This is a genomic window from Leptospira borgpetersenii serovar Javanica, assembly GCF_003046425.1.
GTDB lineage: Bacteria > Spirochaetota > Leptospiria > Leptospirales > Leptospiraceae > Leptospira > Leptospira borgpetersenii.
The window spans coordinates 1-57,671 of the sequence record NZ_QAJG01000002.1; the positions used below are offsets into that span (position 1 = coordinate 1).

General features: G+C 39.5%; 52 protein-coding genes and 2 pseudogenes (1 of these 54 running past the window's edge). 20 read left to right on the top strand and 34 right to left on the bottom strand.

What is annotated here, in order from left to right; translation table 11 throughout:
* Nucleotides 1–513 precede the first annotated feature (513 nt).
* Nucleotides 514–1,137: a hypothetical protein gene (locus CLV95_RS01625; protein ID WP_002733631.1), complete on the top strand. Its 624-nt coding sequence runs from the start codon at nt 514–516 to the stop codon at nt 1,135–1,137.
* A 331-nt stretch (nt 1,138–1,468) separates the two neighbouring features.
* On the opposite strand, the gene CLV95_RS01630 is transcribed toward CLV95_RS01625, so the two are convergent.
* The 4 genes from CLV95_RS01630 to CLV95_RS01645 are packed head-to-tail and all read right to left on the bottom strand — an operon-like array spanning nt 1,469 to nt 7,667.
* Nucleotides 1,469–2,584: a sensor histidine kinase gene (locus CLV95_RS01630; RefSeq protein WP_002731169.1), complete on the bottom strand. Its 1,116-nt coding sequence runs from the start codon at nt 2,582–2,584 to the stop codon at nt 1,469–1,471.
* Between the two features lie 18 nt (nt 2,585–2,602).
* Nucleotides 2,603–6,235 carry a response regulator gene (locus tag CLV95_RS01635; protein ID WP_002733658.1) on the bottom strand — a complete coding sequence of 1,211 codons (3,633 nt, stop codon included), beginning with the start codon at nt 6,233–6,235 and terminating at the stop codon, nt 2,603–2,605.
* Nucleotides 6,236–6,258: 23 nt separating this feature from the next.
* Nucleotides 6,259–6,819 carry a chemotaxis protein CheB gene (locus CLV95_RS01640; RefSeq protein WP_002726918.1) on the bottom strand — a complete coding sequence of 187 codons (561 nt, stop codon included), beginning with the start codon at nt 6,817–6,819 and terminating at the stop codon, nt 6,259–6,261.
* 23 nt (nt 6,820–6,842) lie between these two features.
* On the bottom strand, nt 6,843–7,667 hold the full coding sequence (locus tag CLV95_RS01645) for a CheR family methyltransferase (protein ID WP_107694850.1): 825 nt from the start codon (nt 7,665–7,667) through the stop codon (nt 6,843–6,845).
* A gap of 1,607 nt (nt 7,668–9,274) precedes the next feature.
* On the opposite strand from CLV95_RS01645, the gene CLV95_RS01655 reads away from it, so the two are divergent.
* Together CLV95_RS01655 and CLV95_RS01660 are read left to right on the top strand one after the other, a co-directional pair.
* Nucleotides 9,275–10,048 (top strand): lysophospholipid acyltransferase family protein, encoded by a 774-nt coding sequence (locus CLV95_RS01655; protein ID WP_002756007.1) that lies wholly within the window; start codon nt 9,275–9,277, stop codon nt 10,046–10,048.
* Nucleotides 10,045–10,989 carry a patatin-like phospholipase family protein gene (locus tag CLV95_RS01660; RefSeq protein ID WP_002726910.1) on the top strand — a complete coding sequence of 315 codons (945 nt, stop codon included), beginning with the start codon at nt 10,045–10,047 and terminating at the stop codon, nt 10,987–10,989. Before CLV95_RS01655 ends, CLV95_RS01660 begins: the two co-directional genes overlap by 4 nt.
* Nucleotides 10,990–11,072: 83 nt before the next feature.
* Here CLV95_RS01660 and CLV95_RS01665 read toward each other — a convergent pair whose 3' ends face one another.
* Nucleotides 11,073–11,444: a nuclear transport factor 2 family protein gene (locus CLV95_RS01665; RefSeq protein ID WP_002733570.1), complete on the bottom strand. Its 372-nt coding sequence runs from the start codon at nt 11,442–11,444 to the stop codon at nt 11,073–11,075.
* 122 nt (nt 11,445–11,566) lie between these two features.
* Here CLV95_RS01665 and CLV95_RS01670 point away from each other — a divergent pair, with 122 nt between their 5' ends.
* Nucleotides 11,567–12,007, top strand: coding sequence for a MarR family winged helix-turn-helix transcriptional regulator (locus CLV95_RS01670; RefSeq protein ID WP_002726915.1), 441 nt, complete (start codon nt 11,567–11,569; stop codon nt 12,005–12,007).
* Nucleotides 12,008–12,063: 56 nt separating this feature from the next.
* Here CLV95_RS01670 and CLV95_RS01675 read toward each other — a convergent pair whose 3' ends face one another.
* The 6 genes from CLV95_RS01675 to lipB all read right to left on the bottom strand — a co-directional run bounded on the left by CLV95_RS01675 (nt 12,064) and on the right by lipB (nt 21,315).
* Entirely contained in the window at nt 12,064–16,683 is a 4,620-nt protein-coding gene (locus CLV95_RS01675; protein ID WP_016762571.1) for an LA_1737 family protein, read from the bottom strand.
* A 19-nt stretch (nt 16,684–16,702) separates the two neighbouring features.
* Nucleotides 16,703–16,924, bottom strand: coding sequence for a DUF167 domain-containing protein (locus tag CLV95_RS01680; protein ID WP_002725659.1), 222 nt, complete (start codon nt 16,922–16,924; stop codon nt 16,703–16,705).
* Nucleotides 16,921–18,528, bottom strand: a complete 1,608-nt coding sequence (gene murJ / locus CLV95_RS01685; RefSeq protein ID WP_002733738.1) for a murein biosynthesis integral membrane protein MurJ — start codon at nt 18,526–18,528, stop codon at nt 16,921–16,923. The genes CLV95_RS01680 and murJ overlap by 4 nt, the downstream gene beginning before the upstream one ends.
* A 3-nt stretch (nt 18,529–18,531) precedes the next feature.
* Complete coding sequence (locus CLV95_RS01690) at nt 18,532–19,467, bottom strand: STAS domain-containing protein (protein ID WP_002733674.1); 936 nt, start codon at nt 19,465–19,467, stop codon at nt 18,532–18,534.
* Between the two features lie 9 nt (nt 19,468–19,476).
* On the bottom strand, nt 19,477–20,535 hold the full coding sequence (locus tag CLV95_RS01695) for an LIC_12071 family protein (RefSeq protein WP_002733617.1): 1,059 nt from the start codon (nt 20,533–20,535) through the stop codon (nt 19,477–19,479).
* Nucleotides 20,536–20,661: 126 nt separating this feature from the next.
* A complete protein-coding gene (gene lipB / locus CLV95_RS01700) occupies nt 20,662–21,315 on the bottom strand; it encodes a lipoyl(octanoyl) transferase LipB (RefSeq protein WP_002725697.1) in 654 nt (217 codons plus the stop codon).
* A gap of 18 nt (nt 21,316–21,333) precedes the next feature.
* Here lipB and CLV95_RS01705 point away from each other — a divergent pair, with 18 nt between their 5' ends.
* The 3 genes from CLV95_RS01705 (at nt 21,334) to CLV95_RS01715 (ending at nt 23,167) form a co-directional block, all read left to right on the top strand.
* Entirely contained in the window at nt 21,334–21,867 is a 534-nt protein-coding gene (locus tag CLV95_RS01705) for a type II toxin-antitoxin system antitoxin SocA domain-containing protein (RefSeq protein WP_002733591.1), read from the top strand.
* 26 nt (nt 21,868–21,893) lie between these two features.
* On the top strand, nt 21,894–22,229 hold the full coding sequence (gene panD, locus CLV95_RS01710) for an aspartate 1-decarboxylase (RefSeq protein WP_026054075.1): 336 nt from the start codon (nt 21,894–21,896) through the stop codon (nt 22,227–22,229).
* Between the two features lie 89 nt (nt 22,230–22,318).
* On the top strand, nt 22,319–23,167 hold the full coding sequence (locus tag CLV95_RS01715) for a hypothetical protein (protein WP_002725656.1): 849 nt from the start codon (nt 22,319–22,321) through the stop codon (nt 23,165–23,167).
* A 546-nt stretch (nt 23,168–23,713) separates the two neighbouring features.
* On the opposite strand, the gene CLV95_RS01720 is transcribed toward CLV95_RS01715, so the two are convergent.
* Both CLV95_RS01720 and CLV95_RS01725 read right to left on the bottom strand, forming a co-directional pair.
* A complete protein-coding gene (locus tag CLV95_RS01720) occupies nt 23,714–23,983 on the bottom strand; it encodes a hypothetical protein (RefSeq protein WP_170317464.1) in 270 nt (89 codons plus the stop codon).
* Nucleotides 23,967–24,227 carry an LIC12077 family protein gene (locus CLV95_RS01725; RefSeq protein WP_002725724.1) on the bottom strand — a complete coding sequence of 87 codons (261 nt, stop codon included), beginning with the start codon at nt 24,225–24,227 and terminating at the stop codon, nt 23,967–23,969. The genes CLV95_RS01720 and CLV95_RS01725 overlap by 17 nt, the downstream gene beginning before the upstream one ends.
* 126 nt (nt 24,228–24,353) lie before the next feature.
* Here CLV95_RS01725 and CLV95_RS01730 point away from each other — a divergent pair, with 126 nt between their 5' ends.
* A complete protein-coding gene (locus tag CLV95_RS01730; RefSeq protein WP_026054849.1) occupies nt 24,354–25,835 on the top strand; it encodes an HDOD domain-containing protein in 1,482 nt (493 codons plus the stop codon).
* An 8-nt stretch (nt 25,836–25,843) separates the two neighbouring features.
* Nucleotides 25,844–26,635 (top strand): ABC transporter ATP-binding protein, encoded by a 792-nt coding sequence (locus CLV95_RS01735; RefSeq protein ID WP_002733736.1) that lies wholly within the window; start codon nt 25,844–25,846, stop codon nt 26,633–26,635.
* 593 nt (nt 26,636–27,228) lie between these two features.
* Here CLV95_RS01735 and topA read toward each other — a convergent pair.
* The 5 genes from topA to CLV95_RS01760 form a co-directional block, all read right to left on the bottom strand.
* Nucleotides 27,229–29,067, bottom strand: coding sequence for a type I DNA topoisomerase (gene topA / locus CLV95_RS01740; protein ID WP_002733581.1), 1,839 nt, complete (start codon nt 29,065–29,067; stop codon nt 27,229–27,231).
* Between the two features lie 125 nt (nt 29,068–29,192).
* A complete protein-coding gene (gene cysK, locus CLV95_RS01745; protein WP_002725644.1) occupies nt 29,193–30,122 on the bottom strand; it encodes a cysteine synthase A in 930 nt (309 codons plus the stop codon).
* Nucleotides 30,123–30,408: 286 nt separating this feature from the next.
* Nucleotides 30,409–31,482 (bottom strand): hypothetical protein, encoded by a 1,074-nt coding sequence (locus CLV95_RS01755; protein ID WP_002733660.1) that lies wholly within the window; start codon nt 31,480–31,482, stop codon nt 30,409–30,411.
* Entirely contained in the window at nt 31,479–31,745 is a 267-nt protein-coding gene (locus CLV95_RS18695) for a hypothetical protein (protein WP_016749114.1), read from the bottom strand. Before CLV95_RS18695 ends, CLV95_RS01755 begins: the two co-directional genes overlap by 4 nt.
* 134 nt (nt 31,746–31,879) lie before the next feature.
* Nucleotides 31,880–32,422 (bottom strand): gamma carbonic anhydrase family protein, encoded by a 543-nt coding sequence (locus CLV95_RS01760; protein WP_002725699.1) that lies wholly within the window; start codon nt 32,420–32,422, stop codon nt 31,880–31,882.
* 100 nt (nt 32,423–32,522) lie between these two features.
* Between CLV95_RS01760 and lepB the strand changes: the two genes are divergently transcribed.
* From lepB to CLV95_RS01775, 3 genes are all read left to right on the top strand, one after another.
* Nucleotides 32,523–33,077, top strand: a complete 555-nt coding sequence (gene lepB, locus CLV95_RS01765; RefSeq protein ID WP_002733629.1) for a signal peptidase I — start codon at nt 32,523–32,525, stop codon at nt 33,075–33,077.
* Between the two features lie 378 nt (nt 33,078–33,455).
* Nucleotides 33,456–34,877, top strand: a complete 1,422-nt coding sequence (locus CLV95_RS01770) for a sensor histidine kinase (RefSeq protein WP_016749113.1) — start codon at nt 33,456–33,458, stop codon at nt 34,875–34,877.
* Nucleotides 34,874–35,314: a response regulator gene (locus tag CLV95_RS01775; RefSeq protein ID WP_002725663.1), complete on the top strand. Its 441-nt coding sequence runs from the start codon at nt 34,874–34,876 to the stop codon at nt 35,312–35,314. Before CLV95_RS01770 ends, CLV95_RS01775 begins: the two co-directional genes overlap by 4 nt.
* Nucleotides 35,315–35,320: 6 nt before the next feature.
* Here the strand turns inward: CLV95_RS01775 and CLV95_RS18700 are convergent, their stop codons facing one another.
* Complete coding sequence (locus tag CLV95_RS18700) at nt 35,321–35,464, bottom strand: hypothetical protein (RefSeq protein WP_002725687.1); 144 nt, start codon at nt 35,462–35,464, stop codon at nt 35,321–35,323.
* A gap of 359 nt (nt 35,465–35,823) precedes the next feature.
* Between CLV95_RS18700 and gap the strand changes: the two genes are divergently transcribed.
* The 7 genes from gap to CLV95_RS01815 all read left to right on the top strand — a co-directional run bounded on the left by gap (nt 35,824) and on the right by CLV95_RS01815 (nt 42,457).
* A complete protein-coding gene (gene gap / locus CLV95_RS01785; protein ID WP_002725734.1) occupies nt 35,824–36,831 on the top strand; it encodes a type I glyceraldehyde-3-phosphate dehydrogenase in 1,008 nt (335 codons plus the stop codon).
* A gap of 3 nt (nt 36,832–36,834) precedes the next feature.
* The gene (locus tag CLV95_RS01790) at nt 36,835–38,025 is read left to right on the top strand and encodes a phosphoglycerate kinase (protein ID WP_002725733.1); all 1,191 of its coding nucleotides are present in this window, start codon (nt 36,835–36,837) and stop codon (nt 38,023–38,025) included.
* A gap of 235 nt (nt 38,026–38,260) precedes the next feature.
* Nucleotides 38,261–39,013: a triose-phosphate isomerase gene (gene tpiA / locus CLV95_RS01795; RefSeq protein ID WP_002725683.1), complete on the top strand. Its 753-nt coding sequence runs from the start codon at nt 38,261–38,263 to the stop codon at nt 39,011–39,013.
* A gap of 241 nt (nt 39,014–39,254) precedes the next feature.
* On the top strand, nt 39,255–39,602 hold the full coding sequence (secG, locus tag CLV95_RS01800) for a preprotein translocase subunit SecG (RefSeq protein ID WP_002725705.1): 348 nt from the start codon (nt 39,255–39,257) through the stop codon (nt 39,600–39,602).
* Nucleotides 39,603–39,608: 6 nt separating this feature from the next.
* Nucleotides 39,609–40,319: an endostatin-like outer membrane lipoprotein LenA gene (gene lenA, locus CLV95_RS01805; RefSeq protein ID WP_002733753.1), complete on the top strand. Its 711-nt coding sequence runs from the start codon at nt 39,609–39,611 to the stop codon at nt 40,317–40,319.
* Between the two features lie 12 nt (nt 40,320–40,331).
* Nucleotides 40,332–41,465 carry an LIC_12097 family sensor histidine kinase gene (locus CLV95_RS01810; protein WP_002725669.1) on the top strand — a complete coding sequence of 378 codons (1,134 nt, stop codon included), beginning with the start codon at nt 40,332–40,334 and terminating at the stop codon, nt 41,463–41,465.
* A complete protein-coding gene (locus CLV95_RS01815) occupies nt 41,465–42,457 on the top strand; it encodes a response regulator transcription factor (RefSeq protein ID WP_002725667.1) in 993 nt (330 codons plus the stop codon). Before CLV95_RS01810 ends, CLV95_RS01815 begins: the two co-directional genes overlap by 1 nt.
* Before the next feature lie 181 nt (nt 42,458–42,638).
* Here CLV95_RS01815 and CLV95_RS01820 read toward each other — a convergent pair.
* The 5 genes and pseudogenes from CLV95_RS01820 to CLV95_RS01840 form a co-directional block, all read right to left on the bottom strand.
* Nucleotides 42,639–42,791 (bottom strand): annotated as a pseudogene (locus CLV95_RS01820) (transposase); the annotation flags it as partial.
* A 447-nt stretch (nt 42,792–43,238) separates the two neighbouring features.
* Complete coding sequence (locus tag CLV95_RS01825; protein WP_002725636.1) at nt 43,239–43,538, bottom strand: helix-turn-helix domain-containing protein; 300 nt, start codon at nt 43,536–43,538, stop codon at nt 43,239–43,241.
* Nucleotides 43,528–43,869, bottom strand: coding sequence for a type II toxin-antitoxin system RelE/ParE family toxin (locus CLV95_RS01830; protein WP_016749110.1), 342 nt, complete (start codon nt 43,867–43,869; stop codon nt 43,528–43,530). Before CLV95_RS01830 ends, CLV95_RS01825 begins: the two co-directional genes overlap by 11 nt.
* Before the next feature lie 255 nt (nt 43,870–44,124).
* Complete coding sequence (locus CLV95_RS01835; RefSeq protein ID WP_002733649.1) at nt 44,125–44,475, bottom strand: HepT-like ribonuclease domain-containing protein; 351 nt, start codon at nt 44,473–44,475, stop codon at nt 44,125–44,127.
* Entirely contained in the window at nt 44,465–44,779 is a 315-nt protein-coding gene (locus CLV95_RS01840; RefSeq protein WP_002731154.1) for a nucleotidyltransferase family protein, read from the bottom strand. The genes CLV95_RS01835 and CLV95_RS01840 overlap by 11 nt, the downstream gene beginning before the upstream one ends.
* A gap of 660 nt (nt 44,780–45,439) precedes the next feature.
* On the opposite strand from CLV95_RS01840, the gene CLV95_RS01845 reads away from it, so the two are divergent.
* The gene (locus CLV95_RS01845) at nt 45,440–45,817 is read left to right on the top strand and encodes a helix-turn-helix domain-containing protein (RefSeq protein WP_002733706.1); all 378 of its coding nucleotides are present in this window, start codon (nt 45,440–45,442) and stop codon (nt 45,815–45,817) included.
* A 574-nt stretch (nt 45,818–46,391) separates the two neighbouring features.
* Here CLV95_RS01845 and CLV95_RS01850 read toward each other — a convergent pair.
* From CLV95_RS01850 to aspS, 10 genes and pseudogenes are all read right to left on the bottom strand, one after another.
* A complete protein-coding gene (locus CLV95_RS01850; RefSeq protein ID WP_002733762.1) occupies nt 46,392–47,471 on the bottom strand; it encodes a WD40 repeat domain-containing protein in 1,080 nt (359 codons plus the stop codon).
* Nucleotides 47,468–48,724 carry a nicotinamide-nucleotide amidohydrolase family protein gene (locus CLV95_RS01855; protein ID WP_002725728.1) on the bottom strand — a complete coding sequence of 419 codons (1,257 nt, stop codon included), beginning with the start codon at nt 48,722–48,724 and terminating at the stop codon, nt 47,468–47,470. The genes CLV95_RS01850 and CLV95_RS01855 overlap by 4 nt, the downstream gene beginning before the upstream one ends.
* Entirely contained in the window at nt 48,724–50,484 is a 1,761-nt protein-coding gene (gene argS, locus CLV95_RS01860) for an arginine--tRNA ligase (protein ID WP_002733716.1), read from the bottom strand. Before argS ends, CLV95_RS01855 begins: the two co-directional genes overlap by 1 nt.
* Entirely contained in the window at nt 50,481–50,999 is a 519-nt protein-coding gene (locus tag CLV95_RS01865) for a hypothetical protein (RefSeq protein ID WP_107694853.1), read from the bottom strand. Before CLV95_RS01865 ends, argS begins: the two co-directional genes overlap by 4 nt.
* A 78-nt stretch (nt 51,000–51,077) precedes the next feature.
* Nucleotides 51,078–51,320, bottom strand: a complete 243-nt coding sequence (locus tag CLV95_RS01870; RefSeq protein ID WP_002725640.1) for a hypothetical protein — start codon at nt 51,318–51,320, stop codon at nt 51,078–51,080.
* Nucleotides 51,304–52,086: a DNA repair protein RecO gene (gene recO / locus CLV95_RS01875; RefSeq protein ID WP_002725679.1), complete on the bottom strand. Its 783-nt coding sequence runs from the start codon at nt 52,084–52,086 to the stop codon at nt 51,304–51,306. Before recO ends, CLV95_RS01870 begins: the two co-directional genes overlap by 17 nt.
* On the bottom strand, nt 52,059–52,490 hold the full coding sequence (ybeY, locus tag CLV95_RS01880) for an rRNA maturation RNase YbeY (protein ID WP_002725685.1): 432 nt from the start codon (nt 52,488–52,490) through the stop codon (nt 52,059–52,061). The genes recO and ybeY overlap by 28 nt, the downstream gene beginning before the upstream one ends.
* Nucleotides 52,491–52,552: 62 nt before the next feature.
* A complete protein-coding gene (locus tag CLV95_RS01885) occupies nt 52,553–54,973 on the bottom strand; it encodes an HD family phosphohydrolase (RefSeq protein ID WP_002725732.1) in 2,421 nt (806 codons plus the stop codon).
* Nucleotides 54,974–54,977: 4 nt separating this feature from the next.
* Nucleotides 54,978–55,858: pseudogene (locus CLV95_RS01890) on the bottom strand (PhoH family protein).
* Between the two features lie 100 nt (nt 55,859–55,958).
* A protein-coding gene (aspS, locus tag CLV95_RS01895) for an aspartate--tRNA ligase (protein WP_016749107.1) crosses the window boundary here: on the bottom strand, nt 55,959–57,671 show its 3' portion. The gene runs 102 nt beyond the window's last position; 1,713 of the gene's 1,815 nt are visible here — the last part of the coding sequence; its start codon lies off the right edge, out of view — the gene reads right to left on this strand; it ends in the stop codon at nt 55,959–55,961.

Sequence of the window (57,671 nt, forward strand, 5' to 3'; positions counted from 1 at the left end):
TCCAATGTTTAGCATCCATTATACGTCCCTTTACTATTTTGGAGAAGTTCATTTAAAAATCTAATTCTTTCCGATATTTGTGGGTAACGTTATGGTAGGGAGCCATAACGTTACCCACAAGTTAAGAAGGCTTTTGGGATCATAAGGATCAAAAACTGATATTTTTCAAGTGTTCCGACAAGAATGAGGCTTTTTACTTGCAAGAAGTATGATTTTGTGGTAAAGAAAACCTCCCGAGTCTTCCCACCGCCTCTCCCCTCCACCCAAAATCAGGGTGGGGCGTAAGTTTCACAGAGGATTTGTAGTAATTCCGACAGATTTATCTTCAGATCCAAGTATTTGTGGCTAAGGTTATGTTAGGGAACGAGATGCTTTAGTTTCCTCCATCGGCCTTCTTTGAACTCCGTGAATCAAAAATATCACACTTTAAACTATCTTCGTTCAAAAATTATACTAATCTATTGACGTCAGCGAATTCTTATAAAATTTCTTATAAAGGCAAAAGAAAAATAAATGAAACCTAAAGTAGTAATCCAAATATTTAAAAATCGGCTGGTATTATCCAAAGAGGATCGCGGCTTTCAAAATAGACCCGTTTCGATATGGCCGGATCACCTTCAGTCTAAGACTGCTAAGATAGAAAACCGAAGTACACATTATCTCGGCTTGGATCTAAGCAACAACAAATCCTTCTCCGATTCCGAGTTTTTCGTTATTCTAGATCACCATCCGTCCACGAAGGTTCCTGAGAATAGTTTTTACGACGATAGGGACGAAATTACATTCAATTATTCGAAAGTAACTAGATTCGAATTTGATATCTTTGAATTTGAGAAAATAAATCCAGAGGAAGTAAATTTATATTTTAACGGGAAAAACATCGGCGTTCCTAAAAGGCACAACTTCCAAATAGCCCGCTTAAAACCCAATTTGCCTATTAGAGTAAGAATCAACTGGAAAAGCGATTTTTCCTTTTCTCGGGGTCTTGAAAGACGATTTTACGAGTTGGACTATATAATAGAATTTAAAGGCATCTTCGAAATTTTCCTGAATGAACATGCTAAAGATCGGACCTTCCCGAAATTTCTTCAAGTGTCAAATTGCAGAGAAGTAGATCTTAGGAAAATACTTAATTAAAATATAATATTATTTAAGTACCCAAATTCAAGACTAAACCTGAAATTTTTCGCAGTAGTTTTGCACAAGGATCCAAACGAGTTACTACTTTCTATGATACTCCGATCCAAAATATTAAGTTAACGTGAGTTCGATATAACAAATACAAAAACGATTATTATGCTGTAATTCATAGCAAGCAGCCCTTTAGTTTGAAAAATTTTGGGGGAATGGGAAGATTCCATCGTAATCGGCATCTGGGCAGCAACACTCAATTCAAAGAGTTATATTTCAGTTTTTATTCGCCTAAGTTTTCTCCACGAATTCACGTTATTCTAAAAGGAAAATGTCCTCATCTCGGTAAAGCAAAATAAAATGTGGCTCCCTGATCCACTTCTCCCTCCGCCCAAACTCTACCTCCGTGACGTAATACGATTCTTTGAACGATTGCGAGTCCAATCCCGATTCCTTCGAATTCACTATTTTCATGTAATCTCTGGAATACTCCGAAGAGCTTGTTCACATATTGCATGCTAAAACCGGCGCCGTTGTCTTTTACATAATACGTAATTTCCTTTTCCTCCTCCAAACACCCAATTTCAACTTTTGGATTTTCCTTCTTAGAGGAATACTTGATCGCATTGGATATAAGATTGATCAAAACTTGCTTTAACAATTCCGCGTCACCCATAATAGGAAGAAGATTCTTCACTTCCAATTCCAACTTTCCCTTTTTTAAATCCTCCTGAAACTCCTCCAAAATCCTATTCACCAACTCATTCATATTGATCGGATTTTTCCTCATATCCTTTTTTCCCAACTTGGATAAAAGTAGAAGACTATCAATTAAGGTACTCATTTTCAGGGAGTTTTCGATGACTAATCCGAGTATCCTTTCTCCCTCTTCGTCTAATTTATCTTTATAATCCTCTTTTAATATCTTTGTGTAGCCCCTTATCCCGCGCAGAGGAGCCTTTAAATCGTGAGAAACCGAATAACAAAAAGCATCTAACTCTCGGTTCGAATATTCCAATTCTAGATTTTTCTGTTTGAGACTTTCGTTCAACTCGCGCAACGTAATATCCTGAATATATTTATCTATAAAGAATTGAACCTTATTGATCAAAATCTCAGGTTGAAACGGTTTTGTGATAAAGCTGAACGCCCCTTTTTCATAACCCTTAAATACGTTCAGGTTATCCGTATAAACCGCGGAAATAAAAATGAACGGTAAATGTGCAGTTTTACTTTCTTCTCTTATGATACCTGCCAGTTCGTATCCGTCCATCTCCGGCATTTGTATATCCAACAAAGCCAAGGCGAACTCATGATGTAAAATCGCCTTCAGAGCATCGTTTCCGCTAAGAGCTTTAACGAGTTCTACATCCAAATTCTTAAGTACGACTTCCAAAGCGATCAAGTTTTCAGACTTATCGTCTACAATCAATATTTTCGGTTTTAATTTCATGATTTTTAACACAACCCGCTATCTACTTAACCAAACTCTCATCAAGGAAAACAATCGCTCCACATCTACCGGCTTAGATATATAATCATTTGCACCTGCATCGATGCACTTTTGTCGATCATCATTCATTGCTTTCGCCGTAAGAGCGATAATAACAGTATCTTTATACTTTAAATTTGAGCGGATCCTCCTCATCGCCTCGTATCCGTCCATCTCCGGCATCATAACATCCATAAGAATCATATCAACATTCTCGCTTTTGGAAAGAAGTTCCAAAGCATTATTTCCGTTTTCAGCTTTTAAGACTTCCATCCCCTTTTCGCTCAATATTTTCGATAACGCAAAAACGTTTCTCATATCGTCGTCGACCAGCATAATTCTCTTTTGAAAAAAAACGGAATCCTTATCATATAACCTGTTGATAATATTCTGTTTCGATTCGGGAAGATTGTTGATCATTCTATGGAGAACTAAAGCGGTTTCGTCCAATAGTCTTTCCTCGGATTTGATTCCTTTTATGATGATACTTTCCGAATATTCCTGGAGTTCCTTGCTTTCCTCCTTTGTAAGCTCCCTTCCCGTATAAATGATGATCGGAGGAATCTGTTTTTCTTTGATTTTTTCCATCTCGCGTATCAAATCGAAACCACTCATATCAGGAAGGCCAATATCCAAAACGATACAATCGAAATGATTCTCACTATAAACCGACAATGCTTCCTTACCGGAGCTGGCTTCGAAACATTTCACGTCATCGTTTCCGATCAATTTTCGCGTCGTCCTTCTCGAATTTTCGTCGTCCTCGATGATCAAGAGATTCTTCATCTTTCTGCTAATAAAATGTTCGATACGATTGAAGGCTTCGTCCAACTGTTTCTTATTTACAGGTTTCTTAATATACTCCACCGCCCCATCCCGAATGAGCTTGAGGGAATATTCTTTTGCGGAAATTATATGAACGGGAATATGTCTAACCGACTGATCCGCTTTTAATTCGTTCAATACAGCATGCCCATCCATTCCGGGTAGATCCAGATCCAAAAGAATCGCGTGTGGTTTATGCTTTCGGGCCAGAACTAATCCATCTTCTCCGGTCGCTGCGGAAATTCCTCTAAATCCTTTTTCATTGGCTTGTTTAAGCAGAATCGATGCAAATTTTAAATCGTCTTCGACGATCAAAAGAATTTTGTCTCCTTCAACAATTTCATTTCTATCGTCCTTCAAGGCCGGATAATTTACGAATTCGCTTTGATCTTGCTTTACAAAAGTTTCGAAATTGGCAACAACTCCTATTTCTTCTTCTGGAATCGAAGTCTCATTCTTTTTGCCCTCGATCGGAAGTAATAAAGAGAATGTTGAGCCTTTGTTTATTTTACTTTTGAGATAAATTTCTCCTCCTAATAACCCGGCAAGTTCTCTGGAGATCGATAAACCGAGCCCGGTTCCCCCGTATTTTCTACTCGTACTTCCGTCCACCTGTTGAAATGCTTCAAAGATCGCCGAGTATTTTTCCTCCGGGATTCCGATTCCGGAATCGATTACGGAAAAAAGAATTTTATCGGAATTTTGTCTTTTGACTTCTAATTGAATCCCTCCTCGTTCCGTAAATTTTAACGCGTTTGAGATTAAATTTTTCAAAATTTGATCCAACCGTTGGGGATCAGTACGGATCTTTTCCGGTAAATCCTCGTAATAAATCAGATCCAAATCCAGTTTCTTTTTCGTTGCCTGGAGTTTAAATCCGCTTATAAGATCTTTTACAAACGTCCTAAGTACGACTCTTTCCAGGTTAACCGACATTTTACCCGATTCTATTTTGGATAAATCCAGCACTTCGTTTATCAAAACTAGGAGATCATGCCCGCTTTTATAAATGATGTTCGCACTTTCCACCTGATCCTCGTCTAGATTTTTCTTTTTATTGTCCGCAAGATCTTTAGAAAGAATCAATAGACTGTTTAAAGGAGTCCGCAATTCGTGAGACATGTTCGCCAAAAATTCGGATTTGTATTTCCCCGAAAGTTCCAGCTGTTCCGTTTTTTGCTCAATATTATTTTTTGCTAATTCCAGTTCCTTATTCCTCATTTCTAAAACTCGAGTCTGTTCTTCCAGTTCTTCGTTAGAAACTTTTAACTCCTCCTGTTGTTGCCTTAAAATCTGCGTCTGCTCTTCCAATTCCTCGTTCATCTGTTTTAGCTCTTCCTGTTGCGTCTGAAGTTCCTCACTCTGAATCCGGGTTTGCTCCAGAAGTTCTTGAACACGTCTTCTCACCCTGGAAGAATTGAAACTGATTCCTATACTCTGGACGGCTGCACTGACGAATTCGATTTCGGAAGATGAAAAGGAATCAAGCTTCCCTAGTTCGATCACACCTTCCGTTTTCCCTTCGAACATAAACGGCACGATCAGGATTTCTTTCGGTTTTGTGTCTATTACAGCGGATATGATACGAATCGATTCTTCCTCTACATTCGTCAAAAGAACCTGTTTTTGGTCGGCTGCCGCCTGACCGATCAAACCTTCATTTAAAATAAACTTTTCGGAAGAACAATCGGTAGAAGTAAAACCATATCTCCCGAAAATCGATAAGGAATATTTCTGGTCGTCGCAAAGATAGATCGCGCCTACGTTAGCTTTCAAATAACTAGATAAAAAAATGATGACATCGTTTGAAAGAACCGACTCTGCTTTGTCCCCTCTTAATTTTTCATTGAGAAGATTTTGACCGCTCATTATCCAATTGTGTTTTTCATTTTCTTGAGTCTTCTTTCTGAGAGAGGAAGTCATCGTACGTAAAGAATTTCCCAAAACGTCCTTTTCCGATTTGGGTACAAAGTCTATGAGATAATTTCCGGAAGCTACGTTATTTGCACTATCTGTTATTTCCTTGAAACTTTGGCGAATCCTACTTAAGGATTCGTACACGGCTCGGAGTTCATCATTTGCAAAGTCCACCAATCGATTATCCGAAAGTTCCCGGTTGGCGATCCTTTCCGCTTTCTTTGCAATAAACTGAATCCTTAGACTAATCGTTCTTATAATCCAATAAGAAATTGCAATCTCGATGAGAAAACTCGTCAGAACCAACAGAACTAAAAAAAGAAGAGTAAAATAGTATCTTTTCTCATTTTCCTGCTTATCTGTTTGGATTTCTTTCTCGCTTTTTTTTACGAGATAATCCAATGTTTTTATAATAGAGTCTCGTATAGTAAGACCTTTTCGAATGGAAATTTCAAATGCCCGATTTTCATTATTTTTCAAAGCGAAAAATACGATTTGAGCCACATCGGACTTATAAGTGACCCACAAAGACTTGAAATCATCCAGCGCCTTTGATCCGTCCTTGTCGGCGTACATCTCCAACTCGATCATCTTTTGATCGGCCGAATCTACCGCCTTATAAAGTCGATCCTTATAATAAAGCTTCTTTATATAATCTCTTTCTAGGATGATATTTTTTTCGTGGCGAGACGCTTCCAAAACATAGATTAAAATCTCGTGAGACAAACTTACTTTTTTTGCGGATAGATCCACGATGCGTTTCAGTCTCTCGTTTGAATCAGAAAGCATCTCAATAACGAATAAAACACTGATAAACAATATCGTTAGAATAATAGAAAATCCGATGATCAGTTTTCTTCGAATGGTCATGTATATCCTCGATTTAGATTATTTTAATCCAATCTTATCAGTAGTTCCGCAATCTTTTCCAAAGAAAGTATATAATCCACCGGCCCCGCCCTGATAGCCGACTCCGGCATCAAAGAAACCTCGGAGTATAATGGATCTTGAACGATCGCCAAACCGCCGTTTTCTTTTATCTTTTTTAAACCCTTTGCACCGTCCGAATTTGCACCCGTTAAAACGATTCCGATCAATCCGTCACCGTAAGCATCAGAAGCGGATTCAAATAAAACGTCTATAGAAGGCCTCGAAAAATTCACTCGCTCGCTAGTTGAAAGGGAAATCGTTTTATCTTTTTCAATCAATAAATGATAATTAGGCGGAGCTACATAAACCGTTCCCGGTTCGATCTTTTCCTTTTCCTCCGCCTCTTTGATTTTGATCTTAGAAAAATCCCGGAGAACCCGAATCCACGTCCCGTCGGAACGGGGACCGATATGCTGAACGAGGATCAACGGAATTCCGTATTCCGCGGGTAAAGATGACAATATCGTTTTCATCGCATTCATCCCCCCTGCGGAAACTCCGATCACAATCGCCTCGTATTTCATACAAATTTTATAATATAACTTATCTAATATCTTTTCTTGTATATCTTTTGTTTCAAATCCAATGTATCGTATTTCTCCCATAAATTCCCATAAGAAATTCCTTCTTTAGAACCCAGACAAAGAAGTCCTCCGTTTACGAGACTTTCAAAAAAAAGGCGATGCACTTTGCTCTGCAGATCTCCCTTAAAATAAATCAAAACATTTCTACATAACACAAGATTAACTTCCGCAAAAACACGATCCGTTACTAAATTATGATTAGCCCATACGATATTCTTTTTCAGCATTTGATTCATAATTACCATCTCCTGATCGGAGGTATAATAATCCGAAAAGAACCCTTTTCCCCCCGAAAGTTGATAATTGATCGTGTATTCCTTCATTGCCGCATTTCTAAAAATGCCCTCCCTTGCCGTATTCAAAGCGAGTTCATTAAAATCGGTGGCGTAAATAACCGACCTTTCATACAAACCCTCTTCTTTAAGAACGATCGCCATAGAATACGCCTCTTCTCCGGTAGAACAACCCGCATGCCAAATTTTCACAAATGGATGCGTTTTTAAAATAGGAATGACCTTTTCTCTCAAACACGCGTAAAAGTCAGGATCACGAAACATCTCTGTAACGGTGATCGATAAATCCTGCAACAACTTCGTAGCAAAAGTTTCGTCGTGTAATACCTGATCCCGCATTTCGGAAATATTACTGAAACCTGAAAGCACAAGCCGACTCATCAATCGTCTTCGTATATGAGCTTCGGAATATTGCCTGAAATCATAACCATATCTTTGAAAAATCGCCTTCAAAAGAAGATCGATTTCCATGTCCTGAGTATCCTTAGACGTCATAAACATTTCTTTCGATTCAGAAGATCTCGTGATTTTCAAACCGTAACAGAGTTTCCTCCTCTTTTTAAAACTTGTCCCAAAAACTTTGGTAGAAATATCATCGCGAATTTTTCACAAAACGAAGGAATTTCCATAGAAACCGTCCCTTTTAGAAGTTCCCACATTGTACGGTTTTGGGATAAACTCTTAATAAAAAGAACTCTTCCGGAATAAGATTAACCTCGTAAAAAATTCGACCGACTTTATTTGAAAAGAATGACTTTATTGAACCGTCAAAATATATTTTGATCAACAATTTATTTCAAACCGGTTCAATTTTTAGGAAATCCCGTTTTAAAAAAGATAAATTCCTTATTATTTATATACTAATTTTCTCATTTAAAATCATACCCATAATAATATTCACGAATTTTAATTTTAGGAAATATAGAGGGCACAACCACGTTTTTCATGAAAATCCCCCAAACCTTTATCGCAAATCCTTTTCCGAAAGCCATATCAGAACCGGCATCAAAACAACCCATCGAAAAAATTAAAAATAACGATTGAACTTACGAGTAATTTTCTAATCTTTACGTGACTTCGATATAAAAAAGTTTAGGCGAATCGCTTTCAAATTTTATAATTGGAAACACTTTCGTAAAAAGCGTTTCACCTGAATTTTTCAAACTAAAGCGCCATCTCTCTATGGATCGCAGCTTAATAAGCGCTTTCGCATTTGTTACCCCGAACTCACGTTTCTTAACGAATTAAAATTACTCTGAATCCATTGTGTCGGTTATTACTGATACCTATAAAAATTGAGTATCGTAAATTTTATTCCAAAGTCCTGTTTCAGCGCAAAATATTAGGTATTCTTTTATGTAGTTCTGAGTAGCTTTTTCGACAATTCTGATGTATAAACTTTCTTAACGTTGGTTTTTGAGATGGTCTATAGAATTGAAAGTTTCTTTTACATGGTGTCACCATGAACGTTGGCCCATTGCACAATTGACTTACATCCAGGAATACGCCGTCTTATGCATAATTTGACATGATTTCGTAGAATTTTTCCCGGCCGAACTTCGTAAGCGATCACCAATACCCACAGATCATTTCACATATTATAATATTTTAAAATAAATCTACAAGAACCCGTCGAGCGCCAATAGAAGCGAGACGTTGAGTTTCCCGAGCGCCAATAGAAGCGAGACGTTGAGTTTCCCGAGCGCCAATAGAAGCGAGACGCTTTAGTTACCAGCTTGATCTTTCTGATAAAGTAGAAAACTAAAGTGCCGCTCTCTAAGAATCGCTTCCGCAGGTTTTGGGACGCGCTGTAAATATTTTTAAAAACATCTACACGTTCCTATTCTTGAAATCTTCTGCGACAGATTTAACCGGCCCCATACTTTTGGGAATTGCACCCCACTGGCAGTCTGTTTTCATTCAATAGAATGTAGCATTGCTCTTTAAGAAACCGATCTTACGCGTTTTTTGCGACGAAAAATAAATTCATCCTCAAAATTGCAAATTATTTTTGTAACAAAATGAGACGTAAATTTCCAAATTCAAAAAAAGAATTTCTTTTTTTTGTAACCTGTCCGTTTATTCTGACTCAGATAAGATATATGAATTCTCAAAAGACTCGTGTGAATAAAAAACAAAATAGAATCGCTAAAAAGCAAGATGTTTCCGGCGACGTGGAGCCGGGCATACATCCGGGCAGTTCGCTTCGAGCACGAAAAATTCTCCGCTGGTTTGGAAGAATTTACGGAAGCCTTTTTTATAAAACTGACGTCAGCGGACTTGAAAACGTTCCGAAAGAAGGAACCGTTCTTGTGCTTGTAAAACACCAAAGAAACGACGACATTCCGGTCGGCCTTGCAAAAGGTTTGTACAAAGCCCGTTGGGACATCTGGGCGATTATGAAAGATTCTATGGCCGCTCCAATGTTTTTTAATTTCTTTTTAAAATGCGGAGGGATTCCACTCAATCGACTCGAACCCCGCAAAAGTAAAAGAGATCTTCTTTTTGCAAGGAAGGTATTATACAATGGTAATATGCTGGTCATCTTTCCCGAACAAACCACGATTCCTTACAAGATGGGAAGGGGGAAACCAGGAGCATTTCGTTTTATTGTAGGAAAACCCGAAACCCCTCTTCCGGTTTTATGTTTAGGTTTAGACTATCAGCCTCGAGGTTTTTTACGGAGAACGAAATTATCGATTCGAATCGGAGAATTAAAATATTTGAATCCGAACGAGAATCCGGAGGAATTTCTACACGAACGTATGCACGAAATCGCAAGTCTCACCAACCTTACTTATCCATTCGAATTCAAAAAATCTAAATTAGAAAGTTTTGAAGAAATAGATTCCACAAAGGTTGAATCAATCATATGAAAATCCCGATAGCAAAAGGAAGCAAACGCGCCCTTCTCGTAGAAGGCGGCGGGATGAAAGGGGCATTTGCCGGCGGCGCGTTACATGCTTTGCATACCCTAGTTTCCCCGAAACATTACGATTTGGTCGTAGCGGTTTCCTCAGGTGCATGTTCGGCCGCTTATTACGTAACAATGCCCAAGCCAGAGCCTGAAAAAAGCTTAAAAACTCTTGCAATTTGGTACATTGAACTCGCCGGAAGAAAACTTATATCTCCCTTTCACCCCTTTCAGGGAAAAACTTTTTTAGACCAAGAATATCTCGTAGATGATCTGTTCGGACACAAATATCCCTTACCGGCAGAGAATTTTGAAAAATTCGGTCTACCCGAATTAAGAGTCGCGGTCAGCAATCTTCAGACTCGAACAATCGAATACGTGCGTGCAACTTCCTCGAATATATTCGATCTCTTGAAAGCCGCAACGTCTCTTCCGATCGCAACTAGAGGGAAACATAAAGTGGACGGGAAATTATATTCAGACGCGGCAATACTCAACCCTCTTCCGCTAGGAGATTTGATTGAGGCAGGTTATAAAGATATTACCGTTGTCTTAAATTCTCCCGTGGAAAGGATTTCTCCTCCGTTCGGAATGCTGACCAGTCTTCTATCTTTTCCAAAAGACTGGAAAATGGCAAAACTGATGAATAGATGGCATCATCACCATTTCAATCTTGCACGAGCAGTTGCACAAAAACCTCCGGAAGGAGTTCTAATCCATACGATATCTCCCGAAAATCCTTTACCGGTAACTCTCGTTACTACAAATGCGAATAAACTGAAAGAGGCGGTAAATTTAGGAATTTCTAAAGGAGAAGAAATTGGAAAACTCCTTTCGAAACTTTTTACGAAAGATAAAGCTGGACAAAAGAAATCCATCTCCAGAAGAAAAAAGACAAAATAATTCCCACCTATAGACGAAACATAAGCCTGATCGCAATCAGGTAGGAACGGGATAAGAAAAATAGCTTCTTATCCCGGACAACATCAACCGAGAGTGTAGTAGAACCTTTCGTGAATGATCTTTCCATCTTGCCAAGTTTGAACACTCGCTTGTGTCGCTTTAACGTGCCCCCATTCTTTATGAATATAATCAACTACCCACTCGACAACACTTCTATTTTTTTCTTCGTCCACGATTGTGCCTAAAACTTCCGCGTGATTCCATTTCGCTTTGGATACAAAGTCCTTTTCTCTCGCAAGATTTGCTTCAAAGCCGACAGTAGGATTCTGCGTATTTTCCTGCATTACTACGTTTGGGTGATAGAACTCCTCAAAGGCTTTGATCACATCGCCTGCGAGAATCATTTCGTTTAATTTAGAAACGTTTTTTTTGATACTTTGTGTTTGTATGTTCATCTTCTTACTCCTTTTAGATTCTCACCGTGTAAAATTCGGAAAGAACTTAGTTGCAATTGCAACTATTCCATTTGCCCAAATAATGATTGCAAATGCAACTAAAAAATTAAACTTTGGCTTTAATGAAGGAAAAATTATCGAAACAGTCGATCGACGCGTGGGCCGCCGGATTGAAATTTTATACGTCTGCTTCCTCCAAAATCGAATCCGATCTTACGAAAATGAAGGCAATTTCCCTCACTTGGTACGACGTACTTTATGCAGTTTATACAAAACCTAAAAAACGATCCAGAATGTCCGATATAGCTCAAGAAATTATTCTCAGTAAAAGCGCGTTGACCCGTTCCGTTGATAAATTGGTCGCCGAAGGTTTCTTAAAACGAGAAAGAAGCGAAGAAGACGCAAGAGAGTTCATTATAGAAATCACTTCTTCAGGAATTCAAGCCTTAAGAAACTCTTGGCCGATTTATGAAGAAGGTATTCGGGAAATTTTCGTGTCCAAACTGACTCCCAAGGAAACAAGCGAACTTTTAAGAATTTTTAGAAAACTGAATAAATATTAAAAAATATAAACTCATACTTTTAGAAAAAATCTTTTCAACTTTATTTTGCGGAAACTTTAATCATTTTCATCAAACCATAAAGAAGGAGAAATCCCAAAGTAACTGTTCCAAGTTTTACCCTTATAAGTAGTCCGACTAAAAACGAATTTTAAAAAGGACATTTTTTGGAAACCGGTCTCTTCTTCTAGTTCGTAATTCCAAAGTAATCCTCCGATAAAAGGTGCGCCTAAAACTCCGTAATTTTGAAAACCTCTAAGCGCCTTTTTTTCGGAGAAGTACAAAAGTCCTCCTAAAATTTTGGTGGATTCTTCTTTCTCCATTTTGGAACGATTCTGGTAATAAATAAGACCAAGACCGCCTAACGTTATCAAACCTTCCGAATCCTCTGAATGATACGTCAAAATCGGAGGCGCCAAAAACGAATAACCTTCTTGGGTTTCGCCGTATCTATAAATAGGTAAAAAGTTTTGGATTTTTTCCTGAGGAGAATTTAAATACCGAATCCATAAAAAATTCCAATCAGTCATCTGAGGAGTAGATTCGTAACCTAACAGAATCCCTCCGAAAACACCCCATCGTGTTCTGTTCCTTTCAAACTCCGCGTTAAATACTCCCAAAAAAAGACTAAGCTCTTTTCTTTGATCGGACACGTAGGATTCCAAATCGAATAAGTATAAAAAGTTATAACGATTGGACCATTCACTATTACGTTGATAATAACCTAGGATAAAAAAATTGGATTCTGAATCTCCATACAACCGAGTATAAAAGAAAGGAAGAAAGAAAAAAATTTTATCTTTGTTTTTTTGATCGTTAGAATAGTAAATCGAAGGAAAGAAAAAGACACTATTCTTTTTCATTACGTCGTCTCTTTGATAGTCAAATAAAATTCCAAGTAAATTGGTATGAGAAATCACGGCTCCGTCCTGATTTCCTTGAAAACTTCTATAAACTAAAATCGGAACCATCCACCTATAAGTAGATGAATCATCTTTCAAATCGGTGCTTTTATAAAAAAACAATGGAAAAAAGTAAGTACTGATCTGTCGTTTTAAAACTGTGGTACGGTTTGAAAATTTTTCACTCTTTTCATAACCATAAAGAGCAAATAACGTCTTGAGTGAAACTGATTCTGTTTCAGTTGTAATTCGAGTTTTATTTTCTGAAACCGTTTGTGTTTCAATTGTAAAAAGAATTTTATTCTCCTTTTTATAATTGATAAAAAGCAACCAATCAAAACCCCATTCATCTTCTACAACTAAATCACGAGAAGCATTCAAATCACGTTTGATTTTAGATTCAAACGTATAAAACATTGGAAGTGGAAGAATTGTATAGAGCCTAGAAATTTTGGAACTTTTTTCTCCGTTTGCCAAATTTTCAGAAGTTTCTGTTTGAAAAAAAACTGGGGTAAAAGTTTTAAAATTCTTATAATCATTTCCAGAGGTCTTATCTATGTTCTCACTCTGATACCAAAAAGGAAGAATCATTGTACGTTTGATGCCCGATTCCGGATCAGATTTAAATCCAGAAAATAATAAAATTGTAATATCATAAGAGATAGGAGTTGTTTGGTTGGAATATAAAATCGGAATTTTATGAGATCGATACGTCCAATTTCCACCTTCCGTGATTTCTTCTCCAAAATAGAACGGGAATAAATAAAAACGGGTCGTTTCCTGCGCTCCTAAAGAAGAATAAGAATCGTCTATATATTTTTCTCCACCCGTAAATAAAAGAAAATTCCAAGAAGATTTTCGAAAGGTAGCGTTCACTGATCTCTGAAAAAAAGAAGAGGTATAATAACCTAAGATAAAACGAAATCGTTTGTCCCCATCCTCTCCTTTTTTGTCCCTTCCCCAAACGATAAAAGGAATCGGCAAAATCAAATTTAGGTCGGAAATAGACAAAATATCTGATTCTTCATACGAAAAATAATAAAACGGACTTAGGAAAGAAGATTCTCTTCTTTTTAAAAGCAGATCCTCTTTATAAGAATATAAGAATAAAATAGAATATAAATTTCTTTCTTGAAAAATCTTTTTTTCACTTTCAAAACGATCCGAGTAGCTTCGGAAATAAAAAGGAATCAAAGTATTATATCCAGAACCGGATCTAAAATCTTTTTTTGTAAAAATTTCCTCGGAAGCCTGGTAAAAAGGAAATAAAATTCCGTGAAAAGAAGAAGTTTCGTAACTTACGGTTTTTTCTTTATAACGATAATAGAATATACTTTTCGTTTCCAAACGTTCGACTGTTTCACGATGGGTAAAAATAGGAAAAAAACGATACGAAATTTCTTCTTTAGATTTCGCATAATGTATTAAAGGCCAAAGAACGGAATATTCCCTACGATCTTTTTCTTTTTCCATTAAAAATAGAAAAATTCCTAAAGAAAGAACAAAGTCTGTTCCTTTCTTTTGTTCCGCGTAAAAAGGAAACACAACCCGATACGATTCGTTTCCCACCTTTCCAAAAAAAACGGGCGGCAAAGGCCAAAAAAATATGTAATCTTTGCTTTTTGTCCCCCAAGTAAACCAAGTCAAGGGAAGAATTCGAAAATGTTTTTTATAGTCTCCGGATTGATAACTGACAATTCCAAACAAAGCCTCCCAGCCGAAATAATTTTTAGAAGTTTCCCTAGCCAATTTTTTATAAGAAGCGAAATTGGAATTTTCATTCGACGTGAGTGTCTTAGATTCCTCACTCGTCTTTTCGATGCTAAAACTTTTTTTAACTTCATTACTTTTTGGGTTTTGAACTTGTACTAAAGCTAACTCTTCTTCTTTTTTTTCATCCGTAAAAAAAGTAAGTGGGTTGGAAACTTCTTTTCGCAAAGAAATGCTAAATAAATTATAAATAAAAGAATAATCTAAATCTATATAGTATTCTTTTCCGAAAGCGTTCGATTTGAAAGAAGCGTCGAACCTTCCAACTGTTTGAGAAACGGAAAAACCTCCAAAATACAATTCTAAGTTTTTGTTCTTTTCATAATATTTGAGATACGCGGGAAGTAAAATATCTCCTCTAGACTCAGGACTTTTCCACTCAAAGTAAAAAGGCGCCACAAAAAGCGAACTCGTTTTTTCTTTCCTATCTTCCGAAGAATAATAAAACCAAACCCAATCTCTATCTACGTTTTTTGATCTAAGTTTATAATGAAACGGACTAAAGGAAACGTAATCCATATCATCTCTTCCAAATCTAAAATAGAAAGGAAGCAAAAGATTATATTCGTTTTTTTGATAATAATGAAAGGGTAAAATAGTCCTAGTAACGGTTTCGTCTTCAGAATCTTTCCAACGATAAAATAAACCCGCCAGCCCTAAAAAAGACGAACCGTCTTGTTTGTAGGAGGAATAATAAAACGGATAAAAACGAGTAAAACTGTCAAAATTAGAAGAACCAGGTCTAACGTAACGAGAATGGTAACCTAAAAGAAAGAATTCTTTCTCATCCGATGTGTTATACTTATAAAAAAATGGGGCAACCGTTTCACTCTGAACATCTGAAAATACATTAAAAAAGAATAATATAGGAATATGAAAATAAGAATTTGTTTTATAAAGCCAAAAAGGGAAAAAAGTTAAAACGTCATCCGATTGATCTTTCGTTTTGGACCAATAGAAAAAAGGAAGAATCCTAAAATAACTCCAGTCGTTTTCTTTTCCCCATTGAAACACTAGAAGGTTTCGAATTTTATAATTTTCTCCATCTTCTTTAAGATACAGAGCCAATGGAGCAAAAAATAAACGAGTGGTTTCTTTTCCGGAAACGAATAACTTTGATTTATAAAACAAAAGCAAAGGTAAAAAGGAAGATTCCCATTCCGAATCCAAAAACTTTTCTTTTTCCCAAAATAAAAAAGGTGAATAATGAGAAAACATTTGAGAGTTTAAGCCAGTCGACCTGGATTGATGATACAATGGAAAAAAAGTAAACGAATAATCTTCTTTGATTTTATAATTGGTATAATATATAAACGGTAGAAAATTAAAAAATTTCTTTTCTGTATCATGCCCCCATCTTAGTAAAGTAAACCAAGTGTCTGATTCTTCCAAAGAACTTTTATGAAAATAAAATAAGGGAAGAACCATCATAGAATTGGATCTGATTCCGTTATTTAAATCGGATTTTAAAATCAACAAAGGCAAAAAACCCGGAAACATAGAAAAATTCTTTTCAAATCCAGGACCGGAAGAATTAGAATTGTAACCTAACCAATAAAATTTAGAAGACTCCCTATAACCAACTCCACCGCCTATCGGCTCTACGTTATTACTATAAAAAAGAGGAGATAAAAAAGTCTTCTCCTGAAATCCGTTTTTCTCTACCCTACGATAACTAAAAAATGGAAAAACAGAATCCAAGCTTGCCTTTCCAGACTTCGCCTCAATAGAATTATAAAATGGGAATATTCTAAATTGCTTAAATTTTGGATAATCGGTTTTTCTAATCAACCAAAACGCGTGCCAAGATAAATGTCCTGGCCATTTTTCAACGTCTACAAAAAGCATCCGGACCGGATACTTTTCTTCTTTTTCACTTCCGAAAATTTCTTTTTTTTCTCTAATCAATTCTTCAAAAGGATCTTCGACTTGCGACCGGACCTGCGTTTGTGCGGTTAATACTCCGGAACAAAACAATAGAATCGTAAAAAGGATTTGATTTCGCATTTTTGGTTTGAGGCAGAATTTAAGGATCAATTTCGATCGTCTTCTTCTTTCCTTTTTCACCGGAAACGATCCTAATTTTTCTTTTGGGAATTTTCATTTCCCGTGAAATCGTTTCGATCACCGCCTCGTTCGCCTTTCCTTCCAAAGCGGGCTCCCGCACCGCGATCGTTATAGATCCGTCTTCCTCTTTTCTAAAAAAAATCTTCTTTGAATTCGGTTTAACGCGAACCGTGAATTTCATGTTCCTGTTTCAGGAGTTCGATTCTTCCGACGCAATTTTCCGACTAAAAGATATACTCCATCCACCCTAAAAATGAGACTGAAAACGAAAAAAATCAGAACTGCAGGAAAAATCGTCAGACTTAAATGGATCCTGGAAGCCTGCACGTAATCGATCCCTATTGATCCTAAGTAGTTTAAAATCGGAGAATATAAGAATATTTGATGAAAGAAAAGGAAACTCCCCAATAACAAAAACGGAATCAACATTTTGGAAATTTTTCCCATAAGTTCTGGCCAAGGAAATCCGATCTTGTGTTTTTTCAGAAAGATTCCCAAAAGAAAAAAGGTAATCATCGCCGAAACCGCAGAGGAAAGAGCGATCGCAGAATGTTTTAAAAACCAAACTAGAGATAAGTTTAGAATGATATTGATTGTAAACGACACGGACTGGATCCGGAGAGGAGTTTTCGTGTCTTGAAAGGCGTAATAAGAAGAAATCAATATTTTATTGATACTAAAAAAAGGAATCGCAAGAGAATAAAAGATCAAAGGTTGAGTCGCCGTATCGGTCGCGAGACGGTCCCATTTTCCTCCGAAATAAATCGAATCCAAAATCGGTCCCGCAAGAAAAACCATTCCAATTGCGGCAGGAACCGTTAAAAATAATGCGAATTCGAGAGCGGCGGCAAGTTCCTGTCTTAAGGAGGACAATCCATCTTTTTTTAGGGATTGTAAAAGAGCGGGAAGAATCGAGGTCGCAAGCGCAACTCCGATGATTCCCGTAGGTAATTGAACCAGCCTTTGGGAATAATCCAAACTCACGACTGCACCAAGTCCGGGATTACGATTTTGCACCCAGTTCGCTAAAAAAATATCCGCAAGAAGACCGAGTTGATAAAATCCTCCTCCAAGCACGGCGGGAAGCATCAGCTTAAAAATCTTTTTGATCGCAGGATGTCTCCAATTCCAATTGATCTTTGGCATATCTTTCTTTTTCCAAACGTACCAAACCTGGACCAAAAGTTGTAAAAATCCTCCCGTGATGATCGCAAAACAAAGTACGATTACACGATCGTGAACGTCTTCCACGAACGGAAATAGACAGACGAATACGAAAAGATAACTTAAATTTAAGATGATCGGGGAAAGAGAAGGGACAAAAAATCGATTCTTCGAGTTGGAGATCGCCATAAAGATAGCGGACAAACTCGCAGTAACGATTAAGAAAAACAGAATATACGTAAGCTCTATCACTAAATCGGAATATTCTTTCGTTCCTCCGACGAGAATGGGGAGAAAAAAAGGAGAAAAAAGAAATACGATTCCTACAAGAAGAGATAAAACAAAAAACAAAAAGGACAGAACCGCTCCGCTCATGACTTTTGCTTCTTCTTCGCCGATTTTTCCGGACTCCGAATAAAGAGGCATGAAGGATTGGGAAAGAGTTCCTTCTGCAAGAAGATTTCGAAACATATTCGGAAGGCGATACGCCACTGAAAACGCGGAAGCGACCATTCCGGTTCCAAAGGAAACCGCCATAAAATGATCCCGGATAAGCCCTAAAATTCTGGATAAAAACGTGTAAAAAGAAAGTGCAATACTTCGTGATGCGGCGTTGGGCAATTCTTAAGTTCCTATAAGTTTTTCTAAGTATCGAACTCCGTCCATGGTGTTCAAGTCAAACTGAATCCGACAAGCCGGGCACTGGTATCTTCCCGGTTTTGAAACTCGAATTCTAGAAGAACAAGCCCCGCAATAAATAATTCTTTTGGGAAAATTCCTTTCGTTTTGAATCGCTTTTTCAAGAACGGACTTTGCCGAATATACTTCGGAACTTCGATCCGAAACAAAAGACGCAGAAGAAACATCGGATAAAGAAGCATTCTCAGAAAATACCGAAACTTCTTTTTGAGAAACGGGAGATTCTTTCAGTTCCTTTTGTTCGTTTAAAAACGCCTGCAATCTCTGGGATTGACTAGAAATACTGTGAGGATTTTCCGTTTTTAAATTCTCCGGCTCGGAAATTTTTTGAGGCTTCTTTGATTCGATTTCAAGTTCAACTTCGGGAACGGTCTGAATCTCAGGAACATACATCGAGCGGGAATCACGGGAAATCGTATCTTTTGGAGAAGAACCGGAAGAATAAAATTGTACCGGAGAATTTTTTTTGATCCTTGAGATTGGAGTCGAAGCCGATCGATTCCTTCTCTGATCCTGAATTTTGATCAAAGAAAGATATTCCTCTGCACGTTGAAGATCTTCAAAAAAAGCGATTGATCTACCGAAGCCCAAAAAGCTCAAAAGCGTTTTGCATTCTTCGTTGAACGCACAATAAGCGGAAGATGCCCCTCTGTTTTTCAAGAAGTTCTCGAACCTTGCAAGAACGCAGATCCCTTCGGATTCTATATACTCCAATTCTTCGCAAGAGAATAAAAATTTGCGAATCCCCTCCTCCCATTTTGATTTCAAATAGGAATAAAAATCCTCTGCGCTCACAGAGTCCAAATGTCCTCTAAGTTTGAGTTTGAGAATGTCTCCGGAAAGTCTGGATCTGATTTCCACTTCTGTATCTTACCCTAAATAAATTGCGTCCAAAACTTCTTCAGCGGCAATGTTCGGATTTATTTGAGAAATAATCGGCTCCGTTTGGACCGCCGATTCAACCGGAGTTTGAGTGGCCGATTCAGTTTCAGAAGTGGTAACGGGTGTCGTTTGTACGAAAGAGGCCTCGACATTTTCCGCAGGACTTTCCAAACTCCCGGGAAAAACGATTGAATCCAGCGGGCTGGATTGTTTCACGAGAACGGGAACGTGAGTCGCATTTGTATGAGAAACCTTTTCCACAAGTGGTCTGGAATTCTTATCCGGAGCCGATTTTTTTGTGGAATTACCCAAGGTTAGTAAGAGATAAATACATTCCAAGAACACAGCGGCGCCAAGAGCGATCAGAGAATCATTTTTAAAAAGCCATTCCAAAAGTTCCGTTTGCCGAAATACGAACTTCCGAAAATTACCTCGATCATAAATCATATGAATCGCCGCCACCCTCTCTAATTTCACGGGGTGATAGACCGCCGCGGAAAGAAGAATCTCAGGTTCGTTGATCTCCGGAAAAAAACTTTCGAACTTAGAAAAGAAAATACTCTTAGAAGAAGCCCCCTCCCTTTTTTTCAAAAGGACTGGAATGCCGATCTGCCACTTACGAAGACGAAAAGCTCTCGTATATAAAGAATCCTGATATAAGGCGACCGGCTTTCTTTTTTTCAAGCTTTCCCTGAGGTATTCTGAATTGGAATGAGCAAGAACAATTCCTACCTCGTTTGTCAAAAAGATCTCTTTGATCGTATAGCCGTCAGTGTCCCTGTCGGAAATCTTAACCAATCTGGAAAAAATGAAGTTCATATCGTCGTAAGAACCGTTTAGTCCGGAATTTTCGGCCGCTTTTGCAAGAGTGCCCAATGTATCCCTGGCTCGATTATCCGAACCGACCTTCAAAAGTTCAAAGGAGGCCAAAGAAGATTCCAAAAAGGACCATACAACGACTCCGAGTGCAATTGATTCGCAAACGATCAACAGCAATAGAAAATAGAAAATATTTTTGAAAATTCTCACTCTGAGGCCTCTACCCAAACAAATCGGTAGAAAAGAGATTTTCTCTTGAGGAGAAAAAAGAATTCCAGCTCACTTTTCATCGAAAACGAATCATTTTGAAGGATTCAAAATGATCTCTAAAATCCGATTTTTTCTCAAAAATCGTTATATCACAGTATGGGTTAATTTCGAGATAGGTCCTAGAAAAGAATTCAGATTCGCTTTCATAAAAGAAATAAATTGGTTCCTTTTAGCAAAACCGGAGTCGAGCCCGAGTTTTTCCACACTGGTCATATCCGTCCAATTTCTACCGCAAGGATTGATACAACGAAAAGCCGTAAAATCGTTATTCAAATTGAACGCGACTCCATGACTCGTAAAAAAAGATTTAAAGTTCACGCCGATAGAACAGATCTTTTTGGAAGGATTCGATTCGAGATATAAACCCGGAGAATCCGAATCGGTGATCAAATTCAAACCCCAGGTTGTACGAGCAGAATCGATTACGGACTGAAGTAAATTCTCCAGATAAAAACGGATCGGGAGATTTCTTTTTTTTAAGTCCACGTGAGGATAAATGACGAGCTGGCCGGGTTCGTGGGCAGTGAAATCCCCCCCTCTTTGGATGAAGTGGACCTGAATTCCTTGAGATTCTAGAAATTCCTTTCCCAAGAGAAGATTCTCCGGATTATAATTGATTCCGCCGGTGATTATGGGAGCATGTTCCAAAAATAGAATACATTCCCTCCGGAACTTTCGCAGTTTTTCCTGCATTTCCAAGTAACGGAGGTAAGGAATTTTTTTCCGAAATCTGATCATTCTCACAAGATTCTTTATATGGAAAAACTCTTAGAAGTCATCTCTTTTATCCTTCAGAAATCTCCTAACGGAAGAGACCGTCTATCCCTTTCCAAACTGATTTATTATGCGGATGGGGTTTATTTTCAAAAGAATGCAAAACTCATCACAAATCAGACATACATTCATTTGGAGGACTCTCCCTGTGCCTTGGATTTCCAATCGGCTTTGCTTCATTTAAGGAAAAGTGGTCTAATTGATATACAACCCAAATTGACGGAAAAGGGGATCTCCGGATTTCAAATCGTCTGGACAGGAGAACGAGGAGAAGAAGCCATCGACCTCAACAGACAGGAAAAAAGAATCATTCGTAAGGTCTTGGAAAACTTCAAAAATGCGGTTTATGACGAGAACCGTGTATATCCGAACCTCTACGAAAACTATATCATTTCCCCGCTTTTTGCGGAAATTCCATTCAGTATGGATACGTTGAATACCAAAATTCACTTTTTTAAGAGGAAAACGCTTTTAAATATCTCAGGTAAAATTTTTAAGGTACTATTTAGCGAGTAGCGGAGCCTAAAATGCAGATAACCGTAATGAAAGGTAAAATTCACCGGGCTACGGTAACGGCCGCGGATTTAAATTACGAAGGCAGTCTGACCGTGGATATGGACCTCGTAGACGCAGCAGGAATGCGTGTTTATGAGAAGGTTTCTGTGGTAAACATAAATAATGGCGCTCGCTTTGAAACCTATATCATTGAAGGAAAGCGCGGTTCCGGAGAAATTTGTCTAAACGGAGCAGCGGCAAGGCTCGGGATGAAAGGCGACAAAATCATCATCATCACTTATGCTCAAGTGGAAGAAAACGAACTTCCTATCGACTATATCCCCAAAGTAGTTCACGTTGACGAAAATAATCGAAAACGTTAATTTTTACCAAAAAACGGCTTTCCCAATCTAAGTTCCGGCTTTCAAAGACCGATATAAATAAGTAAGAATTCGATCGGACCAGAATAATTATGAAACCTTTTTTAAGAATCCTTGTTTGCCTGCTACTTCTTTTCGTTGGCCAAACGGCCTTTAGCCAGAACGCAGAAAAACCCGATCCAAACAAAAAGGACGGAGGAACAGAATACTATCCGTTGGCCTACTACGACGAGCGCCTAGCTGTTAAGAACATTTCCTTCTTTCGCAGGCATTCGGACAATGGCAAGGGAGAATTTCTGGACGTAATGGTGGAAATGGAAAACCGAAACTTCGATGCCGCAAAGTTTTCCATTTATATTTTGGCAGTGAATGAAACAACTGCTGTGAATCCCGAAAAAAGGGAACTCATTCCTTTTCCAAAATGGAGAGGGTATGACGCAGAAAACAGCACGTTTGTAATCAATTTTCAAAACTTAATGCCTCAGAAGTTGGAATCCAAATCGGTTTGGGGAGAAGAAAAATACAACAAGGCAAAAAAAGATTACGACGATCGTATCGCTCGAGGTGAAATTGCAAAGATGTCGATTCCGGCACTAACCGAAATCATCACCTATCTCACCAACCATTCGGAAAATGCACTTGAATTTACAATCTATGGAGAACAAGGACCGAAAAAAGATCAAGTCCTCATCAGTAATTTCGTGGATCAAACCGAAGAGGAAAAAAAGAAACAAGCCCACGAATCACTGAACAAACATACCTACACGATTTATAATGCGAAGTATAAGACGACTTTGATGTCTCATCATTACACGGAATACAGACCCGGCTATCTAACCTACAACAAGGTTGTAATCTTAATTTTCAATCCTTTGAAAGAAAAGAACAAACTGGTTTATAGAAAATTCATAAACGTCGGCGGAATCAAACTTCTCAATTAAATTACGTTTTAACGTGTACTCGCATAACAAATGCGAAAGAGCGATTATTATTGTTGCGCTCCCTTTGGAGAGCAGCACTTTAGTTTGAAAAATCCAGTTAAAACGCTTTTTTACAAAAGTGTTCCGGCTCGTGAGCCGTTTTAATTATAAAGTTTGTGGAGCGATTCCGCCCGAACTTTTTTACAGCGCGTCCCTAAATCCCACAGTTTACTTTGTCAGAAAGATCAAGCTGCAAGGTTCTGTTCCAGTTTTGGGACAGAACCTTATATCAATTCACATTTTTAAATAGGACGGAAAAAATCTTCCGCTCTATTTATTCCCTTTTTTCAAACATAGAATACATCCATGTTGCTATAAAATCGGAACAAGATCCGTATTCAAAAGAATAACGGAAATTTCCGAATGATAGGGAAAGAATGAATTTGATTTTAGGATCGTTATCTTTGAATTTTATAAGGACGCCTATAAAGTTTTATTCAAAAGGTTCCCTTATATCCAATCCACATTCAAAATAAAAAACATCGATAAAGAATAAAAAGGGAACTTTCAAGAAGACTTTGGCTGTTTTTGATAACGCTCTATACTCTCGGGAGCATAACGTGTACACCAATCGACCTCGTTCATATTTTTTTCAATCCAACCGGTACCATGATCCCAACGCCCATCGGAAAGAAAATCGAAGAAATAGGAAGAATTCATATATCGATAGGAATCCATAATATCAAGAATGTCCCGTTTTACCGGAAAACTCTGGGTGTTTTCGCTTTCTGAAAAGAAGCTATTGTCCATCGGCTCAATCTTAAGAACCGGTTCCAGGACTGTCCATTCTTTTATTATGTTCACATGGATCCTCGTCCCAAAACGTTAATTGAATCTCTTTTCGTGAACAGTCTGCGTTTTCCGGATCTGCTCCATCTTTTTGATTTTTTTTGGTGCCAAATAGTTCCTGACGTCGTTTTCTCGTTTTTTGGGCCTCTTTCAAAATTCCCTCTAATTTCTCTTCTAAAAAATAACGAAGTTGCCGGTCGATTTCGTTTTCTGTTTTTCTGACCAAAACCATCTTTACCCTCCAACATATCATCTTGAATGTTAGAAAAGAATACAAAATACCCCGGACAAAGATTTTCGGAAAGACTGGATTTATTTGGGAAACGCGGAAAAAATTGTCCCGAAACGGGCAAAGTCAATGCTAAACATACCGGAACTCACAGAAACTCTCCTCAGTGGAAAAGACATAGATATCGAATATAAATTTGTGTCGGAGGAAGACCACCAACAACTCTATAATTTATTGCTTAATATTCTCGGAAAGATAGACAGACTCTTTTTAACGGAAGTCATTTCTACGATCCTAAAAGAAATTTTGATGAATGCGAACAAAGCGAACGCAAAGCGGATTTATTTTCTCAAAAAAGATCTAGATATTCACAATGCGGATCATTATTCGAAAGGAATGAAAACCTTTCAACAGGAGATAACGCATCATTGGGACGAACAGAAGGAAATTTTACAGAACAGCGGTTTTCAAATTCACTTTCGTGCGAAGATGGTGAATAACAATTTTGCGATTTTGGTGGAAAACGATTCCGCTCTTTTGCCGCAGGAACTAGATAGAATCAAAAAAAGAATAGAATCCGCTAAAAAATACAATGATCTTTCCGACGCGTTTATGGACATATCCGACTCTCAGGAAAGCGCAGGACTCGGTTTGGTTTTGATTCAACTTCTTTTAAAAAATTCAGGAATCGGTTCCGATAAATTCAAGATCGATACGGACGGGAAATTGACAAGAGCCACTCTTGTCGTACCTCAACAAATCGTTCCGATCGAAATCACCACAAAACTCAAAGAAAAAATTTTGATGGAGATAGAAGGACTACCTCCACTTCCGAATACTCTCACTAAAATCATTTCGTTGTGCAACAATCCGGATTCCGATCTTGGAATTATTGCCAACGAAATCGAAAAAAATCCGGCACTCAGCGTGGACCTGTTGAAACTTTCCAACTCAGCGGGATTTGCGAGTAGAAATAAGGTCAACACAATCGTTCAAGCTGTTAAGGTTGTCGGTCTTAAGAACGTAAGAAATCTTCTCTACGTTTCCGGAGTGAGGAAGATCATGGACGGACGTTATGCGAAGTTACAAGAAGTTTGGAATCATTCCAATATGTGTAGCTTTTTCATTCGTCAAATAGCAGGTAGAGGCGGAATGACTAGGGTCGCGGACATTGCCACCGCCGGAGCTCTACTTCACGATTTGGGAAAATTCATTCTACTTTCACTCAATCAAAAGCTATTCATAAAACTCACAAATTATCAAAAAGATCGGGACTTCGGAAGCTCCACGATTTTAGAGGAAATTTCAATCGGAATCTCCCATCCTACGTTAGGTGCTCTTCTGGCTAAAAAATGGGACTTCCCCCCCGATTTAGTTCAAATGATTGAATTTCATCATAGACCCTTTATGAACGTAGACAGCGTATATCACGATTTAGTGGAACTCGTTTATCTCGCCAATATGATGATGGATTATATCGATAAGAAAGCCTCCTTTTTCACAATAGACGAAACCATACTTCGTAAATACGATCTTGCGGATAAAAAGACATTCGAAGAAACCTGCGAGAAACTCAGAAAGTTGTACGAAATTGCAAAAATGGAGAACTAAAAAGCCGTTTGAAAATTGATTCTTTATTGTCCATCGAGAAAATCAGTTATAGACCGACTGGAAAAACGATTTTAGATTCGGTGAGTTTTGAAATCAAAACAAACGAACACTGCGTTCTTTTGGGAAGGAATGGAGCCGGAAAAAGTACCCTTGTCAATCTGATCTACGGTATGATCTGGCCTACCTCAGGTAAAATCCGATTGTTTCAAGAAATCTACGGAGAAATACCAATCCAGGATTTAAGAAAACGAATCGGCACCCTGGACTCCTCTCAACTAGAAAATTCACTTCAAAGAAAACTTACGGTAAAAGATGTAATACTAACAGGATTCTTTCATACGATCGGTTATTACCGTGACCCATCCTCGAAAGAAGAAGCTAAAGCGTTACAAATCCTAAAAGATGCGAATCTATCTTCCAAAAAAGATCAGCTCTATACGACTCTTTCCTCCGGCGAAAAGAAAAAAATCTTATTCTTACGAAGTCTCGTAAACGAACCGGATTTTCTTATTATGGACGAACCTTGTTCCTCTTTGGATCTAACCGCAAGAGAAGACTTTTTAGGATTCTTAAAAGAATATCATTCTAAAAAAAAATTCGCTTCCTTTTACATCACACATAGACCGGAAGAAATTCCGGAATTCTATTCCAAAGCGGTGTTGTTAAAAGACGGAAAAGTAACTCATTTCGGTCCAATCGAAGAATGTTTTACCGAAAAAAATCTGGAAAATTTGTACGATATTCCACTTCAAGTTCAAAAAATCGAAGGCACTTGGTTCGTGATACCGAAACAAAAATGAAAGGCATATCCCCAAAGCGGTTCCTATCATTGTATAACTTTCTTTTAAACAAAAAGTTTTCGAGATAGATTCATATAAATTTTTTCTAACTTATAAATCAAAAATATTCACACTAGTTCACGTGAGTTCGGCATAACAGATGTAAAAGCCGTTATTATGCTGTGATTCGTAGAGAGCAGCACTTTAGAACTTGTCCCAAAACCTCAGATGTAGGAATTCTTACGAGAGTGTTCCAATGATAAAATCCGTTAGAAAATCTATAAATCACCAATCTGCGGGAATTTTCACGCTCTGTTACGAACTTATGAAACGATTGTGCTGATTTCTTTTCAGGTTTTGGGACAAGTTCTTAGTTTGAAAAATTCAGTCCAGCCTTTGCAAGCAAAGGCTGGATTTCTCATATCAAATTAACGTTAGTTGCAATATCAAGAAGAGACCTGTAAAAATTTCTGTTTCAAAAAAAACAGCATAACAAGTTATAGGCTTTGGAACAACCTTTTCTCGTTGTCCTATTCCTGTAAGAGTTCTCACTTTCAGGCTCGGGCCGGGCTCTTTATAAAATTGAAGTTTCGCAAAATACAATAGAGAAAATTTTAAGGCTTAGGGAGCTCATAGTTTACATATTCACAATCGGGAAAGCGACTACATTGATAAAATTCCTTTTTTCGAGACGTTTTTTTCTTTTGGAGAGAACCATCCCTACAAAGAGGACAAATCCCCCAACTCGTTTTTTTCTTTTCTCGAATCTCCGCCCATTCTTTTCGAAACACGGAAGCGACAAACTTGCTATTCTGAATCTGAGTTTGCAGATCGGACCAAAGTCGATTTAATATGACAAGAGAATCAATCTCGTTTTTTTCGATCCTATCCAAATTTGATTCGAGTTCCGCGGTAAATTTTTCCCGAAATAGATCTCCGAAACCGGATTGTAGAAAAAAGTTGACCTTTTCTCCCAATGGAAGCGGATAAAAAAATTTCTTTTCCTGTTCGACGTATTTCCTTTTAACAAGTATCTCCGATACCGTTGAGTATGTGGAAGGCCGGCCAATCCCTTCCCTTTCCAGTTTTGCGACAAGAGTACCCTCCGAGTATCGAGGAGACGGTTCCGTTTGTTTTTTTTCACACTCCGCTTTCTGAAGGGTCAACAGTTCTCCTTTTTCCCAATTTGGATTCGCCTTTTTATCTGCTTCGTTTAATATTTTATATCCGGGAAAGAGAGTCTTTTTAGTTTCCAATTGAAAATATTCTCCGGCCACAAAAATGGAATATTCAGTTTTTAAGAATTCTTCCGGAGGTAGAAGATACGAAATGGTTCGTTTCCAGATCAGCTCATAAAGAGAAGCTTCTTCCTTTCCTAAAAAATTTTTTGCGCTTTCGGAAGTTAAAAACGGATCCGTAATACGAATCGCTTCGTGTGCATCCTGAATCTTCTTACTAGATTTTTTGACTTTACGTTCCAGTTTGTTCGCAAAAGTTTCACCAAACTCGGAAATGATCCAAGAGTTTGCCCGTTCCACAAAATCCGGACTCAAACGAATGGAATCTGTTCTCATATATGTGATCAACCCCTTTCTTTTACCGTTTCCAAGATCCATTCCTTCGTAAAGTTTCTGAGCAATGCTCATCGTCTTTTTAGAAGAGAATCGTAATTTTCGAAAAGCTTCCTGTTGTAAACTCGCCGTTTGAAATGGAGGAGGAGGCAGGTTTTTTTTATGAGATTCTTTTTTTTCAGAAATCCGGAGATTTTTTTCTTTTTGAACGTTTTGTAAAATCAGATTCGCTTTTTCTTCTGAAAAAATCCGATCGCCCACCCTTTGGAAAACACCTTCGATCCCTTTTTTATCATGCACATACAATAGTACATTATAATATATTTCTGAATGAAAATTTCGAATCTCGTCCTCTCTGTCACAGATCCACTTTAAAGCGACAGACTGTACTCTTCCGGCAGATAATCCAGGGCCAATCTCCTTCCAAAGAACGGGACTGATAAAATAACCGATCAGCCTATCCCCGACTCTTCTCGTTTTCTGGGCTTCAACCAAGGATTCATGGATCGTATCCGGATTTTGTAAAGAACTCAGGATCGCGTTTCGCGTGATCTCCGTAAAACGAATCCGAAAGACATTCGATTTTTTTTTCAGGCGATCCCGGATATAGGCACTGATAAATTCTCCCTCTCGGTCCGGATCGGTTGCCAGAAAAATTCTTTGGGATTCTTTTGCCGCCTTTATGATTTCGGAAAGAATCTTTTTCTTTCCGGGAAGAACTACGTATTCCGGTTCAAAACGATTCTTCAGATCCAATCCGAGAGTCGTCTTAGGAAGATCGGCCACGTGTCCGAGTGTTGCGAGAATTCTAAATTCTTTGCCTAAATAGCCGCCGATAGTTTTTGCTTTGGAGGGAGATTCAACAATGATAAGTGAGGACACCAATTCTTAAGGTTTAGTTTAGTTTCAGATTTTCAATTAAATATCACTAAATACAAAAAAAAGAACACCCCGGATTTTGAATTTCTCCGGGGAAAAGCAAAAAGATTTCGATCAGAAAAAACTTTTTATGCGTTCGCAGGGACCGGAAAAAGTCCTTCGATCGAAAGATATCTTTCTCCTGTATCATAAGAAAAAGTTAATACTTTCGAACCTTCGGGAATTTCCGGTAATTTTTTTGCAACTGCTGCAAGCGCTGCGCCGGAAGAAACTCCGATAAAAAGCCCTTCTTCCTTTGCCGCTCTTTGTGCGTATTCGAATGCTTCTTCTTTACTGATTTGAATGGTTCCGTCCAAAAGATTCGTGTGAAGGTTTTTAGGAATGAACCCAGCTCCGATTCCTTGAATCGGGTGTGGCCCAGGTTTTCCTCCCGAGATTACGGGAGACGCTTCCGGCTCGACAGCAAACACTTTCAACTTTGGAAATTTTTGCTTCAAAACCTGAGCTACACCTGTGATATGTCCTCCAGTTCCGACCCCTGTGATTACGTAATCTAGTCCGTCCGGAAAATCTTTTGCAATTTCTTGGGCTGTCGTTTCTACGTGAACTTTGATATTCGCTTCGTTCTCAAACTGTTGCGGCATCCAAGCTTTTGGGTTTTCTGCTACGATTTGTTTTGCTTTTTCAATCGCTCCCGGCATTCCTTTTTCTCTCGGAGTTAGTTCGAATTCAGCTCCATAAGCAGCCATAATTCTTCTTCTTTCCACGCTCATGGATTCAGGCATTACTAAAAGAAGTTTGTAACCCTTCACAGCGGCAACAAGAGCCAAACCGATTCCAGTGTTTCCGGAAGTAGGTTCTACGATGATGCTATCCTTAGTGAGTTTTCCGGTTTTTTCCGCATCCTCAATCATGGAAAGAGCAATTCGATCTTTTATAGATCCGCCTGGGTTTGATCTTTCTAATTTTGCATAAACCTCGCTCTTTGTTTTAAACAAGCGATTAATTTTTACATGGGGTGTATTTCCGATCGTTTCTAAAATACTCTCAGCTTTCATTTCTGTTTTCCTGCCTCATAATAAGGATTCTTGAGTTTAGATGTTGTTATATTAGACATTTATTTCAATATAGCAAATAGGTTCAAGAAAAAAATCCTTTCCTTGGAACTCTTTTTGTACAAAGCATGGATTTTGGAACCACAAGATTCTCTCATGAACTTGGAAGAACACACTAAAGAGTTTCCCGAAAAAGAAAGACAAGTGAAGATCCTTAAACTCTTCTTAGTTAGTGGATGGTTGAACTGTAAAGTTCCTAATTCCTATCCGCCCATACCCTACGAAGATTTTAAATTTCCTGCAAAACTATGTTCTGAAGAAAGGATTCCGCAATCGGTCCGAATTCAATCCCAAGTCCACGAAAGACAGCATAAATTGTAGAGATATGAACATTAGAATCTCCGGGCGTCGCCGCGTAACCCCGGACCTCTTTCTCCAAAATTTCCAAAGAGCCCAAAAGGATCACGGCATGAGAAAAAATTCTTCCGTATAATCCTCGATCCCTTCCCGAAGAAAAAATCGAGTTGGTAGAAACCAGCTCGGTCGTAGATAAATACGGATCATTCCGTAATCTCCTCAGAATGACTTCTTTTGGTATGTTTTTTTTCAATCGAAAACGAAATCGAACCAAATGCATATAAGGAGAATTAATCGTAACCGAAGAAGAAGTTAGTGGCAGTTTGATTCCAATTTGAGAATAAAGTTCGCTTAATAATCTACTATGGTGGGTTCCCCATTCCGCCTCGGGCTTGACAAGAAGAGGTCCAGTTACATGCGGATCATCCTTTGCCATATCTGCATCTCTTCGAATCACCAAAAAATCCGCTTCTTCTAAAATAGATCCCAATTCATAAGGAGATTCTTCGATTAACAAACGAAGAGTACCCGCTAAAGTATGCGTATTGCAGGTGGAAACATGCAAAAATCTCGGGAGTTTTTTATTTTCCAGAAATTTTCTCGCGTCTGGATACAAAAATTGAGGCCCGAACCTATGTTCGCTTCCCTGAGCGATAAACATTTGAATTTTAGAATATTCCAATGTATCATATTCTTTGATTCTCGAATCAGCCACCCCTGAAGGAGAACAGTCGCAAAGTACGACCGACTTTTCAAGCGCATCTTTTTTTGAAATAAATTCGGGAAAAAATTCCCCGACACGATTATCCTCCGTATCAACAACGACCCCTCCTTTTTCCACAAGTGATAGGATCGTAGGAATTTCGGATTTTTTGAGTCGATAAGGTTCTACGTAAACCTGGAATTTTCCAATTTTCCCTTGAAGCAAAAGTAATAAAGACGCAAGAGGCCAACCAACGACCCCGATTCCTCGAATGTATACACCGGGAAGATACGTTTGAGTCATACGCCGATCCTTTTCGTAAACGAAAAATTTGTGAAAAATATTACAAAAATCTTAACCAAGTATTCTCGGTACAAAGAGGCGTTTCCACATTTTAAAAACGGAAAAACGGGGATTTTACGATAAAAATACGTGGGAGTTCTGACATTTTGAAAGAGTAAAATGGAAATTTTATCATAAAACGCGATTACGTAGAAATTTCCATAAACCCAAAGAGCACTCCTAAGAGTATTTGCAGTTATACTTACAATAGGAACAATGCACATTTTCTTCGAATCAAATTTACACTACTAGTTTTTCCGTAAATCGATTTGTGTAATTTCGATTTTTAAAGAAGACTACAAATTCTTCTTCAGAAAACGGATCTATTCATTCCTGACGAACTTATCATTTCTCACTTCTAACCTCTCGAATAATACGGATCTTGTAGATAATTTTCTTTGTATTTGAGATAATTCCCGGCCGTTCGAGTAATGATTTCTCTTTCCTTATCGGTGATATCCCGAACGATCTTTCCAGGCGACCCCATTACCAAAACTCCGGGAGGAATTTTTTTCCCCGGTGTAACCAAAGTTCCGGCTCCGATAAACGCAAATTCCCCGACTTCCACATCGTCCATCAAAGTGGCGCACATTCCCACAAACGCGTTGTCCTTGAGTTTACATCCATGAATCGTCGCTCTATGTCCGATGGACACGTTATTTCCGATTTCGACCGGATATACATCTCTTGCGACATGAATGATCGTGAGATCTTGAATGTTCACATTCTCCCCGATCCGAATAAAATTGACGTCTCCTCGAACCAAGGTCTGAAACCAAATGGAAGAATTTTTTCCAATCACTACATCTCCGACCACCTGAGAACCCGGAGCCAGAAAAACGGATTCGTGAATCCGGGGTTTTTTTCCCATATATTCCAGAATTTGGTAATTTGATTTCATCAATCCTTCTCCCTTTTCAGACACTTTTCTAAAGAATCAAAACAAGTTTAAAACAAAGATTTTCTTTGACCCTATTTTCGATCCACAAAAGAATGTACGCATGAGCGGAAGTTCTTCCAATCAAGAAAAAAGGGAAAAAATAAAATCTATTCTCAAACAAGCTGGAATCGGACTTTCAATCGGTTTGATTACGGCATCTTTGATTCGGTTTTTTCTTTTTTTTCCGTTTACGCTGGAAACGAAAGAAATGCTTCCTACCTATTCCCCTGGAAAAAGAATTTATTTTTCCCGTTTTGTGAATCGATCCAATCTCTATCTTGGCGATTTGGTTTTAGTAAAACATCCGACTCAAGAAGGTAAGGTCGTCTTTTCAAGAATTGTAGGTAAACCGGGTGACACGGTTCAGATGAAAAATAAGATTCTATATCGTAACAATAATCCGGAAGACTCCTCCGGTATCGGGAGCGGATTTGTACTCCAGTTCGAAGACAAGCGAGGACCGTTTCCTGCAAGTTTTTCTAGTCGGGACAATAGCGAGCCTTTAATTCTCAAAGATCGAGATTATTTTTTACTCTGCGACAATCGGGATTCCTGTTCTGATTCCAGAGATTTCGGTCCGATTCCCATTGAGTACATCTTGGGAAAAGCTCTCTGAATTTTCTCACCCGCTTTCAATTTTAAAATCGATTTTTCGAACATAGTTCCAATATTCGTTTAGGATTTTTCAATTACTGATCCTATAAAATAGAATACCGTTAATTTGAGCGCAAATCTCACGTTTAGACGCAGAATTTTAGACACTCTATTACGTAGAGATGGGTAAAAAGCCAAAAATCAATTCGTTCAGAACTTTCAAGGTTTTAGAGTAACAATAGCGTGAATTTGAATATTCCAATTTTCGATTTTACGATTTGACAAGGCTTGATCCGCATGATATCTTGGCCCGATTCGTTCGGGCGTTCATACCCAGACAATTCAATGAATAAAATCCGATCGATTCAAAATGAAACATTCAGAACTTACATTCCAACTGATGGTCGAATCCGTCCCAAACGCAATTTTATTGCTGAATCGGGATGGCAAGATCGTTTATATCAATAATCAAGCCGAGAAATTGTTCAGATATGAACGAATTGAATTGATCGGACAGGTTGTGGAAGTACTTCTTCCACATCGATACCGCAAGAATCATCCCACATTTAGAGATTCCTTTTTTCTTTCTCCAAAAGTTCGTCCGATGGGTGCAGGTAGGGATCTTTTCGGACTCAAAAAAGACGGAGCCGAGTTTCCAATCGAAATCGGTTTGAATCCGGTCGTAACCGCGGACGGAACTCTCGTTTTAGCTTCTATCATCGATATCACAGAAAGAAAAAAAGCGGAACAAAGATTCCGTCTCGTAGTAGAGTCCGCTCCGAACGCGATGGTTCTGGTAAACGCGGAAGGAACGATTTCTCTCGTAAACGAACAGACCGAAAAACTCTTCGGTTACGAAAGAGAAGAATTGATCGGAGCCAAATTGGAAATACTGCTCCCGGAACGTTTCCGTATAGAACATCCGGACCGGAGAAATCAATTTTTTCAATCCCCTTCTGTTCGATCGATGGGCACAGGAAGAGATTTATTCGCTCGAAGAAAGAACGGGTCCGAAGTACAAGTAGAAATCGGTTTGAATCCGATCGATACGGATGACGGCCTTATGGTTCTTGCCTCCATCATCGACATTACGGAAAGAAAAAATCAAGAAGCCACATTGATTCGAAAAAACGAATTGGAAGTCAAAAATAAGGAGCTGGAGCAATTCGCATTTCTTGCATCTCACGATCTACAAGAACCTCTTAGAACCGTATCCAACTACATTCAAATTTTGGAAGAGGATTATGGCAACACACTCGATTCGAATGCAAATCGTCATTTAAAAACGATCGATCAAGCAACCAAACGAATGAGTGTCCTCGTAAAAGCCCTTCTTATGTATGCAAGAATCGGAAGAGATCAAAAATTAACTCTTACGGATTTAAATCGTACTCTCTCAGAAGTTCTTTCCGATCTCGAAAACTTGATTCTTCATTCCAAGGCCAAAATCATTTCCGAACTTCTTCCGAGCTTGAACGTATACGAGGTGGAATTCAGACAACTTCTTCAGAATCTGATTACGAACGCGATCAAGTTCTCCAAAAAAGAAACTGATCCGGAAATTAAGATTCACTGTCGGAATGAAGGCGAGCATTGGCATTTTTCGGTCCAAGACAATGGAATCGGAATCGAATCCAAATATTTGGATAGGATCTTCTTCATCTTTCAAAGGCTTCATATCAAAGAAGAATATGAAGGTCACGGAATCGGTTTAGCTCATTGCAAAAAAATCATAGAATTACACAACGGCCGGATCTGGGTCGAATCCTCTATAGGAATAGGAAGCACTTTTTATTTCAACATTCCTATTTTAAATCCATGAAAAATCAAAAACTAAAATGTATTCTCTTCATCGACGATAACCAAGACGATAATTTTTTTCACGAAAGGGTGATCCGCAAAGGAAATTATGCGGAAACCGTAATCACAAAACAATCCGGTCAGGACGCTTTGGATTTTTTAAAAAATAAATCGGAAAATCCGGAGCCGTTTCCCGATCTCATTTTCCTAGATATCAATATGCCCGGGATGAACGGTTGGGAATTTTTAGAGGAATATAAAAAATTAGATCAGGCACTTCAAACCAGCACAATCATAGTCATGTTGACTACTTCGGAAAATCCGGATGATAGGAATAAATTCTCCCAATTTGGCACCACATCGGATTTCAAAACGAAACCTCTTACGAATTTGATGATGGATGAAATTTTAATCAGAAACTTTTCTCAATCGAGTTCCGCAGGCATACAGCCTTCCTAAAGAATTTCAATTCAAAACTTCCCACAAACGTTTTACAAAATGTGAACAAACATATCCTCCTGTCTGATTGGAATAGACCACTCCGGTTTTGTGTTCTATTATCAGACCGATCTTTTCCATTCCCCAAAGTCTAACAATCGGTTGATTCATAATTTTAACGTTATGCTAAAAGCCATCTCAAAAATACTTTATCTTTACTTAAAATACCAATTTCGATTATTCTAAGATATTTTTGAGATGGCTTCTACTATTAAACGACCATTTTTTTCAACGATGATGTACGATCCTATCATTTCACCGTTCTCGTTCTGTATAAAGTTGAATGATATGAACCGTATTCCCATGCGGATTTTCTTATAAAAATCCCGGATTCATTCTTAAATTCTCCCCAAAAAACGGATTTTCAAGAGAATTATCCGGGAAAATACTGTACCTTAAAAAATTCTCCCCTACGCACATCGCCGAACAGGGAGTTCTAAAATAAAATCTGAAACAACAAAGGGAAAAAAATGACTAGAATAGCCATCAACGGATTTGGAAGAATCGGAAGACTCGTTTTCCGTGCAGGAATCAAAGACCCTAATCTGGAATTTGTCGCAATCAATGATTTAGTTACTCCTGACAATCTGGCCTACTTACTCAAATACGATTCCACTCATGGAAAATTCCAAGGAACCGTCGAGCATACCGATAAAGAACTGATCGTAGACGGAAAAAAAGTTCTCTGCGTTTCCGAAAGAGATCCTGAAAAACTCCCCTGGAAAGACCTGAAAGTGGACTATGTGATCGAATCCACCGGGCTTTTTACCGACAGAACGGGAGCAGAAAAACACATCAAAGCGGGAGCGAAAAAAGTCGTAATTTCCGCACCTGCAAAAGACAAGGATATCCCCACATTCGTAATGGGTGTCAACAACGAGAAATACAACGCGGCAACCGATCACATTGTGTCTAACGCGTCTTGCACTACAAATTGCCTGGCCCCGATCACTAAAGTCGTCCTTGATAACTTTGGGATCGAAGAAGGCCTGATGACCACGATCCACGCAACAACGGCGACTCAGCCTACTGTAGATGGCCCTTCCAAAAAAGACTTCCGCGGCGGAAGGGGAGCAATGCAGAATATTATCCCTGCGGCGACCGGCGCTGCAAAAGCGGTGGGACTTTGTATCCCTGAAGTTAACGGTAAACTGACAGGTATGTCTTTCCGTGTTCCAACTCCGGACGTTTCCGTCGTCGACTTAACCGTTAGAACCACGAAAGAAACCTCTCTGAAAGAAATTTCCGCAAAGATGAAAGAAGCTTCCGAAGGATCCATGAAAGGAATCCTCGGTTATACGGAAGACATGGTTGTTTCCAACGACTTCGTAAGCTCCACACTCTCCTCCATTTTCGATCAAGACGCTTGTATAGAATTGAACTCCAGATTCTTTAAGCTCGTTTCCTGGTATGACAACGAGATGGGATACTCCAACAGAGTTCTAGATCTCATCCGCTATATGGCGAAGAAAGGCTAGTTCATGGAATTGCCTAGACTCGAAAACGTCGACCTCTCGGGAAAAAGAGTTTTTCTGAGGGTAGACTTCAACGTTCCCATAGAAAACGGAAAAGTTACCGACAAAACCAGAATCGAAAAAACTCTTCCTACGATCGAACTTCTGATTAAAAAAGGAGCAAGAATAATCATTGCAAGTCATTTGGGAAGACCCAAAGGTCAAACAAATCCAGAATTCTCCTTAGCCCCGGTCGTAGAAGTCTTCAAAGGACTCGTTAAGTCAAACGTCTACTTCTCTAAAACCGTAATCGGAGACGAACCGATCAAACTTTCCAAGGAACTGAGAGACGGAGAAATCCTCGTGATCGAAAACGTCCGTTTTCATAAGGAAGAAGAAGAGAACGAACCGGGTTTTTCCAAAAAGCTCGCCGCACTTGCGGACGTTTACGTCAACGACGCGTTCGGCGCTGCTCACAGGGCTCACGCATCTACGGAAGGAATCGCCCATCTTCTTCCTGCATATGCGGGCCTTTTAATGCACAAAGAAATCGTGGAACTTTCCGCTCTTCTTACAAAGCCCGCTCGTCCGTTTGTTGCAATCATCGGCGGCTCCAAAGTTTCCTCAAAGATCAAGGTTTTAAACAACCTCTTTGACAAGGTAAATCATCTTCTCATCGGCGGCGGAATGGCATATACTTTCTTAAAATCTAGAGCGGTTCCGGTGGGAAATTCTCTGGTGGAAAAAGACTTCGAAGTACAGGCCTTTCAACTGATCGAAAAAGCCGGAGTTGCAGGAGTGGATCTTCAACTTCCTGTGGATCATATCATCGGAGATCAATTCAACGAAAAAGCGAAGACCAAGTCCGTAGATAAAATGGGAATCTTAGACGGTTGGATGGGGATGGACATCGGTTCCAAAACGGTTTCGAACTACGAAAAGATCATCAAAAACGCAGGAACGATTTTTTGGAACGGACCGATGGGAGTTTTTGAAATGGATAAATTCGCGGGTGGAACGATGGCGATCGCGAAAGCGATTTCGAAATCCAAAGCGAGAACAGTAGTCGGTGGTGGAGATTCCATCGCAGCAATCAACAAAGCGAAAGTTGCCGATAAGATTACCCATATTTCTACCGGTGGAGGCGCTTCTCTCGAATTTATGGAAGGAAGAAAACTCCCCGGAGTGGAAGCTCTTAAGAAAAAAGTCTCCGAATAAAAGGTCCGGCTCTTTCACGATTTTTTCTTCTTATCGTAAAGAGCCGACTTATGATCCGGACTAAATGATATTTTCTTCAAATAGAGTTGGATAATCTTTTATAAGATTCTTTCGAAATCCCAGAAGATCAAATCAATCATTAGAAATGGATCGCTCTAAAAAATCCTTGAAGCAATTCCCCTTTCTTACAAACTCTCCCTAGCTTTATCGGAATCATCCATCAAGAGGAAATCGCATGCGCAAAACGGTAATCGCCGGAAACTGGAAAATGAATCTCTCCGAAAAAGAGGCTCTATCTCTGGCACATTCGATTAAAGAAAAGATCCCTGCCATTTCTAAAGGTAGAATTTCTATGATTTTTCCTTCGACATTGCATCTTGCGGGTGTTGCGAAAATTTTACAAGGAACAGAAATTCTAGTCGGAGCGCAGAATGTGTATCCTTCCGGGCTTGCGGCCTTTACCGGTGAAACCTCACCGGAACAACTAAAAGAACTCGGCGTGAAGGTCGTTATGATCGGACATTCGGAAAGAAGACAATTTCTAGGCGAGACGAATTCCTTTTGTAACGAAAAGATTCATTTCTTATTAAAGAATGATTTTATCGTGCTCTATTGTGTAGGTGAAACTCTTATGGAAAGAGAATCCGGAAAAACCTTCGAAGTAATTTCTTCCCAAATTCGAGAAGGCTTGAAAGGAATCCACAGTCATTCTTTTTCCAATCTGATCCTAGCTTATGAGCCGGTCTGGGCGATCGGAACCGGAAAAGTGGCAACACCGGCACAAGCACAAGAGGTACATTCTTTTATTCGTAAGGAAATAGCCGGTCTATTCTTAGGCGCGAAAGAAATTGCGGAATCCATCTCAATTCTATATGGAGGTTCCGTAAAACCGGATAACATACAAGCGCTCTTAAAGGAAAAAGATCTAGACGGCGGGCTCGTAGGAGGAGCCAGTCAAAAAATAGATACTTACGCGGGTCTATTCTGAGAACTGACCCAAAATCTCATACGCAAGAACTTTTATGAGAGTTTAACGACGAAAAAATCGTTCCAAAACGATCAAGGGAACGCGGACTTATTACGAACTTGTCGAATAGATCGGAACCGATTTTTCTAAGGCTTTAAGTAGGACTGTAGCGTCAAATCGCACATCTACAGAGTATTTTCATTGTCACCGTTTGGTGACTTCATAATTTGGTAAAGGATTCAATTTTTTCTCAGGAACTGATATGTTAAACGGAGTGATTCTAACCCTTTTTGTTTTTGTTTCTCTCTTTCTGGTTTTACTCGTTATGATCCAGACCGGTAAAGGAGGAGGACTTTTAGGAGGAGGCTCCAGTCAATCCGTTTTTGGTTCTTCCACAGCAGATGTTCTTACCAAGGCCACGCGTGTAACCGCAATTTTGTTTATCATTCTTTCTCTTTTTCTCTCTTTTCTTTTTGCCAAAAAAGAAGACAGGTTGATGCCGGAAACAGTTCCCGCCCTGATAACAACACCACCTGAGGAAACTAAAAGTGAAACAAATACACCCACGGCTCCCGCGACACCATCTTCTACTCCGACAACCAATCCTTAATTTCGAATGGAAATACATCGAGAAAAGATTTTTTTTCACAAAGAAGGTCTTTTTTCGAACTTAGTTTCATTGTTTCCAAACCTCTTAATTATTCTTCTCCTATTTACGAATTTTTCCATATATTCCCAAAGCGACGACATACATAAAAACAAATCCTCAGACACAGCTTCCATCTTAAACAGAAGGATTTTAAAAATCTATGAAGATCTGGGAGCTACTCGAGATCTGTTGAAATTGGAGAGAATAGAATCCGTTCCGAGTGGAATCTATATTACTTTTCTCGGAACCTATCCGAATCGAAAAGGAATCAAAATCGTAAAACATTCTTTTCAGGAAAAAAAGAATGGGATCGAAAAGGCTGAGAGCAAATCCATTCTCTTGGAATTTACGGGAACCACTCTTTCCAAAGTTGTGACGGAAGTGAAAGCGGAAAATATGGACGGTTCCGATACAACTCTCATTCGTTTAACGGACGAAACCCCTCTTGATCAGAATGTGGACGATATTGTTCTACAAGCGGATCAAAATGGAAAAGAAGTTCGTTATCCAATCCAACTTCTTTCAGATGATCGAGATAGATCCGATTTTAAGCAGGAATTTTACTTAAAACTTCTGGAAGATTTTCTGATCCAACTTCTGAGACTTCAAGAAATGCAACGCCAGGAATCGGCAAAAAATAAAAAAAAGTTACTGCAAACTTTTAAAGATTCTCTATAATATTGAGTCTTCATGTCCTCGTTGCAGGAAAATCTCTTAGAAAGAGCGGGCGAACTTCAATCCATCTTGGATGGGATTACCGAACCGTTGGTACTCATTGATCCGGGATTTCGCATCCGGAGAGTAAATCGGTCCACACTGGAATTTTCGGGCCAATCTTCGTTCTCTTCCATTATAGGAAAAAAATGCTACGAAGTACTCTACAACCGCAGTGATGTCTGTCCCTATTGTCCGATGAAAGAGATGCAACCGGAGGAAGAGAACTTCAATCGATACTTCGAGTATCCGAAATCGGATGTAAACCGGGAAATTTTCCATTCCGTCAGAGGCCAAAAAGAAACTCTCTATCTGGACTTTTATCCGATCGAAAAAGATCATGTCATCGGTTCCGTTCTCGAAAAGGTAAGTAATATCACTCGAATCAGAGAAAAGGAAGAGGAAAATTTAAGAATCCGTAATCTGGCCTCTTTGGGAATTTTTATTTCCGGAGTCGCGCACGAACTCAACAACCCACTTACCGGAATGAGTTTAACTCTTCAAAGTCTTTTGAACAATCTAACTTCGATCGATCCCGAGTTTTTTCGGAAACGTTTGGATATGATGAAAGAAGATCTAACCCGCGCCGCGATGATTGTAACTGACATCATCAGTTTTGCCAAACCGGATCGTTTGATGACTACGACCGTAGATATATACGAAACGATTCAAAAAGCAAAGGAAAACGTAATCTGGGTGTACCCTGTTCTTTCCAAAAATATCGTCTGGGAAATCCTTTGTGAGCCCGGAACCACATTTCAATTTAATCCGGTGAAGATGGAACGTCTTTTTATCAATTTATTTAAGAATTCCTTGCAAGCCTTCGACTATGGAGAAGGAAAAATCCGTGTGGAAGTCCGTAAAACGAGAAATATGGTACATATCATCGTAGAAGACAACGCAGGAGGAATCCCCGACAATCTGATCGATAAAATATTCTCCCCTTTCTTTACAAAAAATAAAACCGGAATCGGGACCGGACTCGGACTTTCTATTTGCCATTCCATCGTCAGGGAACACAGCGGAGAATTATCGGTTAAATCCTTCGAAAAAAAAACCAGATTTCGAGTCTCCCTCCCTCTCACACAAAATCACGGATATTCTTCCTGATGTATCGTATTCTTATCGTTGAAGACATTCATTCGATCCGAGAGGCAATTAAGGATTTACTTTCCGGAAAATATAAAATTTTCGACGCGGAGAATTACGACGAAGCGATTCGTATATTAAAAAACGAAGAGATTCATCTGGTCATCACCGATATTCGAATGCCCGGTAAAACCGGTTTGGATTTGATCAAAACGATCCAACACGAATTCCCTCACGTTCTTTATACGTTGATGACGGCTTATAATATCAACGACTACATCAACTTCGCGCACAAACACGGTATCTGGAATATCATTCCCAAATATTCCTTCTTAGACATCAAATTAATCTCCGTTATGGTTCATAAACTTCTCACCAGAGACATTTTCGGAGTGGAGAAATATTTCGGACCGGAATTCGTCATTCAGGAATCCAAAGAGGGAGATAAGGATTTTTCAGTTCCTAACCCGAACGGAATCGTTTTCAAAAGAATCTATTCGGACGAACAAAGAAATTTTCTCTGCAATCGAATTGCTAAGTTTCTTGTGGAAAAAGGAGCTCCGAACGCAATCAATCAAATCCTGGAAGAACTTACCTCCAATGCAATGATTCGTGCACCAAGAGATTCCAAGGGAAATTATAAATACCAGTACGAACTTCCTTCCCGAGATCTTGTTATCCCTCTGGAAAACATTCAACTTGCGGAATCGGATTTTTTCGAGATCGGCTACGGAATCGCCGAGAACACCTTCATCATCGTGATTCGGGACCATTTCGGTTCTTTAGATAAAAAGGAAATCTTAAAACGTCTGGACCGCCACATCACCATAGACGAATCTACTGGATTTCCACCGGGACTTGCGGACTCGCACGGTAGAGGTTTATATATCTGTCGGGAAATTTCAGACCAATTGATCTTTAACATTGAAAAAGAGAAAAGAACTGAAATTATCGCCCTTCTCGATAAACAAGGGAATAAAAGTTATAAATCTCTTTCCATTTACGAAGTTTAAACGGATCCCAAAAACATGGAAACTTTCCCAAAAGCGTTTCTGCGGGAATTAATGCGAAGTTAAAACGCTTAGAATACGCAACTGTTTAACAATTTCTATTCTTCCGATTCTTTTTGGTATTTTTTTGTAGAGATAAGCAAAGCGAACAGTAACCTTGCTTTTGAATGTGATTAGAGTTATCTCAAAAATACCTTAGGAGTACAATAGCGCATCCAAGAGCGATAAAACCGTCGAAATTGAAATCATAATATTCATAACGAACAACAAGTTTTCTGAAGTTTTGAAACCGTGCAAAAAGGCGTTCAATTTTCCATCTTCGTTTGTAACGTCTTAATCTAAGACGATCTTGTGTTGTTTGTTTTCTACTCTTTCTATGTGGAGCATACCTCTTGTTCCGTAATTACTCAATATGTTTCCGTCTAATGAATTTTTTTACAGATGTCGTCTAACAAAAGAGTCTCCTCGACGTTGCGGCCGCGAACGCATTAGCACACGAGGTGCCTTAGTTGCGTCTTGCAAGCCGCAGCGACAAAACACATGTGCCGGAGGCTGGAGCGAGGATTTGTATTAGCAAATCCCGAACGAAGCGAGGAGACGAAGTTAGACGAAATGGCTGGTAAAACTTAGAGCCGGTCTCAAAACCTTAAGAATGTAGGAGCTATTACAATTTTAAACAACGAGAGAAAACCGCCAATGCGACGGTTTCTGTGGAAACTCTCACGTTTTTTAAAAACTTGCCGGATCGTCTAGAGATATTTTTCTTCAGGTTTTGAGACCGGCTCTAAGCACCTTTACTTTTTAAATGAATAACAGGTTCCGCATCTAATGCCTGAGCAAGGCGATTGATGAAAGAAAGAGATAAATTTTTATAATTCCCAGATTCAATTCTAGCAATAGCAGGCTGTGACGTGCCTATTTTCTCAGCCAAATCCTTCTGAGTTAAATTTCTCTTCTTTCGAAGTTTAATAATCTCTTTAGCGAGGGTAAATTCATTGGAAAGGGCATCGTATTCTTTCTTAAAATTTTTATTCTTAAGTTCTTTATTCAAGAGCGAATCGAAGTCTTTAGTTTTAAGCTTCATGCTCATCTCCTTTATAAATTTTCATTAATTTATAAGCTTTAGTCAATTCGTCTTTCTCTGTTTTTTGATCTTTCTTAACAAAGCCAGAAGTTATTATAACTACTCTGCCCTTTTCAAAAAAATAAAATAGGCGGCAAATATTGGAGCTCTGCTTTATTCTTAATTCAAATAAGCCCGTGTAACCTTGGATCTTTTTAGAAAAAGGTTCTCGAAGTTCAGGTCCAAATTCTGCTAATAACTCAATTGTTCTAAATGCTTTTGCCTTAAGTTTACTTTCCAGCTTTAGTAAAAATTCTTCTGCAGGTTCTAAAAGCTGAACTTTAAACTTCACGTTTACAATATATCAGATCTGATATACTTTGTCAATTCTTGTTAAAAAGACAATTTTCCAGCCATTTCGTATAACGAAAGAGTCTCCTCGACGTTTGCGCTCCCGAAGCGCGTACACGCGAAGGGATTGACAGAGGCTTGAGCGAACCTTAGTGAGCGAGCAAAAGCCGAACGTCAAAGCAAATGTGTCGAAGACCGTAGTGAGGGTCGCATGAGCGATCCCGAACGAAGCGAGGAGACGAAGTTGCTGCTGCGGTTAGTCAAAAAGAGTTTTCTCTGTCTGTAAAATTGCTTTAATTTGTATTTCAAGAATCGGAATTTTATTTTCGATAAGATCCCATACTATATCATAATCTACGATAAAATAGCCATGAATTAAGTGATTCCTGGTAGCGGAGAATTTTCTCCATTCAGGTTCTGAATATTTCTTTTTAAAAGGATCAAAAAGCTTATTCGAAGCCTCACCAATAATTTCAACACTTCTGACAAATGCTCTTTTTAGAACGTTGTTACTTAGAAAATTATCTTTATTCGTTTTATTGAATTCTTCTCTTAAAAAGAGAATTTCATCGTAAATGTGTTTAATATAATCAATATCAGACTTCAATTAATATAGACTCTTGTTCAACAGATTTCTTAATGGACCCCGAAATAGAATCGGAAGTAAGTAGATCAACTTTAGCTGTGAACAAATCTTCTAATAAAAAGGTAAGATTGATATAATTATCGAAAGTCTTCATTCCGTCTTTGAATGTAACTAAGAAGTCAATGTCGCTTTTTGAATTTGCTTCCTTTCTGGCGACTGAACCGAAAAGACGAATAGCCTTAACGCCCAAAATGTCTAGCTCTTTCTTGTAGCCTTTTAGAGATTTCTCGATCGTTGTTTTGTCTAAAAATTCTACAGTGACCATTGTTCAAAATTAGTTAAAAATCTCTAAAAGTCAAGCGAAGGATTATATTGTCGTACCGATTTTGTCAATTTTAAGTGTATTAAATTGATTTTGCAGCAATTACGCCTAACGACCAAGATTTCTCGACGTTTGCGGTCCTGAAGCGCGTCTAAACGCGCGAAAGGATTTTAACTTTGGCTTGAGTGAGCCTTAGCGAACGTCCCGCAAGCCGAAGTTAAAAAGCAAATGTGACGAAGCCCAAGCAAGAGTCGCGTAAGCGATCTCGAAGCGCCTCGAGAAACCGCAGTTAGGCCGATGGAGCATGTCCTTTAACTTTTCATTAGTGATGCAATTCGAGTTTTAGAGCTTCGATTTTCAGGTCTAAAATGGCAAGTTCCACATTTAGTCTTATCTCGACACGTTTGGCAAATTGAATCTTCATTCAATGCGTTTGCTAAAAATGCAATAGTATCTTCGGACGTTGTAGTCATTGGTTTACCTAAAGCCCAAGCAATTCTACGCAACGTTCGTGAAGATTCCAGAGTTAGTGCCATTTTGTTCTCTCTATCACATTAGAATTCATTATGTGTATATATATCACACAATGAGATTAAGCCAAGAGAAAATGTTATTTATTATCACATATTTTGAAATTTTGTGAGAAATTATACTTTAAACTTAATGAAAGCTACTAATCCTTACTTTGTGAGAGTAGATTCTAAAAGTATCGGAGAACGATTATTATATTTCCGCAAAAGTATAAGTTTTTCCCAAAAACAAATGGCCGAAAAAGCCGACATCGATCGCTCTTACATTGCTCATGTCGAAAATGGAAGTATCCCTTCAAGTGAATTTATCATTAGGCTCGTTAATGCTTTTCATCTTTCGGTAGATTGGTTGCTAACTGGAAATGGGAAAATGCTTTTACCTGATGAAGGGCATGTCTTTAATAAACTTAAAGAAGAACATATTCAATTTCTTGAAAAATTAACTAATTTAACTCCTCAAAAACAGACAAAGCTAATAAATGCTTTCAAAAATATTATTGAAACGGAATAGATTTTTCTTATCTCCTCTTCTTTTTTAAATTTTGTTATTAAAAATTATTTTGCATGCTCTGTCGCCTAACGAAAGAGTCTCCTTGACGTTGCGGCCGCAAGCGCTTTTGCGCGACGCGGTTGGCACGAGGTTCGAGCGAGCCTTAGCGAGCGCCTCGCGAACCGAAGTGGCAAAGCAATGTGGCTTTAGCCCGGAGTGAGGGTCGCATGAGCGATCCCGAACACAGCGGTAAGCGCAAGTTAAGCGATGCTCGTCTTCAAAAACAAATTGCACTTTCTCCATTAGTGGCGGAGCAAAAGCACAAATAATAGAAATCTTAATTTCTAAAACGTTTTCCTTTAAACAAAATAAGAACTTGTCCCAAAACCTGAAAAGAAATCAGCACAATCATTTTATAAGTTCGTAATAGAGCGAGGAAGTTCTCGCAGATTGATGATTTATGGATTTTATAACGGATTTTATCGTTGAAACACTTTTGTAGGAGTTCCGACATCTTAGGTTTTGGGACAAATTCTAAATGTCCAACAATTATTGAACAATATCAAGTTCAGTACATATTAGTATTTCATAATAATCAAAGATTCCTATAAAGAAATAGTTCCTTTCCGGTTTCCAATACGACAGAACCGTTTTTACCGGAAGTGAAAAATCGCGCCGGAAGATCGGAACTTTTGATCTTCTCCTTTTTTAAAATCTTTCCGTTTTCATCGATAAAAAGAATCTCTTGATTTAACTCGACAGCAAACCAGTCTCCGTTGTGAAATACGGTCTGGTATACTCCGTTATTCGACTTTCGTTTTATATTCAGGATCTTTTTGCCAGTAATATCATAGAATTCAACCTGATTCGGAGCCGAAATGAGTATTTCTCCCGTATTAGAAATCGCTAAATACAGTTTATGAGGATAAATCGTATCTAATTCGAACGTAGAAATCTCCTGTCCGTTTCTTTCTAAAACTAGAATCCTATCCTTATTTGCATTCATAAGATGAATCGCCGTTTTGGTTCCGTCCGGAGAAACGGAAATACTTTTTGCAAAAACCGGATTTTTTTCGGAACCGAGATCTTTTCTGAGCTGAATATCACCCTTTGCATCAAGAACGAATAATTCTCCTCCCGAAAAAAGAACTCCCGTAATCAACGAGGCAGAAGCAAACGCATAATCGGTCAAAAATCGCCCGTCTATTTTTCCGGCTCCGGTAACGTTTCCATTGATATCCGATAAAATCACTTGGTTATGATCTCCAGCGATTAAAAGCACAAGATTTCCAGTAGGAGAAATGCGGGGATAACTTCTGTATTCCTTCGTCCAAAACATCTCTCCGGAAGGAGTATAAAAATTCACCTCAGAGCCTATCTTTTTGTATTCAAGATATCCTTTCGCATTCAAAGGATATTCAATTCTATTTGTATCGCCGAACACAACTCCTCTAGTAGACCGGATAGGATAATACGAATTCTCGAATTTATACCCGTTGATTGCTTCTTCCGGATTCCATAAAAATCTCGGATCAGGAATCATTCCTACGTGCGCCGACTTGGAAAAGGCCCACACTTTTTGAATTCCGGTCGCAGTGGAATACGGGTTTCCAAGAAGATAAAAAAACAATACGGAGAAAAATATACCGAATCCCGTTATGGAAAAGTGTTTCATGCAGACCTCTTTAAACGATCGTATAATAAATAAATTCCGGTATGAGCGGCAAACTCTCGGAAAGAACTTCTCGGGAATGGAAAATAGTGTTCGTGAATTTCAGTCCCCTCGTTTTTTTGTCCAATTCCAAAGTAAACGAGTCCTACTTTTTTCTGCGGAGTTCCTCCTCCCGGCCCTGCGATTCCGGTAACGCTGATCGAATAATCGACTCCAAGAGCGTCTAACGCTCCTTCTGCCATTTCTTTAGCGATTTCGCCGCTTACCGCTCCGAATTCATCCAAAGTATTCCGTTTAACCCCAAGTATTCCCGTCTTAACGCTGTTATCGTAAGAGATTATTCCTCCGTAAAAATACGCCGAGGACCCGGGAACATCGGTAAATGTTTTGGCAATCAACCCTCCGGTGCAACTTTCCGCGGTTCCTATCGTGATTTTTTTTTCGAGGAGCATTCTCGGAAGCTCCTCAAATATGTCCGGCGTGGATTTGGTCCCGTAAAACGTATCCAACTTTCGAAGTAGATCATCGACTAATGCACGACTATCAGACTGAAAACTCGCACGGATATATCCTCTTTTCGCTGCAACTCCCCAGATTGCCTTTCCGTCCGCTATGGCCTTTTCTTTGGAAATAAATTCTTTTTGAAATTGTGACTCACTCATCCACCAGATAAATCGAAATCCTGAGTAGAGTTCTCGGGAAGAATAAGTCTTTAAAATCCAAGGAGCGAACTCCTCCCGAAACATTTCGGTCATTTCTCCCGGAACACCGGGCATACAACCCAGATGCACGTTTTCCGCCAGTGATGTGATAAAACCGGGCGCAATTCCGACGCTGTTATTTAATATGATGGAGCCTTTCGGAACGGATACTTGTCGGATTGCAGTCTGCATTGCTTCCTGAAAATTTCTTCCACGAAGTTTATAAAAGGTTTCAATTCTTTGTCTTGCGACCGGGCTTTCTTCAGTGGCAACCCCTTTTAATCTGCAAACCGCTTCCAGAGTATAGTCGTCCTCCGTAGGTCCAAGCCCTCCGGTCATCACCAAAAGAATCGAAGTCTCCCTCATAGAGAGCTCGGTTAACGTTCGTAATTCTTCCAGTATAACGACAGGATCGTCAGGCAAAACAACAAACTTGGAAACAGTGAATCCCATCCCAAAGAGCTCGTTTGCAATCCAGGAGGAATTTGTATCCTGACTTCTTCCTGCAGTAAGTTCCGTACCCGTAGACACTACGATAACTTTAGGAAAAGACATTAGCTTTCCTTTTCCATTTTTTCGGGAGCGGAAACACCGATCAACCCGAGTCCTTCCGCAAGCACGCTCTTGGCCGCAAGACAAATCCTTGCAAGTCCAAGACGTACCCCGGGCGTAGCGTCTTTCAGTCTATTATTCTTTCCTAAATAAAAACCCGTAAAGGCCTTCGCAAAACTTTGTAGATAATTGGTGACCCGATGCGGTTCCATCGAATTTGCAGAGTCGAATATTTCCTCAGGAAACCTTGCGATCCAAAATAAAAGTCTTTTTCGCTCTTCGGACATCTCCAAAGATTCGGCCGCTGCGGCGGAACTTTCCGTTCCCACCTCTCGAAAGATGGAACAGATTCTTGCATGCGCATACTGCAGATAAAAAACCGGATTTTTATCCGACTGATCCTGGGCCAGGTCCAAATCAAAATCGAGAGGTGCGTCCAGGGAACGCATTACAAAAAAGTAACGTCCTACGTCTTTGCCGTGTTTTCCCAAAAATCCGATGAGATCACTCATCGTTTGAAAGGAACCGGCACGTTTACTCATTTTTACCTTCTGTCCCGATTCGAGTAGATTGACTTGTTGAGAAATAATTACTTTAAAATTTTCCTTTTTATATCCAAGAGTTTGTACCGCTCCGGAAAGTCTCGAGATATAACCATGATGATCCGGTCCCCAGATATCGTAGATTCTATCGTATCCACGTTCGATTTTATCCCTATGATAAGCGATATCCGCGAGTAGATACGTCGGTCTTCCGTCGTCTCGAACCACAACCCGATCCTTGTCGTCTCCGTATTCCGTAGATCGAAATATTTTTTTTCCGTCTTCTTCAAAGATTTTTCCGGCTCTTTCCAAATCTTTCATCACCGCAAGAACCTTGTCCGATTCGTGAAGTGTCCGTTCACGGAAGTAATTATCGAACTCAACTCCGAACGAGTCCAAATCCTTTCTCTGCCAATCAAGATTGTTCTCCACGGTCCAGATAGAACAAAGCTCCGCGAGTTCACGGTACTTTTTTTCTTTTAACAACGTTTCGATCTGGGAGGATTTTTTCGGTTCATTTAAAAGAGCATTTGCAATATCTTTTATGTATTCGCCTCGATAACCCTCGGCCGGTAATATATTCTTTTCCAAAATCGTATCTATCGGTGTAGTATCGTCCGCTTCTTGCTGGGTGCTGAATTCTCCCTTTATTTCTCGGATCCGAACCAAAGTGGAAACTCCGAGTAAAAAAACCTGATTTCCGTAATCGTTGATGTAAAATTCCTTGTCCACATTATGACCGATCGCCTTTAGAAGAGAAGCCATCGTGTCTCCGTTCGCCGCGGCCCGTGCAGAAACTATATTGAGCGGACCTGTCGGATTTGCGGATACGAATTCTAAGTTAATCTTGAGAGGGTGTTCCACTTTTGGGAAATGATCTCCGGAAAGAATGGATTTTTCTATGTATCCCAAAAGATACGATGGGGAAATTTTGAAATTTACGAAGCCGGGAGGGGTAAAATCCACTTTCTCGAAAAGATCGGTCCGTTTTTGCAGAATTTCCACTAGTTCTTTCGATACTTGAATCGGATTTTTTTTTAGTAATTTAGAATTTTCTAATGAAAATGACGTGGAATAATCTCCGAATTTTTCATCTCTGGAATATTCGATTTTTATTCGGAGCGAACTTTTTTCCACATCCGGAAACGAAACAATTAAGGAATCCACTCCTTCTTCCAGTGATTTTAATACGATTTGTTTGAGCGTTTCATTTTCTTTCATATGTCGAGCGATCCATAGAGAGCGAGACAACCAACGAGCAACCAAGTGTTGCGAGTGGTTTCCAACGAAGTTGGAAAAGAGAGCGATCCATAGAGAGCGAGACAACCAACGAGCAACCAAGTGTTGCGAGTGGTTTCCAACGAAGTTGGAAAAGAGAGCGATCCATAGAGAGCGAGACAACCAACGAGCAACCAAGTGTTGCGAGTGGTTTCCAACGAAGTTGGAAAAGAGAGCGATCCATAGAGAGCGAGACAACCAACGAGCAACCAAGTGTTGCGAGTGGTTTCCAACGAAGTTGGAAAAGAGAGCGATCCATAGAGAGCGAGATTGAGTTTATAGAAGACTCTCTGCATAACTGAGATGAGTGATTTTTCGCAAAATGTGGGAACTACTGCATATTTCAGTGAGACAGAGTCCGGAGAGTAAGCAAAAGAATTTCCCGGAAAGGGGAATGCGAGGCGTGACTTTTGCGAGGAAGAAACCTCCTCCATCCTTTTTATTTCAATTTCTTTCATAAAATCCTTATTGCAAAAGCAATTCGTACAAAACTATACAAACTACTTTATCGCTAATTTCGAAATGGATATTCGATTTTATTTCCTTTCGTAAAACACGTTCTTTTTCCAGGAATTCTCCCAACTCAATTCCAACTGCTGAAATACAGTTTTTTTCAAATCCATTATGGAAACAAGAATAGTCTGCTTGCCTTTCACTTCCACAACAGTCGGGATTTGTCTCGGAGTAGATTTTTGATCCCATCGGATATCCAAAATCACGAGAAACAATAGAACATAAAAATAAAAGATAAAGAGTATCGTTTTAAAAAAATTTTCCAAGATTCTCTCCCAATGCATCGTAGAGAGTAAGCGCCGATTTCAACTTCTTTCTCAGAATAGGTTCAAGCATCTCATTGCAAATTCTGTCCAGGCCCAAGATGTTTTCAACGGATATTTTTCTCTCCTTTAAATCCCGAAATCGAAGCATCAAAAACGTCTGTATCCACTGTGCCAAACCCAAATCGTTCCGATCCCCATAAAGACAATTTCCACATATAAGTTCGAAAGGAGAAGTTTGTAAAATAACGGATACCATCTTTTTCAACTCCGTTCCACAGGAATGACAAACAAGTTCCTTGGAAAGAAAACCTCCTGAAACAAGAAGGCGCAATTTAAAAAAGGGGAGAATCAATCCAGAAGGTCCGTTTTTCTCCAATTCCTCCAACGCCCCGGAAAGAAGTCGAAACTCGCCCGGATGCTCCGCTCCGTCCGGAGTGAATGAAGAAACGAGTTCCACAAGATACGATACGAGCACCGCCGCGAAATATCCCGACTTAGCCTTGTCAAACCGATTGATAAGCGAAATCTCTTTGACGTTATACGTCTCTTTATTTTTGGAATGATAATAATCCAGATCAGAAAGGGAACCGGGCTCCACTGACGCGATCGGCCTGGTTTTACTTTTTCGGATTCCACGAACGCGAAAATTCTCCACCTGCCCTATTTCGGGAAGAAGACGAATGAGCGCGTCTCCTTCTTGAATCGTTCTGGATTCCAAGACAATTCCGCGTATTTTTTTCAAAGCTCCTGGAGAATTTCCAGACATTCATCCTCCTTTAATTTCATGATCCGCTCCTCTTCCTCTCCACGTTCATGATCATAACCGAGGAGATGTAAAAAACCGTGAACCAGAAGGCGGTAAAACTCGTCTTTAACGGAATGTCCGATTTCTACGGCTTGTTTTTCAAGAGTATCCACGGAGATAACAATTTCACCTAACGCGATAGGAGGTAATGAATTCGAATCAAAACCCATTCGTTTTTGAAGGACGTTTTGTAAAGGCGAACTATCAAACTCCAACGGAAAAGAAAGTACATCCGTCGTTTTGTCCTTTCCACGACGCAAACGATTGATTTTCCTCATGTCGGAATCGCCTACGAGCAAAAGGCTGAGTTCGCATGGAAAATCCTTTAGTTCCTTACGGAAAAGAATCCCACAATTGAAAATCACCTCCGTTTCGTTCCACCAGGAAATGTCCCCGTAGTCGTTGGAAATGGAGACCGAATCCGCAATCAGTTTATTTTCCCCGAAGAGGTCTTGGTCTGCTTGTATCCGTTCATGGAATTTAACGCATTCTTTTTTTCCAATGCTTTGGTGGCTTCCATACTCGGATATTTCGGTCTGGAATGAAGACTGGATAATAATACTTCCTTAAACGAAGCTTTGATTACTTCCAGATCGCCTAATGTAAGTCCGCATTCGTCCAATTGATTTTCGGCGAGCTTGATCCCGATAATTTTGGTGATGAGGTTGTCCAAAGACTCGGGAGTAATCTCCTCCAACGAACGAGACGCCGCTTCGAGAGAATCCGCAATCATTACGATAGCAGTTTCTTTTCTCTGAGGTTTAGGACCGGGATACTGAAAGTCTTGTTTTTTCAGTTTCTTTTTCTGAGTCGGAGAAAGCTCGGACAATGCCTTGTGATAAAAGAACGCCATCGTCGAAGTTCCATGATGTTCGGGAATGAAGTCGATGACCTCTCTCGGAAGTCTAGCCTTCTTTGCCATTTCAATTCCGTCTAACACGTGATCAATGACGATCTTGGCCGCAAGTGCCGGATTGTTTTTGTCGATATTCTCTTTTTTCGGAATCAAATGTTGATTTTCCACAAAGAACCCGGCATTCGGGATCTTACCGATATCGTGGAAATATACCCCTACTCTAGTCAAAAGCCAATCCAAACCCAGATTTTGACAGGCGCGTTCTGAAAGAGCCGCAACTAAAAACGTATGTGTGTATGTGGAAGGCGCTTTAGTCAAAAGGTCCTGCAGTAGAGGATGACCGGTATCCGCAAGCTCCATCAGTTTAAAACGAGTCGGAACGTTGAATAAATATTCATAAATCGGAAGCAGAAACTGCGCCGCGGTGGAACAAGCGAATCCGTTGATCAGACAAAGAACATATAATTTGAATATATTCGACTCGACCAAATCCTTGATCCAAGATCCGCTCGGAATTGCCACCCAATAGTTACGAGAATCGAACAAATAACCGCTGGAAGCGATGACGATCTGAACTCCGGCTATATACAAACCCGCTTTGATAAAGTCGATTCGTTTTTTTAGATTTCTTCCATAACTCGCAGAAACGATACAAGAGACGAATCCCAGCATAAACGAAGTCGGATTATAGTGCGAGGCCATAAAGACGAAAAACGAAAGATAAAATCCGATCGCGATGGAAAGTTGTTCATCGTAGATAAAACTGACGATCAAACAGACGACTCCCACCGGAACGAACAAAGCGAAATAAAAGATGGAATCGTATTTGGTTTCGAAATTGAAATAAATCTTAGAAGCAACTGTGCAGCTTAAAACTAAAAACCAGATGAGGGAAAATACGATTACGTTACTCGAAACGTCGTTCAATCGTTTAGGATTGTATTTTTTAAGAAAAATATAAATGATCACCACAAAAACGGTCTGAATAAGTAAAATAGAAACGATAGAAGCGATGTTCGCCCGCGTTGCGTAGGTGTTCACAATTTGCAATTTTTTGAATATTTCAGGAGTTATGATCTCTCCGGACTTAACGATCACTTCTCCCGCAAGAATCCTAGAATTGACCGGTTCGGCCCGGTCGGCCGCAAATTGTTTAGCTGAGAGAGTTTCTTCCGCGTTATATGAACAAGAAGGATTGGAATAGATATAACTTAGGGAAATTTTTTGGACGATCGGAAGCACCGCCGCATCCATACGGGAAAGTTTTTCCTCCGCCATCCGATTGAGAATATTTACGGTATTAGGATCCCTATATAAAAAAGATCTTGGTATGATGTAGACCCCTTCCAAATTAGAAATCTGCTCTTTAATTCCCTGATTTCGAACCCGGCCGCCAGAATTTTTTAAGGCGGCGTAATCCGGCGGCAAATCGCGCAATATGCAAAAAGAAGAAAATACTAAATTAGAATATTGTTGAATTAGATCCTTAAGTTTTCCCTTGCCGGGAGTCTTGTATAAAAGTTCGATTTCTTCCTTCGACCTATTCCTCCATCGAGGAACGGCGCTCAAAAGTTCGGCATACACTTTTTCTTCCGCACTCGGTTTGAAGGAACGAAAGTTCTCCATATCTTCCTGAATGGCGTTGTTGATTTGATCTTGTAAGATCGCGTAATCGCGGTCAAAAACAAAAGGAGCGGACTGATATGCGGTTAGTTTTTTAGCCTTGGTCTTATCCTCGTCTTCATATACGATTTCTTTGACGGAAATGATTTTTTCCGGCGCCGTTTTCCCTTCCGAATACAATCCATCCGGAGAAAGATCCATTTTATCCTGGCCAAAAAACGGAATGGCGAGCATCCAGGTTACCATCAAAAGAGTAATAACCACCAAAGCGACTTGAAATCTTCGAACAAATAGAATCGGGCGAACCCTCGTAAGAGTGTCCGTAATCCAAGCCATAGCAGACTCTACTTGTTCTCCCGGGCTGGGCATACGATTATAGCTCCTCGAACTTACGAACGATCACTTCCACAAGCGGATGTCTGGTGATATCCTCTTTTCCGAAAAACACCATTCCGATTTGATCCGTGTTTTTGAATAAAGTCACCACTTTTTCAAGTCCGGAACGTCCATGATCTAAGTCGATCTGGGTGGAATCTCCAGAAATGCACATTCTAGAATTGCGTCCCAAACGTGTCATAATCATCTTCAGTTGGGCTAAAGTGCAATTTTGCGCTTCATCCAGAATGATAAACGCATTGGAAAGAGTTCTACCTCGCATAAAGGCAACAGGAGCGATTTCAATCTTGGTAAGAGAAATATATTCCTGAGTTTTTTCAGGTCCGATACATTCGTTAAGAGCGTCGTACACCGGGCGAAGATATGGATCTACTTTTTGATTCAGATCCCCCGGTAAAAAACCCAAATTCTCCCCCGCTTCTACCGCAGGTCTTGTGAGAATAATCTTATCGATAGTACCACTTGCAAAAATCTGCATGCAGTCGCGACGGAAAGAAAAGTTTTTCCCGTTCCTGCAGGGCCAAGCGCGAACGTGATCAAATTATCCTGAAAGGATCTAAAGTAAATTTCCTGATTTCTAGTTCGGGGGAAAATATGTTTTCCACGATATGTGGTGAGGATTTTGTCGCTCGGTTTCCAGGGAGTGCTTCGCTCCGGTTCGTTTTCCCTAGCTTTCTTTTTGCGAAGTTCCTTACCTGCATCCTTAAGAATATAAGCGAAATCGAATGAATCAATAAAATCCCTGTCCGGACGCTCGCGATAATTGGCCTCGATCTTTTTAAAAAAATCTAATGCGAATTCCACCTTGGCAGATTCACCCTCAACCTGAAAACCGTTTCCTCTCGGAATAATATCTATTTCGAGTTGTTTTTCGAGAATTTTAACACCTTCGTCATTAATTCCGCAGATTTTACGATACAGATCCTGGTTCTCAAAGTTGAACTGTTCTTTGCGCAATTTATACCTTTACCAGTTTGATCTTCAACTCTTGAAGCTGTTTTTCCTCGACGGGAGAAGGACATTCACTCATAAGACAAAGACCTCTTTGAGTTTTAGGGAAAGCGATCACGTCCCGAATCGATTTTCCTTCAGTAAGGAGCATCAGCATCCGATCGATACCGAACGCCAAACCTCCGTGAGGCGGAGCTCCGAATTCAAGGGCCTCGAGCAAAAATCCGAATTTTTCCTGGGCTTCCTCTTCGCCGATTCCGAGAACTCGGAATACTTGGTTTTGAATTTCGCGGGAATGAATCCTGATGGAACCACCTCCGATTTCGACTCCGTTCATTACAAGATCGTACGCTTTCGCGGTCGCGTTACTTGCGTTTTTTTGGAGAGTTTCCATGGATTCAAAAAACGGAATACTTTCGTCCGAAGGAGAAGTGAACGGGTGATGCAGAGCGTCCCAACGTTTGTGGTCCTTGTTCCACTCGAACATAGGAAAGTCCACGATCCAAGTGATATTGATTTCATTTTGTTTCGGAGTTTCAAAACGCTCGGAAAGTTTCAGACGAAGAGCGCCTAACGAGTGATTAACGATCTCCTTTTCATCCGCTCCGAAAAAGAGCATATCTCCTTCTTTGGAGCCGCACACTTTGGAAATGGCGTCTAATTCTTCCTTTTTAAAACGTTTTGTGATCGTGGATTCCAGACCTTCACTTCCGTGTTTCATATACGCGAGACCCTTAGCTTTGTAGTCTCGGTTTAACCATGCGGTATAATCCTCGATTTCCTTTCTGGAAATTACCGAACCACCGGGAACACAAATCGCCTTCACGGTTCCTCCACTTTTCACTGCTCCGGAAAATACGTTGAAGTCGCAGTCTTTTACGATTTCCGAAACGTCCACGAGTTTCATTCCGAAACGAAGATCCGGTTTGTCCGAGCCGTATTCTTCGATTGCGGTTTTGTAGGTCATTCTCGGGAAAGGAGTCGTAAGCTGAATATTAAAAACTTCCTTATAAATCGTGGAAACAAGACCTTCTATCTCGGAAAGGATTTCTTCCTGACTAACGAAAGAAAATTCCATATCGAGCTGGGTAAATTCCGGCTGTCTGTCCGCACGTAAGTCTTCGTCCCGAAAACACTTTACGATTTGGAAGTAACGCTCCATTCCTCCCACCATCAGAATCTGTTTGAAAATTTGAGGAGACTGTGGTAGCGCGTAAAATTGGTTCGGGTTGAGGCGGGAAGGAACGAGAAAGTCGCGCGCTCCTTCGGGAGTGGATTTGTTTAAGATAGGAGTTTCGATTTCGACGAACTTACGTTTACTCAGATAATTACGAATTGCGAATATAAACTCATGTCTTTTGATCATCCTATTTTTGAGTTCTTCTCTTCTAAAATCCAGATAACGATATTTAAGCCTGAGTTCTTCGGAAACTTCGTCGAACTCGTCCAACGAAAACGGAGGAGTTTTGGCAATATTCAAAATTTCTAATTTATCTAAAACGACTTCAATCGTTCCGGTTTGCATTTTCAAATTGACGGATTCAGCGTCTCTTTTTTTGAGTGTGCCGCTTACCGCCAAAACGTATTCGGAACGAACCTTCTCGGCGATAAAGAACTCTTCTCCCAAAAGCTCTTTACGTGCAACGACTTGAATGATACCGGTTCTGTCACGGAGATCTATAAAGATCACTCCTCCCTGATCCCGGAAACGGAACGACCA

What these genes read in the sequence shown, in the direction of transcription:
- recO (WP_002725679.1), bottom strand. Translation starts at nt 52,086, where the DNA reads ATGTCTGGAAATTCTCCAGGAGCTTTGAAAAAAATACGCGGAATTGTC.
- CLV95_RS01675 (WP_016762571.1), bottom strand. Translation starts at nt 16,683, where the DNA reads ATGCGAAATCAAATCCTTTTTACGATTCTATTGTTTTGTTCCGGAGTA.
- CLV95_RS01725 (WP_002725724.1), bottom strand. Translation starts at nt 24,227, where the DNA reads ATGGTTTTGGTCAGAAAAACAGAAAACGAAATCGACCGGCAACTTCGT.
- CLV95_RS01790 (WP_002725733.1), top strand. Translation starts at nt 36,835, where the DNA reads ATGGAATTGCCTAGACTCGAAAACGTCGACCTCTCGGGAAAAAGAGTT.
- CLV95_RS01705 (WP_002733591.1), top strand. Translation starts at nt 21,334, where the DNA reads ATGGAAAAACTCTTAGAAGTCATCTCTTTTATCCTTCAGAAATCTCCT.
- CLV95_RS01845 (WP_002733706.1), top strand. Translation starts at nt 45,440, where the DNA reads ATGAAAGCTACTAATCCTTACTTTGTGAGAGTAGATTCTAAAAGTATC.
- CLV95_RS18695 (WP_016749114.1), bottom strand. Translation starts at nt 31,745, where the DNA reads ATGTGCATTGTTCCTATTGTAAGTATAACTGCAAATACTCTTAGGAGT.
- CLV95_RS01640 (WP_002726918.1), bottom strand. Translation starts at nt 6,819, where the DNA reads ATGAAATACGAGGCGATTGTGATCGGAGTTTCCGCAGGGGGGATGAAT.
- argS (WP_002733716.1), bottom strand. Translation starts at nt 50,484, where the DNA reads ATGAAAGAAAATGAAACGCTCAAACAAATCGTATTAAAATCACTGGAA.
- CLV95_RS01715 (WP_002725656.1), top strand. Translation starts at nt 22,319, where the DNA reads ATGAAACCTTTTTTAAGAATCCTTGTTTGCCTGCTACTTCTTTTCGTT.
- CLV95_RS01730 (WP_026054849.1), top strand. Translation starts at nt 24,354, where the DNA reads ATGCTAAACATACCGGAACTCACAGAAACTCTCCTCAGTGGAAAAGAC.
- CLV95_RS01660 (WP_002726910.1), top strand. Translation starts at nt 10,045, where the DNA reads ATGAAAATCCCGATAGCAAAAGGAAGCAAACGCGCCCTTCTCGTAGAA.
- CLV95_RS01665 (WP_002733570.1), bottom strand. Translation starts at nt 11,444, where the DNA reads ATGAACATACAAACACAAAGTATCAAAAAAAACGTTTCTAAATTAAAC.
- CLV95_RS01775 (WP_002725663.1), top strand. Translation starts at nt 34,874, where the DNA reads ATGAAAAATCAAAAACTAAAATGTATTCTCTTCATCGACGATAACCAA.
- CLV95_RS01885 (WP_002725732.1), bottom strand. Translation starts at nt 54,973, where the DNA reads ATGCCCAGCCCGGGAGAACAAGTAGAGTCTGCTATGGCTTGGATTACG.
- CLV95_RS01645 (WP_107694850.1), bottom strand. Translation starts at nt 7,667, where the DNA reads ATGACGTCTAAGGATACTCAGGACATGGAAATCGATCTTCTTTTGAAG.
- CLV95_RS01670 (WP_002726915.1), top strand. Translation starts at nt 11,567, where the DNA reads ATGAAGGAAAAATTATCGAAACAGTCGATCGACGCGTGGGCCGCCGGA.
- gap (WP_002725734.1), top strand. Translation starts at nt 35,824, where the DNA reads ATGACTAGAATAGCCATCAACGGATTTGGAAGAATCGGAAGACTCGTT.
- CLV95_RS01815 (WP_002725667.1), top strand. Translation starts at nt 41,465, where the DNA reads ATGTATCGTATTCTTATCGTTGAAGACATTCATTCGATCCGAGAGGCA.
- CLV95_RS01625 (WP_002733631.1), top strand. Translation starts at nt 514, where the DNA reads ATGAAACCTAAAGTAGTAATCCAAATATTTAAAAATCGGCTGGTATTA.
- secG (WP_002725705.1), top strand. Translation starts at nt 39,255, where the DNA reads ATGTTAAACGGAGTGATTCTAACCCTTTTTGTTTTTGTTTCTCTCTTT.
- cysK (WP_002725644.1), bottom strand. Translation starts at nt 30,122, where the DNA reads ATGAAAGCTGAGAGTATTTTAGAAACGATCGGAAATACACCCCATGTA.
- CLV95_RS01755 (WP_002733660.1), bottom strand. Translation starts at nt 31,482, where the DNA reads ATGACTCAAACGTATCTTCCCGGTGTATACATTCGAGGAATCGGGGTC.
- CLV95_RS01680 (WP_002725659.1), bottom strand. Translation starts at nt 16,924, where the DNA reads ATGAAATTCACGGTTCGCGTTAAACCGAATTCAAAGAAGATTTTTTTT.
- CLV95_RS18700 (WP_002725687.1), bottom strand. Translation starts at nt 35,464, where the DNA reads ATGAATCAACCGATTGTTAGACTTTGGGGAATGGAAAAGATCGGTCTG.
- lenA (WP_002733753.1), top strand. Translation starts at nt 39,609, where the DNA reads ATGGAAATACATCGAGAAAAGATTTTTTTTCACAAAGAAGGTCTTTTT.
- CLV95_RS01825 (WP_002725636.1), bottom strand. Translation starts at nt 43,538, where the DNA reads ATGAAGCTTAAAACTAAAGACTTCGATTCGCTCTTGAATAAAGAACTT.
- CLV95_RS01635 (WP_002733658.1), bottom strand. Translation starts at nt 6,235, where the DNA reads ATGACCATTCGAAGAAAACTGATCATCGGATTTTCTATTATTCTAACG.
- CLV95_RS01855 (WP_002725728.1), bottom strand. Translation starts at nt 48,724, where the DNA reads ATGTCTTTTCCTAAAGTTATCGTAGTGTCTACGGGTACGGAACTTACT.
- panD (WP_026054075.1), top strand. Translation starts at nt 21,894, where the DNA reads ATGAAAGGTAAAATTCACCGGGCTACGGTAACGGCCGCGGATTTAAAT.
- CLV95_RS01770 (WP_016749113.1), top strand. Translation starts at nt 33,456, where the DNA reads ATGGTCGAATCCGTCCCAAACGCAATTTTATTGCTGAATCGGGATGGC.
- lipB (WP_002725697.1), bottom strand. Translation starts at nt 21,315, where the DNA reads ATGATCAGATTTCGGAAAAAAATTCCTTACCTCCGTTACTTGGAAATG.
- CLV95_RS01850 (WP_002733762.1), bottom strand. Translation starts at nt 47,471, where the DNA reads ATGAAACACTTTTCCATAACGGGATTCGGTATATTTTTCTCCGTATTG.
- lepB (WP_002733629.1), top strand. Translation starts at nt 32,523, where the DNA reads ATGAGCGGAAGTTCTTCCAATCAAGAAAAAAGGGAAAAAATAAAATCT.
- tpiA (WP_002725683.1), top strand. Translation starts at nt 38,261, where the DNA reads ATGCGCAAAACGGTAATCGCCGGAAACTGGAAAATGAATCTCTCCGAA.
- CLV95_RS01760 (WP_002725699.1), bottom strand. Translation starts at nt 32,422, where the DNA reads ATGAAATCAAATTACCAAATTCTGGAATATATGGGAAAAAAACCCCGG.
- CLV95_RS01630 (WP_002731169.1), bottom strand. Translation starts at nt 2,584, where the DNA reads ATGAAATTAAAACCGAAAATATTGATTGTAGACGATAAGTCTGAAAAC.
- CLV95_RS01810 (WP_002725669.1), top strand. Translation starts at nt 40,332, where the DNA reads ATGTCCTCGTTGCAGGAAAATCTCTTAGAAAGAGCGGGCGAACTTCAA.
- CLV95_RS01655 (WP_002756007.1), top strand. Translation starts at nt 9,275, where the DNA reads ATGAATTCTCAAAAGACTCGTGTGAATAAAAAACAAAATAGAATCGCT.
- CLV95_RS01840 (WP_002731154.1), bottom strand. Translation starts at nt 44,779, where the DNA reads ATGGTCACTGTAGAATTTTTAGACAAAACAACGATCGAGAAATCTCTA.
- CLV95_RS01865 (WP_107694853.1), bottom strand. Translation starts at nt 50,999, where the DNA reads ATGAAAGAAATTGAAATAAAAAGGATGGAGGAGGTTTCTTCCTCGCAA.